At 71.7% G+C, this 57671-nt stretch carries 52 protein-coding genes (2 of these 52 running past the window's edge); 17 read left to right on the forward strand and 35 right to left on the reverse strand.

Going from position 1 to position 57671, the window contains the following annotated elements; genetic code table 11:
* From O7629_RS19365 to O7629_RS19425, 13 genes are all read right to left on the reverse strand, one after another.
* On the reverse strand, positions 1-356 hold the start of the coding sequence (locus tag O7629_RS19365; RefSeq protein WP_278170833.1) for an FAD-dependent oxidoreductase. The gene continues 1612 nt to the left of window position 1, outside the view; only the first 356 of its 1968 coding nucleotides appear in the window; its start codon is at positions 354-356; the stop codon falls past the left edge of the window.
* Positions 356-1924, reverse strand: coding sequence for a gamma-glutamyltransferase (locus O7629_RS19370; protein WP_278170834.1), 1569 nt, complete (start codon positions 1922-1924; stop codon positions 356-358). Before O7629_RS19370 ends, O7629_RS19365 begins: the two co-directional genes overlap by 1 nt.
* Before the next feature lie 19 nt (positions 1925-1943).
* Entirely contained in the window at positions 1944-2576 is a 633-nt protein-coding gene (locus tag O7629_RS19375) for a cyclase family protein (RefSeq protein WP_278170835.1), read from the reverse strand.
* Positions 2577-2608: 32 nt separating this feature from the next.
* Complete coding sequence (locus tag O7629_RS19380; RefSeq protein WP_278170836.1) at positions 2609-3421, reverse strand: creatininase family protein; 813 nt, start codon at positions 3419-3421, stop codon at positions 2609-2611.
* Between the two features lie 62 nt (positions 3422-3483).
* On the reverse strand, positions 3484-3939 hold the full coding sequence (locus O7629_RS19385; RefSeq protein ID WP_278170837.1) for a hypothetical protein: 456 nt from the start codon (positions 3937-3939) through the stop codon (positions 3484-3486).
* Entirely contained in the window at positions 3936-4700 is a 765-nt protein-coding gene (locus O7629_RS19390; RefSeq protein WP_278170838.1) for an amidohydrolase family protein, read from the reverse strand. The genes O7629_RS19385 and O7629_RS19390 overlap by 4 nt, the downstream gene beginning before the upstream one ends.
* Positions 4697-5704 (reverse strand): oligopeptide/dipeptide ABC transporter ATP-binding protein, encoded by a 1008-nt coding sequence (locus O7629_RS19395; RefSeq protein ID WP_278170839.1) that lies wholly within the window; start codon positions 5702-5704, stop codon positions 4697-4699. Before O7629_RS19395 ends, O7629_RS19390 begins: the two co-directional genes overlap by 4 nt.
* Complete coding sequence (locus O7629_RS19400) at positions 5701-6765, reverse strand: ABC transporter ATP-binding protein (protein ID WP_278170840.1); 1065 nt, start codon at positions 6763-6765, stop codon at positions 5701-5703. The genes O7629_RS19395 and O7629_RS19400 overlap by 4 nt, the downstream gene beginning before the upstream one ends.
* Positions 6762-7454, reverse strand: coding sequence for an alpha/beta hydrolase (locus O7629_RS19405; RefSeq protein ID WP_278170841.1), 693 nt, complete (start codon positions 7452-7454; stop codon positions 6762-6764). Before O7629_RS19405 ends, O7629_RS19400 begins: the two co-directional genes overlap by 4 nt.
* A gap of 7 nt (positions 7455-7461) precedes the next feature.
* Positions 7462-8514 (reverse strand): ABC transporter permease, encoded by a 1053-nt coding sequence (locus tag O7629_RS19410; protein ID WP_278170842.1) that lies wholly within the window; start codon positions 8512-8514, stop codon positions 7462-7464.
* Positions 8511-9380, reverse strand: a complete 870-nt coding sequence (locus O7629_RS19415) for an ABC transporter permease (RefSeq protein WP_278170844.1) — start codon at positions 9378-9380, stop codon at positions 8511-8513. The genes O7629_RS19410 and O7629_RS19415 overlap by 4 nt, the downstream gene beginning before the upstream one ends.
* A gap of 33 nt (positions 9381-9413) precedes the next feature.
* A complete protein-coding gene (locus O7629_RS19420; RefSeq protein WP_278170847.1) occupies positions 9414-11060 on the reverse strand; it encodes an ABC transporter substrate-binding protein in 1647 nt (548 codons plus the stop codon).
* A gap of 181 nt (positions 11061-11241) precedes the next feature.
* Positions 11242-13263, reverse strand: coding sequence for a primary-amine oxidase (locus O7629_RS19425; RefSeq protein WP_278170849.1), 2022 nt, complete (start codon positions 13261-13263; stop codon positions 11242-11244).
* Positions 13264-13571: 308 nt separating this feature from the next.
* Here O7629_RS19425 and O7629_RS19430 point away from each other — a divergent pair, with 308 nt between their 5' ends.
* On the forward strand, positions 13572-14327 hold the full coding sequence (locus O7629_RS19430) for a GntR family transcriptional regulator (RefSeq protein WP_278170851.1): 756 nt from the start codon (positions 13572-13574) through the stop codon (positions 14325-14327).
* Here O7629_RS19430 and O7629_RS19435 read toward each other — a convergent pair.
* The 6 genes from O7629_RS19435 to O7629_RS19460 form a co-directional block, all read right to left on the reverse strand.
* A complete protein-coding gene (locus tag O7629_RS19435; protein WP_278170852.1) occupies positions 14263-16755 on the reverse strand; it encodes an aminotransferase class V-fold PLP-dependent enzyme in 2493 nt (830 codons plus the stop codon). The two genes, O7629_RS19430 and O7629_RS19435, sit on opposite strands and share 65 nt — an antisense overlap.
* A gap of 72 nt (positions 16756-16827) precedes the next feature.
* A complete protein-coding gene (locus O7629_RS19440) occupies positions 16828-18282 on the reverse strand; it encodes an aldehyde dehydrogenase family protein (protein WP_278170853.1) in 1455 nt (484 codons plus the stop codon).
* A gap of 12 nt (positions 18283-18294) precedes the next feature.
* Positions 18295-19827: a glutamine synthetase family protein gene (locus O7629_RS19445; protein WP_278170855.1), complete on the reverse strand. Its 1533-nt coding sequence runs from the start codon at positions 19825-19827 to the stop codon at positions 18295-18297.
* The gene (locus tag O7629_RS19450) at positions 19820-21181 is read right to left on the reverse strand and encodes an aromatic ring-hydroxylating dioxygenase subunit alpha (RefSeq protein WP_278170857.1); all 1362 of its coding nucleotides are present in this window, start codon (positions 21179-21181) and stop codon (positions 19820-19822) included. The genes O7629_RS19445 and O7629_RS19450 overlap by 8 nt, the downstream gene beginning before the upstream one ends.
* A 245-nt stretch (positions 21182-21426) precedes the next feature.
* Positions 21427-23361 carry a tetratricopeptide repeat protein gene (locus O7629_RS19455; RefSeq protein ID WP_278170859.1) on the reverse strand — a complete coding sequence of 645 codons (1935 nt, stop codon included), beginning with the start codon at positions 23359-23361 and terminating at the stop codon, positions 21427-21429.
* A 425-nt stretch (positions 23362-23786) separates the two neighbouring features.
* Positions 23787-24437, reverse strand: a complete 651-nt coding sequence (locus O7629_RS19460; RefSeq protein WP_278170860.1) for a TetR/AcrR family transcriptional regulator — start codon at positions 24435-24437, stop codon at positions 23787-23789.
* A 175-nt stretch (positions 24438-24612) separates the two neighbouring features.
* Between O7629_RS19460 and O7629_RS19465 the strand changes: the two genes are divergently transcribed.
* A complete protein-coding gene (locus O7629_RS19465) occupies positions 24613-25644 on the forward strand; it encodes a medium chain dehydrogenase/reductase family protein (protein WP_278170861.1) in 1032 nt (343 codons plus the stop codon).
* 39 nt (positions 25645-25683) lie between these two features.
* On the opposite strand, the gene O7629_RS19470 is transcribed toward O7629_RS19465, so the two are convergent.
* Positions 25684-26460, reverse strand: a complete 777-nt coding sequence (locus O7629_RS19470; RefSeq protein ID WP_278170863.1) for a hypothetical protein — start codon at positions 26458-26460, stop codon at positions 25684-25686.
* Positions 26461-26536: 76 nt separating this feature from the next.
* Positions 26537-27454, reverse strand: a complete 918-nt coding sequence (locus tag O7629_RS19475; protein WP_278170864.1) for a DMT family transporter — start codon at positions 27452-27454, stop codon at positions 26537-26539.
* On the opposite strand from O7629_RS19475, the gene O7629_RS19480 reads away from it, so the two are divergent.
* Complete coding sequence (locus O7629_RS19480) at positions 27453-28853, forward strand: PLP-dependent aminotransferase family protein (RefSeq protein WP_278170866.1); 1401 nt, start codon at positions 27453-27455, stop codon at positions 28851-28853. The genes O7629_RS19475 and O7629_RS19480 overlap by 2 nt on opposite strands.
* A 258-nt stretch (positions 28854-29111) precedes the next feature.
* Here the strand turns inward: O7629_RS19480 and O7629_RS19485 are convergent, their stop codons facing one another.
* Positions 29112-29303, reverse strand: coding sequence for a DUF397 domain-containing protein (locus O7629_RS19485; protein WP_278170867.1), 192 nt, complete (start codon positions 29301-29303; stop codon positions 29112-29114).
* Entirely contained in the window at positions 29294-30094 is an 801-nt protein-coding gene (locus O7629_RS19490; RefSeq protein WP_278170869.1) for a helix-turn-helix transcriptional regulator, read from the reverse strand. The genes O7629_RS19485 and O7629_RS19490 overlap by 10 nt, the downstream gene beginning before the upstream one ends.
* 188 nt (positions 30095-30282) lie before the next feature.
* Between O7629_RS19490 and O7629_RS19495 the strand changes: the two genes are divergently transcribed.
* Together O7629_RS19495 and O7629_RS19500 are read left to right on the forward strand one after the other, a co-directional pair.
* Positions 30283-30807, forward strand: coding sequence for a hypothetical protein (locus O7629_RS19495; RefSeq protein WP_278170872.1), 525 nt, complete (start codon positions 30283-30285; stop codon positions 30805-30807).
* Positions 30800-31132, forward strand: a complete 333-nt coding sequence (locus O7629_RS19500; RefSeq protein ID WP_278170873.1) for a hypothetical protein — start codon at positions 30800-30802, stop codon at positions 31130-31132. The genes O7629_RS19495 and O7629_RS19500 overlap by 8 nt, the downstream gene beginning before the upstream one ends.
* 72 nt (positions 31133-31204) lie before the next feature.
* Here the strand turns inward: O7629_RS19500 and O7629_RS19505 are convergent, their stop codons facing one another.
* Positions 31205-31849 (reverse strand): maleylpyruvate isomerase family mycothiol-dependent enzyme, encoded by a 645-nt coding sequence (locus O7629_RS19505; protein WP_278170874.1) that lies wholly within the window; start codon positions 31847-31849, stop codon positions 31205-31207.
* Positions 31850-31973: 124 nt separating this feature from the next.
* Here O7629_RS19505 and O7629_RS19510 point away from each other — a divergent pair, with 124 nt between their 5' ends.
* Positions 31974-33098 (forward strand): RNA polymerase subunit sigma-70, encoded by a 1125-nt coding sequence (locus O7629_RS19510; RefSeq protein WP_278170876.1) that lies wholly within the window; start codon positions 31974-31976, stop codon positions 33096-33098.
* Between the two features lie 8 nt (positions 33099-33106).
* On the opposite strand, the gene O7629_RS19515 is transcribed toward O7629_RS19510, so the two are convergent.
* A complete protein-coding gene (locus O7629_RS19515; protein ID WP_278170878.1) occupies positions 33107-33688 on the reverse strand; it encodes an XRE family transcriptional regulator in 582 nt (193 codons plus the stop codon).
* An 81-nt stretch (positions 33689-33769) separates the two neighbouring features.
* On the opposite strand from O7629_RS19515, the gene O7629_RS19520 reads away from it, so the two are divergent.
* The 9 genes from O7629_RS19520 to atzF all read left to right on the forward strand — a co-directional run bounded on the left by O7629_RS19520 (position 33770) and on the right by atzF (position 43415).
* Positions 33770-34834, forward strand: a complete 1065-nt coding sequence (locus tag O7629_RS19520; protein WP_278170879.1) for an alpha/beta hydrolase — start codon at positions 33770-33772, stop codon at positions 34832-34834.
* Entirely contained in the window at positions 34831-35484 is a 654-nt protein-coding gene (locus tag O7629_RS19525) for a class I SAM-dependent methyltransferase (RefSeq protein ID WP_278170881.1), read from the forward strand. The genes O7629_RS19520 and O7629_RS19525 overlap by 4 nt, the downstream gene beginning before the upstream one ends.
* On the forward strand, positions 35484-36002 hold the full coding sequence (locus O7629_RS19530) for a DinB family protein (RefSeq protein ID WP_278170882.1): 519 nt from the start codon (positions 35484-35486) through the stop codon (positions 36000-36002). The genes O7629_RS19525 and O7629_RS19530 overlap by 1 nt, the downstream gene beginning before the upstream one ends.
* 97 nt (positions 36003-36099) lie before the next feature.
* Positions 36100-36822 carry a GntR family transcriptional regulator gene (locus O7629_RS19535; protein ID WP_278170883.1) on the forward strand — a complete coding sequence of 241 codons (723 nt, stop codon included), beginning with the start codon at positions 36100-36102 and terminating at the stop codon, positions 36820-36822.
* Positions 36819-38402 (forward strand): ABC transporter ATP-binding protein, encoded by a 1584-nt coding sequence (locus tag O7629_RS19540; protein ID WP_278170884.1) that lies wholly within the window; start codon positions 36819-36821, stop codon positions 38400-38402. Before O7629_RS19535 ends, O7629_RS19540 begins: the two co-directional genes overlap by 4 nt.
* A 59-nt stretch (positions 38403-38461) precedes the next feature.
* A complete protein-coding gene (locus O7629_RS19545; RefSeq protein ID WP_278170886.1) occupies positions 38462-39457 on the forward strand; it encodes a hypothetical protein in 996 nt (331 codons plus the stop codon).
* Complete coding sequence (locus O7629_RS19550) at positions 39454-40365, forward strand: ABC transporter permease (protein ID WP_278170887.1); 912 nt, start codon at positions 39454-39456, stop codon at positions 40363-40365. Before O7629_RS19545 ends, O7629_RS19550 begins: the two co-directional genes overlap by 4 nt.
* A 19-nt stretch (positions 40366-40384) precedes the next feature.
* On the forward strand, positions 40385-41557 hold the full coding sequence (locus O7629_RS19555; RefSeq protein WP_278170888.1) for a BMP family ABC transporter substrate-binding protein: 1173 nt from the start codon (positions 40385-40387) through the stop codon (positions 41555-41557).
* A gap of 94 nt (positions 41558-41651) precedes the next feature.
* Positions 41652-43415 (forward strand): allophanate hydrolase, encoded by a 1764-nt coding sequence (atzF, locus tag O7629_RS19560; RefSeq protein WP_278170890.1) that lies wholly within the window; start codon positions 41652-41654, stop codon positions 43413-43415.
* On the opposite strand, the gene O7629_RS19565 is transcribed toward atzF, so the two are convergent.
* The 5 genes from O7629_RS19565 to O7629_RS19585 form a co-directional block, all read right to left on the reverse strand.
* Entirely contained in the window at positions 43387-44145 is a 759-nt protein-coding gene (locus tag O7629_RS19565) for an arginase family protein (protein ID WP_278170892.1), read from the reverse strand. The genes atzF and O7629_RS19565 overlap by 29 nt on opposite strands.
* Before the next feature lie 49 nt (positions 44146-44194).
* The gene (locus O7629_RS19570; RefSeq protein WP_278170894.1) at positions 44195-46207 is read right to left on the reverse strand and encodes a hypothetical protein; all 2013 of its coding nucleotides are present in this window, start codon (positions 46205-46207) and stop codon (positions 44195-44197) included.
* Between the two features lie 162 nt (positions 46208-46369).
* Positions 46370-47266 carry a carbohydrate ABC transporter permease gene (locus tag O7629_RS19575; RefSeq protein WP_278170896.1) on the reverse strand — a complete coding sequence of 299 codons (897 nt, stop codon included), beginning with the start codon at positions 47264-47266 and terminating at the stop codon, positions 46370-46372.
* Positions 47263-48192: a sugar ABC transporter permease gene (locus O7629_RS19580; protein ID WP_278170898.1), complete on the reverse strand. Its 930-nt coding sequence runs from the start codon at positions 48190-48192 to the stop codon at positions 47263-47265. The genes O7629_RS19575 and O7629_RS19580 overlap by 4 nt, the downstream gene beginning before the upstream one ends.
* A gap of 9 nt (positions 48193-48201) precedes the next feature.
* A complete protein-coding gene (locus O7629_RS19585) occupies positions 48202-49485 on the reverse strand; it encodes an extracellular solute-binding protein (protein WP_278170900.1) in 1284 nt (427 codons plus the stop codon).
* Positions 49486-49744: 259 nt separating this feature from the next.
* On the opposite strand from O7629_RS19585, the gene O7629_RS19590 reads away from it, so the two are divergent.
* Positions 49745-51370 (forward strand): glycoside hydrolase family 43 protein, encoded by a 1626-nt coding sequence (locus O7629_RS19590; protein ID WP_278170901.1) that lies wholly within the window; start codon positions 49745-49747, stop codon positions 51368-51370.
* Between the two features lie 13 nt (positions 51371-51383).
* On the opposite strand, the gene O7629_RS19595 is transcribed toward O7629_RS19590, so the two are convergent.
* From O7629_RS19595 to O7629_RS19615, 5 genes are all read right to left on the reverse strand, one after another.
* Positions 51384-52142 carry a beta-ketoacyl-ACP reductase gene (locus tag O7629_RS19595; protein ID WP_278170903.1) on the reverse strand — a complete coding sequence of 253 codons (759 nt, stop codon included), beginning with the start codon at positions 52140-52142 and terminating at the stop codon, positions 51384-51386.
* 101 nt (positions 52143-52243) lie between these two features.
* Positions 52244-53518 carry an MFS transporter gene (locus O7629_RS19600; RefSeq protein WP_278170905.1) on the reverse strand — a complete coding sequence of 425 codons (1275 nt, stop codon included), beginning with the start codon at positions 53516-53518 and terminating at the stop codon, positions 52244-52246.
* 46 nt (positions 53519-53564) lie between these two features.
* Positions 53565-53840, reverse strand: coding sequence for a ubiquitin-like small modifier protein 1 (locus tag O7629_RS19605; protein ID WP_278170906.1), 276 nt, complete (start codon positions 53838-53840; stop codon positions 53565-53567).
* Between the two features lies 1 nt (position 53841).
* Positions 53842-54942, reverse strand: coding sequence for an exo-alpha-sialidase (locus tag O7629_RS19610; protein WP_278170908.1), 1101 nt, complete (start codon positions 54940-54942; stop codon positions 53842-53844).
* A 114-nt stretch (positions 54943-55056) separates the two neighbouring features.
* Positions 55057-55587 carry a hypothetical protein gene (locus tag O7629_RS19615; RefSeq protein ID WP_278170910.1) on the reverse strand — a complete coding sequence of 177 codons (531 nt, stop codon included), beginning with the start codon at positions 55585-55587 and terminating at the stop codon, positions 55057-55059.
* Between the two features lie 346 nt (positions 55588-55933).
* Between O7629_RS19615 and metH the strand changes: the two genes are divergently transcribed.
* Positions 55934-57671, forward strand: partial view of a methionine synthase gene (gene metH / locus O7629_RS19620; protein WP_278174592.1) — the 5' portion only. 1910 nt of this gene lie beyond the right edge of the window; only the first 1738 of its 3648 coding nucleotides appear in the window; the start codon lies at positions 55934-55936; its stop codon lies off the right edge, out of view.

Genomic DNA, 57671 nt, shown 5'->3' on the forward strand with positions numbered 1-57671 from the left:
TCCCCCGGCAGGGTGCGCTGCCGTCCGGCGTGGGCGATCTGCAGCCCGGCGACGCGACCGTCGGCCCGGATCCGCTCGGCGACCGGGGCCAACGCGGCGGCGTGGTCATCGCTGGCGATGCCGAGATGGCCGCGGAAGCCAAGGGCGGCCCCGTCGTCGATCGCGGTGAACTCGACGATGGTCAACGCGCTCCCCCGGCCGACCCGCGCATAGTGGTCCCGGTGCCACGGCTGGGCGTAGCCGCCGGCGTCGGCCGCACCGGTCGAGGTAGGCGCCTTGACGATCCGGGACCGCAGCGTGACCGGCCCGAGCCGGTACGGATCGGCGAGCAGCGTGGCCGCTTCGGCGGGGTCCATCAGTGGCCCCGCAGCACCCGGGCGGCGCCGTCGGCGCGGGGGTCGCTGGCCGCGTCGAGGCCGGCGGGGGTGCGCCGGGCCAGTTGGACGTGCCCGGCGTCGTCGTGGCGCTGTGGCAACTGCACCACCCGCAGGTTGAGATCGGTGGCGGCGGCCCGCAGCGCGTCGGTGGCCGGGGTGTCGGGTTCGAGCAGCAGGCTGGGCCGGTCCTGGCCGACGTCGCGGGCACCGATCACCCAGCGGGGGCGGGCCAGCAGGCCGGCCGGGTCGGCGGTGGTCAGCGCGTCGGCGGCGACCTGGGCCAGGATCCACGGCTGGGCCCGGCCGCCCTGGCAGCCGAGCGCGACGACCCGGTCCGGGCCGGTGGCGATCGCCGGGCAGAGGGTGTGCGGTGGCCGGGCACCGGGGCGCAGCCGGCCGGGGTGGGCCGGATCGAGGCTGAACACCGACCCCCGGTTGTGCAGCACCAGGCCGGTGCCCGGTTCGCAGATACCGGCGCCGAACGTCTGGAAGACGCTCTGGATCAGGGTGACGGTGGTGCCGTCGTTGCCGACGGCGGTGACCGCCACGGTGTCGCCGGCCGGTTTCGGGCCGGGCGGTGGCAGCGGCCCGGCCGGCGGGTCGGTGCGCAGCAGCAGCCCGTCGAGGTCGACCGGGCCGATCCGGGGATCACCGAGCAGGGTGTCGCGGCGCTGTTCGGCGGTCCGGGCGGTGGCCAGCGCGGCGGCCGCGTCAGCGGGCCAAACGTTGGTGGCACCGCTGGCGGCCGGGTCGCCGTCGGCGGCGCGGCCGGCGCTGGCGAGCATGGCCAGCAGGGTGACGCCCTGGCTGGGCGGCGGCGCGACCGACCAGGTCACCTCGGAGCCGGCGGCGGCGTACCGCAGTGGATCGGTGACCTCGGCAGCATGCCCGGCCAGGTCGGCGGTGGTCAGCGGGCTGCCGAGTGCGGCCAGCCCGGCGGCCAGCGCCTCGGCGAGTTCGCCCTGGTAGTAGTCGCGCCAGTCGGCGCCGATGGTGCCGAGGGTGCGGGCCAGCGCCGGCTGGCGCAGCACCGCTCCGGCCGGCAGCGGCGTACCGTCGCCGTCGAGCAGCAGCGCGGCCAGGCCGGGATCGGCGCGGACCACGTCGAGCCTGCGCAGGATCGCCGCGGCCAGGCCGGGGCTGACCGGGACGCCGCCGGCGGCCAACTCGACGGCGGGTGCCAGCACCCGGGCCAGCGGCAGCCGGCCGCCGAGATCGGCGAGCGCGGCCCAGCCGGCGACGACACCGGGCACGGTGACGGTCAGCGGACCGCCGGGTGGCATCCGGTCCCCGGCTGCGCGCAGCGCCGCGACGTCGACGCCGGCGGCGGCCGCGCCGACCGACAGCACCGCCCGGATCCGGTCGTCGGGGGTGCGGACCAGGGCGATCAGGTCACCGCCGGCCGAGCACTGGTGCGGGTAGGCGACGGTGAGCGCGGCGGCGGCGGCGAGGGCTGCGTCGACGACGCCACCGCCGGCCGCCACCACGTCGGCGGCGGCGTCCAACGCGGACGGATGTGGTGCGGCGAGCGCGATCTCGATCGACATGTAGGTCAGTCTCGCCGGGTCAGTCGCGCTGGATCAGGATGGTACGGGCGAACGCCCCGTCGGCGCCGACCAGTTTCGTCGGCAGGCAGACCAGTTCGTACTCCCCTGGCGGCACGGCATCCAGGTCGGCGTTCTCCAGGATGATCACGCCGGAGCCGAGCAGCGCGTGGTGGGCGTCCCAGGTGTCGGTGCGCCGGTGGCTCTCGATGGTCAGGTAGTCGATGCCGATCAGCGCGACCTGCTGGTCGATCAGCCAGCGGGCGGCCTCCGGGGAGAGCCCGACCCAGGATTCGGCGCGTTCGGTCTCGCGCAGCGGGCCGGCCGAGTTGCTGGTCTTGAGCAGCACCCGGGTGGCACCGGCGATTCCGGCGGCGACCAGGTCGGCGACGGTCACGTCCCCGTCGACGGCGGTCAGGTCGGCGACCACGGCCGGGCCGACCAGGGTCTCCAGCGCCACCTCGTCGATCGGGGTGGCACCGTCGACGAAGTGCGCCGGTGCGTCGACGTGGGTGCCGGTGTGCGCGCCGAGCCGCCACCGGGTGACGTTGGAGGCATCGCCGTTGGCCAGCGACTCGACGATCTCCACCTCGGGTTTGCGGCCCCAGTGCAGCATCTTCGGGTGGATCGGCAGGGTGATGTCGTAGATCTTCACGCGGGTCCTCCGGGCGGGGCGTGGCGGGACGGTCAGGGCCGGTGGGTGGGGTCGGGCCAGGGTTCGCGTACGGCGGCGGCGACGGCCCGGGCGGTGGTGGCGACGCAGCGGTCGAACTCGGCCCGGCCGTGCTCGGCGGTGGCGTCGGCGACGTCGCGGCCCCACACGCCGGTGTCGCTGACCTGGTCCATCCGGTAGTCCCAGAACGAGTCGACGTCGCGGTGCGAGGTGGCCTTGTCCATCCGGACCAGGTCCGGATACAGGTGCAGCATCACCGAGGTCTCGAAGTAGTTGGCGTGCATCAGCCCGCGCCCGTGGTAGACGTGCCCGTCGACCTCCGGTCCGGGGTACATGGTCACGTAGGCCAACGCCCGTACCCGTGAGTCGCGGTGGCGTACCCGTAGCTTCTCGGCGGAGACGTCGAGCGAGCCGTTGTTCCAGATATGCCCATTGAGGAGGATAAATTGCCGTACGCCGCTGGCATGCAGTGAGTCGATGACGTCCTCGACGACGGCGATCAGGGTCTCCGGGCGCAGCGCGATGGTGCCGGCGAAGTCGCCGTGTGAGGCGGAGACGCCGTACCCGATGGGGGGCACCACCGGCACGCCGGTGAGCGCGGAGACGTCGCGGGCGACCGCGTCGCAGATCAGCGTGTCGACAGCGAGCGGCAGGTGCGGGCCGTGCTGTTCGGTGGCGCCGACCGGGATGATCACCGAGTCGACGACGGTCGCCGTCTGGCCGGCCTCCGGCCAGGTCAGGTCGGCCCAGGCGACCGGCGTGCCGGGGCCGCCGAGCTCGGCGGCGAGAGCCGGCCGGTCAAGGTCGGTGCGGGACGGTTCAGACACGGTGTTCCTCTCTCGGTACATGGACGGAGTCGGGCGCGGCGCGGCACGTGGACAGGGCCGGGTCACCAGGCCCGGCGGGTCTTCTCCGGCAGCAGGTCGATGGCCTCCATCGCGGTGACGGCGCCGTCGACGGTGGTGATCCAGACCCGGGCCTGCGGGCTGTAGTCGCTGATCAGCTCGCGGCACACCCCACACGGGGCGATGACCCGGAACCGGCCGGCCGGCTTGATCTGCACCGAGACCACGCTGTCGACGGTGAGCGGCGTCCCGGCCGGCAACGCGGCGCGGGCCGCGCCGAGGGCGACACCTTCGGCACAGATCGAGCTGCGCCGGCAGGACCCTTCCAGGTGCACGCCGGTGTGCACGGCGCCGTCCGGGGTGCGCAGCGCGGTGGCGACCTCGTGCCGGCCGGCGACCCAGACCTTCGACAGCAGCCGCTGGGCGACGTCGAGCAGCTCGACCTCGCCCGGGGTCATCCCGGCCGGTGCCGGCACCGGAGCGACATCCTCGGTGATCATGCGGTGATCCCGAGCAGCCTGGCCATGTTGCCGCCCTCGACGAGTGCCCGGTCCGCGGCGTCCGGGATCGCCTTGGCGATCTTCATCCGTTCCAGGTCGAAGTCGGAGCCGGGCCACTCGCTGCCCAGCAGGATCTGCTCCGGGCCGAGCCGGGCGTACGCCCGCTTGACGTCGCTGATCAGGGTGGCTGAGGTCTCCAGGTAGATGTGCGGGTTCCGTTCGGCGACGATGATCGCCTCGGGAACGTTCCAGACCGCTCCCATGTGGGCGATGATCGTCGGCACCTGCGGATGGCCCTTGGCGATCTCCTCGATCGCCAGCGGCGCACAGAACGCATCGTCAAGGGCGTTGATCAGCACCATCAGGCCGTGTTCGGCGCAGGCGGCGAAGACCGGGTCGAGCAGTCCGTGGTCGGCGACGTGGTAGCCGTGCAGGCTGGGGTGCAGTTTGAGCCCTTTGAGGCCGGCGTCGGCGATCCGGGCGATCTCGTCGAGCGCGTCGTCGTCGGCCGGGCGGACCTGCCCGAAGCCGAACAGCCGGTCCGGGTGAGCCTTGGCCAGGCCGATGATGAAGTCGTTCTCGATCCGCTGGGCCAGGGAGCAGACCATCGCCATGTCGACCCCGGCGGCGTCCATCCGGTCCAGGATCCGCCGCGGGTCGAACGGCGTGTACGGCGGCGGTGCCTGGCCGGGACGGGCGCCGGTGAGGTAGTCGGATCGGCCCCGCACGTCCTGGGTGGTGTTGTACGCGTCGATGATCACTGTGCTGTGCCTCCGGTGGTGACGGTCGACGGTGCCGGGATGTCCTGCGGCACCAGGGGCAGATGGCAGCGGACCGTGCGGCCCGGTTGGATCGGTCGCAGCGCCGGCGCTTCGGCGCGGCAGCGGTCGACGGCGTACCGGCAGCGGGTATGGAACAGACATCCGGCCGGTGGGTGGGCGGGGTCGGGCAGTTCGCCGGCGAGCACGATCCGTTCCCGGTCGGACTCCCGGTCCAGGGTGGGCACGGCGGAGAGCAGCGCCTCGCTGTACGGGTGTGCCGGCCCGCCGAAGAAGGTGTCCCGGTCGGCGACCTCGATGATCTGGCCGAGGTACATGACGGCGATCCGGTCGGCGATGTGCCGCACCACGCCCAGGTCGTGCGAGATGAACAGCATGGTCAGCCCGCGCTCCCGGGTCAGGTCGGCGAGCAGGTTCACCACCTGGGCCTGGATGGAGACGTCGAGCGCGGAGACCGGCTCGTCGGCGACGATGAACCGGGGAGACGGGGCGAGCGCCCGGGCGATGCCGATACGCTGCCGCTGGCCGCCGGAGAACTCGTGCGGCCGGCGTCGGCCGGCGTCGCGGCCGAGCCCGACGAGGTCGAGCAGTTCGTCGACGGCCCGGCTGGCGTCGGCCCGGCTGGCCCCCCGGCCGCGCAGCAGCGGCTCGGCGACGCTGTCGGCGATCCGCCGCCGCGGGTTGAGCGAGCTGAACGGGTCCTGGAAGACCATCTGCAGGTCGGCTCGGATCTGCCGGAACACGGTCCCGCGCAGGCCGGTGATCTCCCGGCCGAGTAGCCGGATGCTGCCGGCGGTGGGTTCGGTGATCCGCAGGATGGCCCGGCCGAGGGTGGACTTGCCGCAACCGGACTCGCCGACCAGGCCGAGGGTCTCGCCCTCGCGGATCTCCAGGTCGACGTCGCGCACGGCGCGGACCGGATCACCACCGCGCCCCGGGTACTCCACCCGCAGGCCGGTCAGCTGGATCAGTGGCACGCTGGTCACGGTCGACCTCCGACCGCTGCCGGGGTGCGGGCGGTGTGCCGGGCCGACGCGTCGAGCAGGCACGCGTCGACGTGGCCCGGTTCGCCGTACCGGTTGACAAGCTCAGGCGGCGACGTGTCGCAGTCGGCGTGGGCGAACGCGCAGCGTGGGGCGAAGCCGCAGCCGGGCGGTCGGTCGACGCCGGTGAGCGGGCTGCCGGGGATGGCCGGCAGCCGGTCGGCGACCGGCCCGTCGACCCGGGGCACCGAGTCGAGCAGCCCCATCGTGTACGGGTGCTGCGGTGAGTACAGCACCTGGTCGCGGGTGCCCTGCTCGACGATGCGGCCGCCGTACATGACGGCGACCCGGTCGGCGACCTCGGCGACCACTCCGAGGTCGTGAGTGATCAGGACGATCGAGGTGCCGTGCTCGGCCTGCAGCCGTTTGAGGGTGGCCAGCACCTGGGCCTGGATGGTGACGTCGAGGGCGGTGGTCGGCTCGTCGGCGATCAGCACGGTCGGGTCGTTCGCCAGCCCGATCGCGATCATGACGCGTTGCCGCATGCCACCGGAGAGCTGGTGCGGGTAGGCGCGCGCGTTGCGGGCCGGGTTGGCGATGCCGACGTCGGCGAGCAGCTCCTCGGCCCGCTGCCAGGCCCGCGCCCGGCTGATCCGTTGATGGGTACGGATCATCTCGGCGACCTGGGCCCCGGCTCGCTGCAACGGGTTGAGCGCGGCGAGGGCGTCCTGGAAGACCACCGAGATGTCCCGGCCCCGGACCCGGCGTAGGTCGGCCTCGCTGGCGGTGGTCAGGTCCCGCCCGTCGAACTCCACCCGGCCGGTGATGTGCGTGCCGGGTGCCCGGTTGAGCCCGACCAGGCTCATCGCCAGGGCGGACTTGCCGGAGCCGGACTCGCCGACCAGGGCGAGAATCTCACCGGCGTGCAGGTCGAGGTCGACGCCGGCGACGGCCGGCAGCCGACCGGCCGGTACGTCGAACTCGACCCGCAGCCCGCGCACGGACAGCACCGGCGCCGCCGGGCCGGCCGGGGCCGGGTTCGCCGAGGCCGGGGCGGAGGTCACCGGGGCGCTCCGGCGATGCCTGCGGCAGCCCGCTCCACCAGGTCGGCCACTTCACGGGGCCACACCCGGGGGGTGAAGTGACTGCCGGTGATCTCGGCTACGGTGGCGCCGGCACGGGCCGCCATGTCCCGTTGGGTGTCCGGGCGCAGCGTCTTGTCCTGTGCCGCGACCAGGTACCAGGACGGCTTGTCGCGCCAGGCGGGCACCCCGGTGGGCTGCGCGAAGATGGCGTCGGCGCTGGGGCGCGAGTCGGCGTCGAAGTTGTCCCGTTCGGCTTCCGGCACGTCCCAGCCGATCTCCGCCCAGTACTCGGGGCTGTGCTCCGAGGCCCATTCGCCGTTCGGACCACGTCGCATGTGCCGGCTGACCTCGGCGGGCGGGTAGCGGCCGATGATGTCCTGGATCGACTCGCCATTGTCGGGGGCGAACGCACAGACGTAGACGAGCCCGGCGACCCGCTCGTCCCGGCCGACGTTGGTGATCACCGCCCCGCCGTAGGAGTGACCGACCAGCAGCACCGGTGCGGTGCAGTCGGCAAGCACGGCGGTGGTGTTGGCGACGTCCTCGACGAGCGAGTTCATCGGATTGGTGACCAGGTGTACCCGGTGTCCGGTGGCGCGCAGCAACGGTGCCACGTGGGCCCAGGTGCTCGGGGTGCCGCCAGCACCGTGCACCAGCACGATATCCATGATGGATTCATCCTCTCCGTAGGCGCGGGTCCAGGACCAGGTAGAACAGATCGACTGCGGCGTTGACCAGCACGAAGAGCAGCGCGATCGCCAGCGCGGCGCCCTGCACCACCGGGTAGTCGCGTTGCAGCACCGAGCTGACCAGCAGGTTGCCGACGCCCGGGTACGAGAAGACGGTCTCGGTGATCACCGAGCCGCCGAGCAGCGAACCGAACTGCAGACCGAGCACGGTCACGATGGGCAGGCCGGCGTTGCGCAGCACGTGCCGGCGCAGGATGGTCCGCTCCCGCAGCCCTTTCATCCGGGCGGTCCGCACGAAGTCGTCGCTGAGCACCTCCAGCACCGAGGCCCGCACGATCCGGGTGATGAAGCCGGCCATCGCCAGCGCGAGGGTGGTGGCCGGCAGGATCAGGTACTGCAGCCATGGCCCGACCAGTTCGGGCCGGTCCTGCAGGATCGCGTCGAGGAGGACGAAGTTGGTGGTGGGCTGGTAGTCGAGCTGGCTGGGCAGCCGACCGATCACCGGCATCCAGCGCAGCCACACGCCGAAGATCACGATGCTCAGTACGCCGAGGGCGAACCAGGGCAGCGAGAAACTGACCGTGGCGATGGACCGGGTGGCGGTGTCCACCCAGGTGTCTTTGCGCAGCGCGGCGATCACCCCGGTGACGACCCCGATGAGGATGGCGATCAGCATCGCCGCGACGGTCAACTCGATCGTCGCCGGCAGCGCGCCGCCGAGCAGGTCCAGCACGCTGTTGCCGCCGTAGAAGGAACGCCCGAGATCGAGGCCGAGCAGGTCACCGAGGTATCGCAGGTACTGCTCCCAGATCGGCTTGTCCAGGCCGAGGGCCTCGTTGATCCGGGCTTCGTTGGCCGAGATCTGCTCGGCGCTGAGGCCCTGGGTGCCGCTGGCCGCGAGGGTGGACGACGGTGAGCCGGGCAGCTGGCGGATGGCCAGGAACACCAGGGAGGCCAGGACGAACAGCACCACCGGCACGCTGGCCAGCCGGCGGACCGTGAGCATCGGCAGCGACCTGCCGCGCAGCAGCCGGATCATCGGCGGCTCCTCGGGTCCAGCGCGTCGCGCAGGTCGTCGCCGACGAAGTTGCTGGCGACCACGAAGATCAGCGTCAACGCTGCGGGCAGCACCGCCATCCGGGGTGCCGAGTAGATGAACTCCTGGCCGGCCTGCACCATGTAGCCCCAGTCCGGGGTGGGCGGCTGGATGCCCAGGCCCAGGTAGGACAGGCCGGCGGCGAATCCGGCGGCCACCGACAGGGTCATCACGACCTGGGCGAGCAGCGGGCCGGCGATGTTCGGCAGGATCTCCTGGATCATGATCCGGGGCGACCGGGTGCCGCCGAGCCGGGCGGCGAGCACGTAGTCGCGGGCGGCCTCCCGAGCGGTCAACGCCCGGGCCAGCCGGGCCAGGCCGGGTGACAACGCGACACCGACCCCGACCACCAGACTGCGTACGCCGGGTCCGCTGGCCGCCACCACCAGGATGATCAATAGCATCGATGGGAAGGCCAGCCCGACGTCGGTGACCCGCATCAGGATCTGCTCACCCCAGCCGCCGAGATAGCCGGCGAGCATGCCGACGGTGGTGCCGATGAGCGCGGCGACGGTGGTGGCGAGGAACGCGACCAGCAGCAGTGGTTGGGCGCCGTACACCAGCCGGGCCAGGAAGTCACGGCCGAGATCGTCGGTGCCGAGCGGGTGCCCGGCGGTGCCGAACCCGGCGAGGGTGACGTTGGACTGCCGCTCCGGGTCGGCGCCGATCATCAGCGGCCCGATGGTCGCCATCAGCACGAAACCGACGACCACCAGCCAGGAGACGGTGGCCAGCCAGGACCGGGCGATGGAGCGCCGCGCGTAGGCGGCTCTCCATCGCCCGACCGGCCGCGCCCCGGCGACCGTCACCGGTCCCCCGGACGGGCCACCGTGCGGATCGGATCAGACACTGGCGTTCTCCATGAAACAGCGGTGGTTGCCGAGCGCGGCGACGTTGGCTCCTTCGACGTTCGCCCCGGTCACCACCGGGTTCGCCGAATAGCAGAGCATCGACAGCACCATGTACTGCTCGGCGAACCGGCGCTGGATGTCGCTGTAGGCGGCGGTGCGCTCGGGACCGTTGGGCAGGTTCTTCGCGGCGGCCAGGTCGTCAGCGAACGCCTCCGAGCCGGGCAGCGTGTTGAAGCCGGAGGTGAAGTCGCCGTACACCCCGGACGGCAGGCCCATCGCCCCGATCATGTTGTCCGGGTCCGGGATGTAGGAGTTGCGCTCCCAGATCATCAGCTCGTGGAACTCGTCGTCCGGGTCGAGCAGCCGGCTGAAGTAGGTCGCCGGGTCGACCGAGTCGCTCACGACGGTCAGCCCGATGTCGGTGAGGTTCTGCGCGACGATCTGCGCCGCTCGCGGGTGCCAGGAGTCGCTGGCCGCCATCAACGCCACCTGCCGGCCGGTGGCGCCGGCCGACTCGATCAGCCGCCGGGCCTCGTCCGGATCGAACCGGCTCAGGTCGGCCAGGCTCGGGTCGTGGCCGTCCTGCGACGGTGGGATCGTGTAGCCGTCGGGTGGCGCGCCGATTCCGAAGAACGCCTGGGCGATGATCGCCTCGCGGTCGATCGCCAGGTTGATCGCCTGGCGCACCTCCAGCTCCGGGATCCGCCGGGCGTCGATCATCATCATCGCGTCGAAGCTGTACGGCGTCTCGTGGAAGGTCACCGCGTCGTCGGCCTTGAGCTGCTCGACCGCCGAGTACGGGGTGAACTGGGTGGCGGACAGGTCGCCGCTGAGCAGCGAGCTGACGATGGTCGAGGGGTCCTGGACCTGTTGCATCACCAGCCGGTCGACCTTGGGCCGGCCGGTGCGGTAGTCCTCGAACGCGGTCAGCACCACCTGCTGCCCGGCGGTGGCCGAGGAGAACTGGAACGGGCCGGTGCCGACCAGGTTCTTGCCGATGTCGGCGCCGTACTCGGCGAGCGCTGCGGAGGATATGATCCGGCCGCCGATGTCGGAGAGCCGGTTGAGCACGGTGGCGTCCGGGCTGTTGAGCACCATCACCACGGTGTACTCGTCGGGGGCGTCCAGCGAGGCGACGTTGGCACCGAGGCTGCGCAGCGGCCGGGACGACCCCTCGGGCAGGGTCGGGTCGTCCTCGTTGAACTGCCGACCGAGGCTGGCCAGCACGTCCGCCGAGGTGAAGGTGGTGCCGTCGTGGAAGGTGACGCCCTGGCGGAGGGTGAAGGTGTAGGTCAGCCCGTCGTCGGAGATTTCCCAGCTCTCGGCGAGGTCGGCCTGCGGCTCGTTGGTCTCGAAGGAGATGAAGGTCAGCCCACGGCAGATGCAGTCGACCGCCATCCAGTCGCCCAGTGAGGTGTAGAAGGCCGGGTCGTGGACGGCGCTGGTGGCGTCGATGCCGAGCGTGAGGGTGCCGCCGCTGCTGGTGCCGTCGTCGCCGTCGTCGCTGCCGTCGGAGGCGACGCCGCAGGCGGCGAGCAGGCTGCTGGCGCCGAAGCCGAGGCCGAGCAGTCCGGTGCCACGCAGCATCGCGCGGCGGGTTATCAGGTTCTGCGGGAGGTTGCGGGGATCGTCCGACATAGTGCGCTCCTCGGCAGGGTATGGGACGAAGATGGATGAAATTTCATTTGGATTGGATCCAAAACCATCATCTGCGGTACCCAATTCGGGTCCGTATCGCGATTGTGAACGTCTGGTGTCGGGATATCGAGAATGGACAGGGTCCCCCATGGCCGGCGCGGTGGCCGACGTACCGGCCGGGTCAGTCGGCCGGCACCACGTCTGTTCCGTCTGTTCCGGTGGAGCAGCAGGCACTGCCCGCGCCGCGGGCAGTGGCCGGATCCGGAACGTCCATCGCCGGATTGCGGTCGAAGAAACCGTCCGGTTCAAGGATCATGTGGATCGCGTCCACCGGCATCACCGGCCACTGCTCGGGACGCGGGAAATGGTGGGTGCCGAGCACCGGCCACAGCACCAGCTCCGCACCGTCGATCGACCGGTCCTGGCGCTGCCAGACCTGCACACCGTCGTCGCCCGGCTCGGCATGGTTGGGATAGCGGCCACCGAGGAACTGCTCCTGCGGGTCGTACGGGGTGGCCCACAGGTGCTGGTGGATGAACGGTGCGCGGCGGGCCATCACCGAGTCCGGCCGGGCGAACGACCGGGTGGTGTTCGGCAGCAGCAGCCGGTAGGCCGTCGGTTCACCGTACCGGTTGGTCCGGGTGGTGCTCTCCACCCGCCAGCGGCGGGCCGACGACGGATCGGTGCGGCGCGCCGCCTGCGACTCACGCAGCAGCGGGGTACGCACGTTGCGTACCGCGTTGCCGTACGGGTCGCGCGCCGGGTCGGTCTCGCCCTCGGCGTGCTCCTCGACCAGCCGGTTGCGCGGTCCGTCCACCGCCATGTCCAGGCGTAGCCCGAAGTAGTGCTGGTGGGTCGGCGTCTGCACGTTCGGCGCGACGACCCGGCCGTAGCGCACTTCGTCGCCGTCAGCGATGCCGGAGGCGGAGAGCATCCCGGTCAACTTGACCTCCAGCTCGATCCGGCCGTCCTGGTAGAGCGACCAGTAGAAGCCGTAGTCGTAGTTGGCCACGGTCTGGAAGTTGGAGATGACCAACCGACGGGAGCGGCGCACCTGGCTGACCCCGCGCCGCAGGTCGTTGTGCTTCCAGAGGATGCTGTGGTCCTCCTCGTGCATGCAGATCGCGTTCGGGATGGTCACCGGGCCGCCGTCGCCGCCGAGGTAGGCGGTGTCGAAGTAGTAGATGACGCCGAGGCAGTCGCAGCCGAGGGCAAGCGAGTTGGTCAACGGCCCGGCCCCGTACTCGCCCCAGTCGAAGAAGTTCTTGCGGTACTGGGTGGAGTTGGGGTCGAGGTACGGAACGTACATCTCGTTGCAGGCGGCCCGCTTGACCACTGGCCGGCCCTGGAACTCCAGGTCGTACAGGACCAGGCCCTCGCGGTGGGTGAAGCCGACCCGCAGCTGCCAGCCCTGCCAGCTGACCTGCCAGCCGTCGACGTCGAAACTCGGACCGTCGGGCTGCACGACGTCCAACGGCCGCAGCCCGGGCCGGGTCGGCCAGGCCTCGGCCTCCAGCGGGCCGGCCTCGTCCGAGATCGGCACCACGCCGTGGTCCTCGACCTCCAGGACCTCCATGGTCGCCATGTCGATGATCGGCACCACGCCCTGCACCGGGCGCACGTAACCGTTGTCGCCCTCGTCGACGCGGTGCCAGACGGTGCCCCAGGTGAGCCGCCGGTCGGCGTACCGCTTCGGCTCGAAGCCGCCCATCGACTCGGCGTCGACCATCACCAGGGAGACGTCGTGGATGCCCCGCTTGGCGAGCACCTCGCGGAACACCGGGCTCTGCCGGCAGGCCTGGGCGGCCGCGCGGGCCTCCTCGGAGGTGATGCCGGGCCGACGCGGGTCGAGCGGACGCCAGTCCAGGCAGCGGTCGGCGGCGCCGTCGCCTTCAGCGTGGTTCGACGCCGCACCGCCGTCCCGGCTCCCGGCGGCCAGCGCGACGTCGATCTCCCAGGCGGTGCCGGCGGCGTGGTCCATGGCCACCAGTCCGAGTCGGACCTCCCCGGCCGCGGCCGCGCCGGCCAGGACGGCCCGGGCGTGCGCCTCGTCCAGCGTGGCCCCCCAGAACCGGGTCCGCTCGCCGAGCCGACCGTCGGCGCGGGCGACGGCGACGGCCCGGGCGATCTCCGCCGGGCTGGGTGGGTCGAGCGGGTGGTTGCGGTGGTTGCGCCCGTCCGGGCTGGGGTGGCACGCGCTCACGATTGCTCCTGTCGCCGTCGCGGGAGTCGTTCCGATGCGGTCCGGCTCGTCTGGGGTCGGTCTGCGTCGCGTCGTGGTGGCTGCGGCGGGCCGGTGCTTCCTAAGAACTCCCTGGCCAAGGTAGTCTCGGATACTACCGCAGGATCTTTGGATCCAAAACCGGGATCCAAAGCGAAATGTACGGGACCCGCAGGGTCGCCGGCCGGCTTGCTATCGTGACACTCACATCGCACCACTGTGGAGACGATGGCAGCCGGGCCGGCACCCGGCCGGCTGCGCCGCACACCGATCAGACAGGGGCACCGGGCATGCCAGTCAGCTCGACGGAGAACACCAGCAGTGCCCTCGTCGACGCCACCGCGGCCAAGATCCGCGCCAAGATCATGTCCGGCGAGATCCCGATCGGTGCCCAACTGCGCCAGGCCGAGCTGGCCAAGCTGCTCGGAGTCAGCCGCACCCCGGTCCGGGAGGCGCTGCGGCAACTGCAGACCGGCGGGCTGATCGAGGTGGTGCCGCACCGTGGCGCGGTGGTCCGGGTCCCGGCGCCGTGGGAGGTCCGGGAAGCCTACGAGGTCCGTGCGGAGCTGGAGGCGCTGGCCTGCGAGCGGGCGGTCAGCCGGATCACCGACGACGTCCTGCACGAGTTGCGGGAGGCCAACTCGCTGCTGCGGCGTACCGAGCAGGCCGCCCGGGGCAGCATCCCGCAGCGACGGGTCGAGGACGACCCGGGGGTCGCCCGCGCCCGGGTGGCCCTGGCCGGCTCCACCAACGCCGCCAACGACCGGTTCCACACCCTCATCCACCAGGTGGCCGGCAACGACTGGCTGGCCAGGGTGATCAAGGAAATCAACGAGGCGTTCCCGCGTAACGTCTCGGCGCTGGTGCTGCAGGACAACCCGCGGCACCGCGACGACAACTTCCACGAACACGAACGGATCATCGCCGCGCTCACCGCGGAGGATGGCGAGCGCGCTCGGCGCGAGATGCAGGCCCATGTGATCAGCGCCGGTGAGCAGTTGGCTCGCTGGTACGAGCGGCGATCGGCGACGGTGTTCCGGGGTTGACCCGGTCGGCGGCCCAGTCCCCGGGTGGCACCCCGTCGACCCCCATCGCCGCCGGAGCGAGAAACTCCAGGTCCGGCCGGGGCACCCCGGTCGCCAGGTCGGCCAGCGCGGCGCCGATCGCCGGCCCGAACTTGAACCCGTGCCCGGAGCAGGCCGCCGCGACCAGCGCCTGCGGGTGCGCCGGCAGCGCACCGACCGCGAACCGGTTGCCCGGTGCCATGGTGTAACGGCAGGCCAGCTCGGCGGTGACCGGGCCGTCGGCGGCCGGCAGGAACCGACGGGCGACGGAGAGCAGCTCGGCCCGCTCGGCGGCGGTCACCGGCCCGGGTGCCCGGCTCAGGTCGTCGACCGGCCCGTGGTCGAACCCCACCTTGACGGCGTCCGGACCGTGGGCCGGGATGCCGTAGAGCAGACCGACGCCGGGGACCTCGACCGAGAACGGGCCGAGCGCCGGTGGGGCCAGCAACGCCGGGGTCGACGAGCCGATGTGGATGTTGACGATCCGCACGGTGGTCAACCGGCCGACGAACTCCGGCACCAGGTCGGCGGTCCACGGTCCGGCGCAGATGACCAGCCGGTCGGCGAGAACGTCACCGGAGTCGGTGTGCACCCGGACCCCGGCACCGTCCGGATGCCAACCGGTTACCCGGCAGCCGTCGCGGCGGTGCACCCCGGCGGCCCGGCCGAGCCCGGCCAGCGCGTCCATCGCGGCGGCGGCGTCGATCACGCCGGCCGCCGGATCGTGTACGGCCACCATGTCGGCGCCGAGCACCAGCCCCGGCGCGATGCCAGCGGCCTGGTTGGCGTCGACCAGGACGCAGTCCGGCCCGCGCAGGGTGCTGCTGGTCCGGACCGGTCGCGCGTACAGGCCGCCGACGGTGCTGACCAACCGGCGGCCAGCGGCCTGCTCCAGCTGGCGCCAACCGGTGTACGCGCGGTCCACCAGGTCGTCCCAGACCGGCGACGGGTAGGCGCGGCGAATCATCCGGGTCCGTCCGTGTGACGATCCTTCGGTGTGCCCGGCCGGCAGCCGGTCGAGCTGGATCACCCGGACGCCGCGCGCGGCGAGTGCCCAGGCAGCGCTGCGACCGTGGACGCCGGCACCGACGACGATCACCTCGGCTCGGCGTTCGGCACCGGTCAGCAACGTGGGAGCCGGGGTCGGCACGGCCGGTGGGGTCGGCACGCCGGTGGCCGTCGGACGGGCCAGTCGGGCGAGCAGCGCGTCCACCTCGGTGTCGTCGTTGTAGACGTGTACGGAGGCGCGGACCACCGCCGGGAGACCGCGTCGGCCCAGGTCCCACTGGCCGTGGCTGGCCGGCACGGCGACCAGGTGCAGACCGGCGGCGCGCAACGTGCGTACCGTGGTGGTCGGTTCCTCGCCGTCGCGGACGAAGGTGACGATGCCGCCGCCGGCCGCCGGCGGGTCGACCACGGTCACTCCGGGCAGCTCGGCCAGCCCGGCCCGCAACCGGGCGGCCAGGCCGCTGACGTACGCCGAGATGGCGTCGACGCCGAGGGCGAGCGCCTCGGTAAGCGCGGCGCCCAGGCCGAGCCGCAGCGCGTGCGACGCCTCCCAGGTCTCGTACCGTCGGGCGCCGGGCAGCAGGTCGTACTCCTCGTCGCCGGTCCACCGGGCACCACGCACGTCCGGGGTCAATGGGCGGGCGCGTTCACGCAGCGCCGGGTCGAGGTAGAGCAGCCCGGTGCCACGCGGTCCACGCAGGAACTTGCGGCCGGTGGCGACCAGGATGTCGGCGCGCATCGCGCCGACGTCGACGGGCAGTTGGCCGACCGACTGGGTGGCGTCGACCAGCAACGGCACGCCGGCCGCGGCGACCCGGGCGCCGATCTGCGCGACCGGTTCGATCAGCGCCGACGAGGTCGGTACGTGGGCGACGGTGACCAGCGCGGCCGGCTGCCGCAGTGCCTGCTCCAACTGGTCCAGGTCGACGCCGCCCGAGCCGTCGGTGGGCAGCACCTCGACGCTGATGCCCCGGGTGCGGCGCAGCTCGAGCAGGTGCAGTGCGGAGCTGACGTAGCTGGAGGCGGAGGCGAGGATCCGGTCGCCGGGGCCGAGACGCAGCGCGTCGATCGCCCGGTGCCACGCGACGGTGGCGCTCTCCACCAGGGCCACGTCCTCCCCGGTCGCGCCGATCAGCCGGCCGGCCAGGTGGTACACGTCGGCGGTCCGCTCGGCTGCGGCCTCGGCCGCCTCGTAGCCGCCGAGCCGCGATTCGAGCCGCAGGTGGTCGATGACCGTGTCGAGGACGGCGAGGCTGGGCAGTGCGGCGCCGGCGGCGTTGAGGTGGTGGGCCAGGGTCGCGCCGGGAGTGGCGGCCCGCAGCGCCGCCGGGTCCAGGGGCACGGGCGCCGGGTCGGCGGGCTCCGCGCCCACCGGCTCGTTCTGGGATGCAGAGTCTGTCAAGGTGGATCCCATCGGTGATCGGGGCGGTGCCCGGTCCGGCGAGGTGCCACCGACCGGACCGGGCACCGCCGGTCAAAGCGCGACGACGACGCCCTTGCGCTCGCAGTACGAATGCAGGGCGTCGTCGCCCAGGTCCCGGCCCAGACCGGAGTCCCCGACCCCGCCGAAGGACAGCGCCGGGTCGAAAATGTTGTACGTGTTCACCCAGACCGTGCCGACCCGCAGCGCGGCGGCCATCCGGTGGGCCCGGGACAGGTCCCGGGTCCATACCCCGGCGGCCAGCCCGTACGACGTGTCGTTGCCGATCGCGACCGCCTCGTCCTCGTCGTCGAAAGCGATCACCCCGGTCACCGGCCCGAAGATCTCCTCCCGGGCGATGACCATGTCGTTGCGCACCCCGGTGAACAGGGTCGGCTCGACGAAGTAGCCCGGCCGGGCCGGCACCCCGCCGCCGACCGCGACCGTGGCCCCCTCCCGGATGCCGGTCTCGATGTACGACAGCACCTGCTGGCGCTGCTCCTCGGAGACCAGCGGGCCGACGGTCACCCCGCCGTCCAGTCCGTTGCCGACCGGCACCCGGCGGGTCGCCGCGGCCAGCCGCTCGGTCATCTCGTCCAGGATCGACCGCTGCACCAGCAGCCGGCTGCCGGCGGTGCACATCTGCCCGGAGTGGCCGAACGACGCCCGCATCGCGGTCAGCACCGCGGCGTCCAGGTCGGCGTCGGCGAAGACGATGTTCGGGCTCTTGCCGCCCAGCTCCAGGGTGAGCCGTTTCGTCGTCGGCGCCGCCCCGGCCATCACCAGCCGACCCACCTCGGTCGAACCGGTGAACGACACCTTCGCCACGCCCGGGTGGGCGACCAGCGCCGCGCCGACCTCGCCGTCGCCGGTGAGCACGTTGAACACCCCCGGCGGTACGCCGGCCTCGGCGGCCAGGGCGGCCACCCGCAACATGGTCAGCGGGGTCTGTTCGGCCGGCTTGACCACCACCGGGCAGCCGGCGGCCAACGCCGGGGCGATCTTGAAGCAGCCGGTCATGATCGGGAAGTTCCACGGCAGGATCAGCGCTGCCACGCCGACCGGTTCCAGGACCGTGTAGACGTGGTGGCTGCCGCCGTCGATCGGCACCACGGTGCCGGTCAGCCGGCTGGTCGCCCCGGCGAAGTGCCGGAACGCCCGGGCCGCCGCGCCGGTGTCGGCCCGGGAGCGTTCGATCGGCTTACCGTTGTCCCGGGTCTCCAGCACCGCCAACTCTTCGAGGTGCGCCTCGATCAGGTCGGCGAGCCGGTGCAGCACCCGGGTGCGCTCCAGCGGGGCCAGCCCGCTCCACCGGCGGTCGGCGTACGCCCGGGTGGCGGCGGCCACCGCCGCGTCCACATCGTCGGCGGTGGCCTGGGCGACCCGGCTGATCACCGCACCGGTGGACGGGTCACGCACCTCGATCAGCGCGCGCCCGCCCGGGGCGATCCACTCGCCGTCGACGTGGAACGGCTCCAGGTCGGCCAGTGGGGCGACAGACGACGTCATCGGGCGACTCCCTCAGATCAGGTCGAAGTACTCGCGCTGCTCCCAGTCGGAGACGTGCGCGAGGTAGCGGGCGAACTCGCGGCGCTTGAGCGTCGCGTACCAGGAGATCACCGGGGCGCCGAGCGCGGCGGCGAACGCCGGATCGGCCTCCAGCGCGGTCAGTGCCTCGGCCAGCGAGGCCGGCAGCCGGGGCGCGTCGGCGGCGTACGGGTCCTGCACCGCCGGTGGCGGGGCGAGCCGCCGGTCGATCCCGTCCAGGCCGCTGACCAGCTGCGACGCGATGTAGAGATACGGGTTGGCGGCGGGCTCGCCGCACCGGTTCTCCAGCCGTACGCCGGTGTCGGAGCCGGCGCCGACGGCCCGGACCATGGCCCCTTTGTTGTCGACCCCCCAGGCCACCCGGTCCGGGGCGAGCGAGAACGGCAGGTAGCGCTTGTAGCCGTTGACCGTCGGGGTGGCGAAGGCGGCGGCCGCGCCGGCATGCTCCAGCAGACCGGCGAGGTAGTGCCCGGCGACCGGGGAGAGCGCCTCTCCCGGCATGGTCGGGTCGAACGCCGCCGCGCCGGTGGCCAGCTCGCGCAGCGACTGGTGCAGGTGCCAGCCGGTGGACGCGGTCTGGGCACCGGCCGGGCGGGACATGAACGTGGCGTGGTAGCCGTGCCGGCGGCAGAGCTGGCGGATCGCCGAGCGGGCCAGCAGCACCTGGTCGGCGGCGACCGCAGCGTCCCCGGCGGTCATGGTGATCTCGAACTGGCTCGGGCCGAACTCCAGCTCCAGGGAACGCAGCGGCAGGTCGAGCCGGGTCAGCCCGTGGTGCAGCAGTTGTACGACCTCGTCGGCGCGGTCCAGCCCGTCCTCGTGCAGCAGCTGCGCGCCCCGGCTCAGCGGCCGGGTGCCGCTGGCCTGGCCAGGCGCGCCGGGCCGGCCCACCTGGTCGTCGTCGAGCCCGCCGTCGGTGGGACCGTCGGTGGCGAAGACGTGGAACTCCAGCTCGGCGCCGACGGTCATCGCGTACCCGGCGGCGGCCAGCCGGTCGAGCTGCGCGCGCAGCAGGCCACGGGTGCAGAACGGCACCGCGGCACCGTCGGGAAACCGCAGGTCGCACAGCACCCAGCCGGTCCGTGGCGCCCACGGCAGCACCCGGAACGTGGTCGGGTCGGGCACCAGCACGATGTCCCCGGCGCCGGCGAACCCGGCCACCCCGACGCCGGTGTCGGCGGCGAAGACCGGGAAGACCGACGCGCCGGACGGGTCTTTGAGCAGCAGCGACGACGGCGCGGTCACCCCGGACCGCAGTGCCGTGGCGGCCGCTTCGCGGGTCAACGTCTTGCCGCGCAGCACGCCGTGCTGGTCGGCGAAGGAGAACCGGATCAGCTCGATGCCGAGCTCGTCGACGACCCGGCGCAGCTGGCCGGCGGCGGCGTATTGGGCGTCGGTCCACAGTTGGTGGCGGTCGATGAAGCCGCCCCGGTCGGCGGCGAGCATCGGCACGGCGCGGCGGCCGTCTCCACCGTCGGCGACGGGCCGTTCGTCGAGGCTACGCATCGCCGGCCGCCGACCGTGCCGGACCGTCGACCGCCGACCGCGCCGGGGCGCCGGCCCACGGTGAGCCGGCCCGCCGCTGCGCCTCGCGCTCGCGCCAGGTCTGTTCCCAGCCGTCGGTCGGGGCGACGGTGTCGACGGCGAGTGGGCCGGTCAGCTCGGCGGCGGCGGCCTCGTCGGCGGGGCGGGCCGGGACCGGGTTGCCGGCCTCGAAGGCGTCGATGGCGCGCAGCAGCAGCCGGCGGTTGGCGGTGACCGCCCGGTCGGAGACGCCGAGCCGCTCCACGGTGCGGTCCTGGATCGGGCCCATGCTCTCCACCGCCCACTGGTCGTGGACGTTGATGTCCAGGCCCATCCCGGTGTAGGTCAGGTCCCGCTGCTCGGCCGGGTCGAAGCCCCAGTTGTTGGCCCGGTTGCGCAGCGGCCGGTAGTCCGGCAGGGAGACCTCGTCGAGCCGCTGGGCGAGCAGGGTCTGCTTGTCGGTCGGCTCGGCGAAGTCGTAGAAGATCATGTACCAGTAGTGGTGGTAGTCGTCGATCGGCACGTGCCACTGGCAGAAGACCTTGTCGTTGCCGAACGGGACCACGAACGCGTTGGGGAAGACCAGGTTCGTGATGCGTACGTGCCGGATCTCGTCGGTGAGCTGGCGCAGCGCGTACACCCGCAGGCCGTACTCGGCCTGCTCGACCTCGATATCCGGCCGGTAGGCGTCGCCGACCAGCTTGGACAGCTTCTGCCCGGTGCCGGCGACCTCCTCGCTGAACTGCTGGCCGTAGACGTCGCGCGGATCCTCGTCGATGAACCGGTGCAGGAACGAGACGTGGCTGGGGTCGATGCCGCCCTCGACGCCCTGCAGCCAGTTGCACTCCCACAGCCCTTTGAAGGCGAAGGTGTACTCGTCGGGGGCCTGGAAGCAGTCGTAGTGCGGCATCGGCGGCGGGTCGCCCTCGCCGAGGTAGGCGAAGATGATCCCGTTGCGCTCGACGCACGGGTAGCTGGGGATGCGCACCTTGCTGGCGAAGGTGCTGTGCGGTGGCTCGGCCGGCTGCTCCAGGCAGCGCCCGTCCGGCCCGTACAGCCAACCGTGGTAGAGGCAGCGCAGCCCGCCGTCCTCGTGCCGGCCGTACGCCAGGTCGACGCCCCGGTGCGCACAGAACCGCCCGACCAGCGCCCAGCCGCCGTCGGCCTGCTTGAACAGCACCAGGTCCTCGCCGAGCAGGCGGACCGGTTTGACCGGCCGCTGCGGGTCCAGCTCCGACACCAGTGCCGCCGGCTGCCAGTACGCGCGCATCAGCCGGCCGAGCGGCGTACCCGGCCCGGAGCGGGTGATCCGCTCGTTCTCCTCGCGCCGCAGCATGGCACCCCTCCCAGCTAGGCATCCGATCCATCAAGCATTGGATCCAATCCTGGCACAGATGTCGGCAGAGCGATAGATGCAGCATCCCGGTTTCCACCGATGATCAGCGCATCCGCCCCGTCGTACCGCGAGGTCACTCACGCCGGCGGCGACCGCCGCTCCGGCGTGCGGGACGCCCGACGCCTCGGCCAGCATCGAGCGCAGTACCTACGCACCACAGCGCACCATGTGCTACCGCAGGATCCTCACCGAAAGAGGCTCGGCGACAGTTGTCGGAGAGTGTCCTGGGTAGCGGGATGACTGACACCGAGCGCTCGCGACTGGTCGCCAAGGAGCCGTTCCAACTCCTTCTTGGCTGCCCGGTGCTCACCTTGTCCTCGCAGCGCGAGGGCAAGCCAGTAGCGTGGCCGGACGTCCAGGGTCTCTGGGTGCTCCAGGCCAAGCATCCGGGTACGGGCGGCGATGAGCTCGCGGAGCAGGAACTCCGCATCGGCGTATCGCCCATGCAGCACGAACGCTTCAGCCAGTGAATGGCGCGCGTCCCATGTCTCGACGTGACCTTCACCCAGTACTCGCGCACGCACCTCGATGACGTGGTGGTACGCGGCCTCGGCCTCCGCCAACCGAGCCTGGCTGGCGATCGCCCACGCGAGACAGCAGAGCGTATGCAGCGTATCGGGATGCTCGTCACCGAGAACCCGGATGCGAACCTCGCGGACGGCACGCAACTCGGCTTCTGCGGCCGGCCAGTCACCCAGCTTGCCGCGTGCCCAGGCGAGCTTGTGCCGGGTATCGAGGGTATCCGGGTGGTCGACCCCCAGTGTTCGATTTCGAGCGATCAACACCGGTCTCAACTCCTGGGCCGCTTCGTCCCACCGCCCGTTCCTGCCGATGGCCCAGGCACGTTCATGGCGCAATCGCAGACAGGCCTCATCGTCCGCACTCAGCCGGGCCGCAAAGGAGAGTGCCTCGTCCGCGAGTTTTTCACCCTTTGCTTCGTGACCGCTCCAGACAAGGAAGGCAGCGACATGTGCGGCAGCCTCTAGTAGCCGCTTCAGGTGCTCATCGTCAAGATGCCGCGCGGTGGTCGCAAGCAACTCCCGCACGTGCGGAGCCAATTGCTCGAACCACGACCATTCCCGGTTGTCATCAAACCGCAGAGAATTGATCCCGGCATGGATCAAGTTCACCGCGATTCGCCGAATCTCGTCGGTCCCGGGTTCCGGCGGTTCCTGGCCGACCTCATCGAGAAGCGTGCGGTTCGTCTCTGCGACGACCGGGTGCACCAACACCGCCTGACTCGACTCCGGATCACCGCCGACACGTGTTGCACATTCGTCGACAAGGCAGAGCTCAGCGAGCCCTCGGAGGGTCTGGCTCACCTCGACGGCACTCACTCCGGCGACGCGCATCGGCCTGCCGACCCGCAGAGACTCGATCGGCCGCAGCCGGAGCAGGTCAACTGGTATCGGAACTCCAGCAGCATACCGGGACAGAAGCCGCAACATGTCCCGAGCCTGTGGCACGCCCTCATCGGTCAGCAGATCCAGTGACAACTCCCAGGTCCGCGCTACAACCACCCGTTCGTGATCACCGTAAAGTTTGTCCCGGTCGAGTACACCCACGGCACCTGTCCCGTCAAGTTCTCGGGCAAAGGCCTTGAACGATCGCCATCGGGCGAACCTGGAACTGACGTTCGCGCCAGCCAGGCGCAAAGCCAGCGGCAGGTGCCCGAGCCTGCCGGCCAGCAGGCGAGCATCTTCCCTCGAACCTGCATCAGGTGCCGCGTCGATCAGCACGTCAACCGCGTCGGATACAGCCAAGAGATTGATCTGCCGCACATCTACGATTCGGCCCCATCGGCGCCGACTGCGACATCTACTGGTTACCAGCACCAACCCTCTCTTGCTGGACCGCAACCACCCCGGCTCATCGGCGACGCAGCCTAACAGCAGACACGGGTCGTCGGCATTGTCGAACACGAGCAGCCAACCCGGATCAGCCTGTTCCAGAAGATTCCATAGCCGATCTTTCGCAGCCCCTGCGCCGGCTCGAATCGCCGCCACGTCAACGTCGTTCGCCCCGAGAACCCGGGCCAGGCTGACTAATCCATCGCTGAGGCTCCGTGCATCATGTGCGCGCACCCACCATGCTGACTTATTGCGTCGGTTTTCGGTCATCCAACGAAACGTTTCCAGCGCAACTGTCGATTTACCCACACCCCCTGGTCCGGCCAGGACCTGCACCCGGCCCGGTGGCCGCCGTATCCAACTGCGCAACGACCGCAGTACTTCGCTACGGCCGCGCACCCTGACAGGCAAACTGCCGATCGGTGCCGCCAGCGAGGCACCCGGCGACGCAGCCCAGTCCGGTCCGGGCTCGACAAGATCTCTAGCGGACGATCGCGCCCGCTTCCGAACCAGCGAGGTCACCAGAATCCCGACCGGGACGACGCCGATGACTGCGGAGATCCAGGATATGCGTTCGAGGAACGGATCTAGGTCCACCAGTTTCCCATCGAGAGGCGTCGACTAGCATTGCGTGACCACTGTGCCAGCCCGTCGCAACGCCGCTGATTACGTCGCTTCTTCCGAATCGCGCTCCGTCACAGCACCAGGATGTCGTCCAACTCGGCGGCGAAAAGTTGCGCCGGGTCGATGCCCATCCCCGAGAAGTGGCCGGCGAGTTCCAGCGACAGTACGCCGTGCAGCCGGGTCCAGAACGCCAACGCGCGCCGCATCGCGGCTGGTGGAGCCGGATGCTCGCCGGCCCACTGCCGATGGTCGGCGAGGTGGGCCTCCAGCGGAGTCGCCATACCGTCCGACGGGACTGCGGCGCTGGCATCGAGCAGGACCGCCATGATCTCGGCGGCGATCCCGGTGATTTCGTCGGGTGCGTGGTACCCCGGCACCGGGGTGCCGTACATCAGCAGGTAGCGGTGCGGGTCGGCGAGCGCCCAGCCGCGCAGGGTGTGCGCCAGCGCGGCCAGGTCGGCGCCGGCGTCGGCCGCCGCGCGGACCGTGTCGGCGAGGCTGCGGTACGCGTCGCGGATCAGCTCGGTGATCAGGTCGTCCCGGTTGGCGAAGTACCGGTAGAGCGCCGGGCCGCTCATGCCCATCTGCCTGGCGATGGCGTTGAGCGACAGCGCGGACGCTCCGGCGGTGGCGATCTGCTGCCAGGCGTGCTCCTTGATTTCGGTACGCACCTGAGCGCGGTAGCGCTCGCGCGGGGTCGTCGGGCCAGTTGTCCGGGTCATCACCGCAACCTTCCCGGCCAGACGCGAGGGCGTCAAGTCTCAGCTACAGGCTCTAACTCTAGTGATTGACACACGCGATGGCGACTGTTAGAACTTATAACAGACGCGAGAACAGCTCGCGGCCACTCTTCCAATCACGACAAGTCGCAACAAGTCGCCACACCAGGAGGTCGTCATGGGTGCTGCCGGATTCGTCGAGGTCGTCCTGCCGGGCGCGGTCGAGCCGGACGGGCTGGAGATCCGTCAGGGCGCGATCCCCACCCCCGGCGCCGGTCAGGTCGTCGTTCAGATGGAGGCGACCGGGGTCTCCTTCGCCGAGCAGCAGATGCGCCGTGGCCGGTACTTCGACCAGCCGCCGTTCCCGTTCGTCCCCGGCTACGACCTGGTCGGCACGGTCCACACGGTCGGGCCCGGCGTCGAACCATCGTTGACCGGGACCCGGGTCGCCGCGCTGGTCAAGACCGGCGGCTGGGCCAGCCACGTCGTCGTCGACCGGGCCGACCTGGTGCCGGTGCCCGACGGGATCAGCGCCACCGAAGCGGAGACCGTCGTCCTCAACGGGATCACCGCCTGGCAGATGCTGCACCGCAAGGCACGGATCCGGGCCGGACAGACCGTCCTGGTGCACGGCGCCAACGGTGGCGTCGGCTCGATCCTGGTGCAGCTCGCCGCCGCCGCCGGCGCCGCGGTGATCGGCACCGCGTCCGCCCGCCACCACGACGCCCTACGCCAACGTGGCGTCACCCCGATCGACTACCGCACCCCGGACCTGGTCGCCCGGGTCCGCGAGCTCGCCCCCAACGGCGTGGACGCCGTCTTCGACCACGTCGGCGGGCCGGGCATCGTTGGATCATGGAGTCTCGTCGCGCCCGGCGGCACCCTCGTGGCGTACGGCAGCGCGTCGACCCGCGACGACACCGGCAACAAGCAGTGGCCGGTGCTGAAGCTGCTCGGCCGGGTGTGGCTGTGGAACGCGCTGCCGAACCGCCGCCGCGCCTACTTCTACAACATCTGGGCCGGTCGGGCACTGGCCAAGGAGCGGTTCCGGGCCCGGCTGCGGGCCGACCTGACCCAGGTCCTCGCCGCACTGCGGCACGGCGACCTCACCGCCCAGATCGCCGCCGAACTGCCACTCACCCGCGTCGCCGAGGCGCTGCGGCTGGCCGAGTCCGGCACCATCGCCGGCAAGGTCGTCCTGACCCCCTGACCCCTGACCACCCATCGGTGTGGGTGGGCTGGCCCGCTGCTAGCCGCCGGGTTGAGGCACCCACCAGTCGCCGAGCACACCGTGCAGCACCATGGTCAGCAGACTGATCCCGAGGGCCGAAAGCAACCCGAACGCGAAGCCGAGCAGGCCGGTGTACCGACGCTGGTCGACTCCGACCACGCCAGGCAACGCCGCCGCCCTGCCCGACCACGGACGCTCCAGACCCAGCCACCACAGCAGACCGAGCCCGAACGGGGCCAGGAAGACCAGCCAGAACCAGTACCACCGGGTGCCCAGCGCCGGAGCCGGCCCACCGACCAGCACCACCAGGAAGGTCACCAGCAGCATGAAACCGATCTGGGTACCGACCCTGACCGAGGTCTGCGCGCCGCCGGCCCGCTGTTCCAGGCCGGCGGCGCGCAGGTCCCGGGCCAGGGCGGCCGCGCCCGGTCCTGCGTAGCTGCCGCCGCCGTCGGCAGCGGCAGCGGTCACCGCACCGAAGGTTGCGGTGTTGGTCCAGCGCACCCGGCCGTCGGCGGTACGCCAGCCGAACAGCGGGCCGAGTTGACCGGACGAGCGCAGCTCGGCGACGTCGAACCATCCGCGTCGGCTGCGGTCCCAACTGTCACCCCACTGGTACGCCACCACCCGACCCGCCGCCACGTCCGCCCTTGCCTGGTCGTAGTCGTGCTGCCGGGGCGCCGTCCACCAGGCGGTCGCCGCCGCGAACAGCCACAGCAGTACGAGCACCAGCCGCAGCACCGTCCACCATGCAACGGCACGCACCATCGCCAGCCCGCGTGAACCGTCGCCCATGGACGCATTGTCGCAACACCTGACCAGCCGCGGCCGACCTCGTCGAGGACCATCACGCAGGCGTTGGATGCCAGCCTCAGCCGACGCGGCCCCGCTGGTACTGGGTCAGTACCACGCAGGCCAGCACGCCCAGCGCCGTCACGACCGAGGCGGAGCCGACCGTCTCGCCGAGCAGCGCGGCGGACCAGAGCAGGGTGAGCACCGGCTGCGCCAGTTGCACCTGACCGACCCGGGCGACCCCGCCCCGGGCCAGCCCGGCGTACCAGGCGAAGAAGCCCAGGAACATCGAGACCACGGTGAGATAGCCGAACGCCGACCAGGTGAGCGCCTCGGCGCGCGGCGGCCGAACGACGGAGACCGCCAGCGTCACGACCACCGTGGCGGGCAGCGACAGCAGCAGTGCCCAACAGATCGTCCGGGCACCACCGAGCTCACGGGCCAGCGCGCCGCCCTCGGCGTACCCGAGACCACACAGGACGACCGCGACGAGCAGGAACAGGTCGGCGGCGGTCAGCGCGCCGCGTACCGCGCCGCCGGCGGCGAGGAAACCGAGCACCGCGAGCAGCCCGCCGCCGGCGGCGGCCCAGAACAGCGGAGGCGGACGCTCCCCCGCCCGTACCACCGCGAACACGGCGGTGACCGCCGGCAGTACGGCGATGACGACCGCGCCGTGCGCCGATGGCTGGGTAGTCAGCGCCAGCGAGGTGAACAGCGGGAACCCGACGACGACGCCGAGGGCGACGACCGACAGCCGCCGCCACTGGCTGCGGGTGGGTCGCGGTGCGCGGGTGAATCCGAGGTACGCCCAGGCGAGCAGCGCCGCGCCGACGGCTCGGCCGAAGGCGACGAACCACGGGTCGAGTTGGTGGACGGCGACCCTGGTGGCCGGCAGCGACATGCTGAACGCGAGCACGCCCAGCGCGCCGAGGGCGAGCCCGGTGAGCCGGTCCGCTGTTACCGGCCGGACAACAGTAACGCTACTCTTGGCCTTCATGAATGACGGTAACGCAGCCGATCGCGTTATCCAAGATCTGCTCCGGTTGGTCGCCGGGGCGGCCCCCGGGACGCGGCTGCCTTCGGTACGCGAGCTGACCGCCCGGCACGGAGCCTCACCGGTGACCGTCGCAGAGGCGGTCCGGCGGCTGGTGGCGCGTGGGCTGGTCGAGGCGCGCCCCGGCAGAGGCACCTTCGTCGCCGCCCGCCCCGACGACCGGCACTCACCGGCGGCGGCGCCCGACCTGGCCTGGCAGACGGTGGCGCTCGGCGCCCGCCGACCGGGTGAGGACGAGATGCATGCGCTGCTGGCGTTGCCGAGGCCGGGTGCGATCGCGCTGACTGGCGGCTACCTGGACACGCAGTTGCAGCCGGTGGCTGCGCTCGGCGCGGCACTCGCTCGGGCCGCCCGCCAGCCCGCCGCCTGGCAGCGCGGCCCGGTCGAGGGGCGGGAGGACCTGCGTGCCTGGTTCGCCGGGGCGGCCGGCGCCCGGCTGCACGCCGACGACATGATCATCTGTTCGGGTGGGCAGGCCGCGCTCTCCACCGCGTTGCGGGCGCTCGCCGCGCCCGGTGACACGCTGCTCGTCGAATCCCCCACGTACCTGGGAGCGTTGGCCGCCGCCCGCGCGAACGGGCTGCGGGTGGTGCCGGTGCCGGCCGACCCCGATGGCGTACGCCCGGATCAGCTCGCCGCCGCGTTCGCCCGGACCGGCGCGCGGCTGTTCTGCTGCCAGCCGCTGCACGCCAACCCGACCGGAGCGACGCTGGCCGCGCACCGCCGGCCGGCGGTCATGGCGGCGGTACGCGACGCCGGAGCGTTCCTGATCGAGGACGACTACGCCCGCGACCTCACCATCGACGGCGAAGCCCCGCCGCCGCTGGCCGCCGACGACGCCGACGGGCACGTGGTCTACCTGCGGTCGCTGACCAAGTCGGCCGCGCCCGGCCTGCGGGTGGCCGCGCTCGGCGCGCGCGGCCCGGCCGGTGCCCGACTGCGGGCCGCCCGACTGCTCGACGACCTCTTCGTCGCCGGCCCGCTGCAGCAGGCCACTGTGGAGCTGGTGACCGCACCGGCCTGGCCACGGCACCTGCGCGCGCTGCGTACCGCTCTTCGGGCCCGGCGGGACGCGCTGCTGGCCGCGCTGCGCCGGCACCTGCCCGAGCTCGTTCCGACCACAGTGCCCGGTGGCGGGCTGCACCTGTGGGTGACACTGCCCGACGGCACCGACGATGTCGCACTGGCCGCCGCAGCCGCAGCCGAGGGCGTGGTCGTCTTCCCGGGCCGCCCCTGGTACGCGGCCGAACCACCGGCACCGCACCTGCGCCTGACCTACGCCGCCGCCCCGCCCGACCAGATGGACGAGGCCGTCCGCCGCCTCGCCATTGCAATCAGATGATCAGCCGACGGCCGCCCAGCGCAGACGTCCAGCACGCAGTCATCGGTTACGTTGAGTAATATTTCACGCACCCAGCATCACCTTGCCGGGTCAGGGCTGCCGGTTGAGTCTGATGCCAGAGGTGCATCAAGATGCACCTCTGGCATCAAACCGTCGACGGCACCATGTACCCCGGGAGCCCGCACGGCACCGAGGCGCGTCGCTCAGCGACGAGCCCCGCACCGCGTCCGGTACGGGGCCGTCGCCGTGCTGGTCAGGTCAGCGGGCCTTCGCCAGCTCGACGAACGCCGACCAGGCCGCCGAACCGAACGTCAACGTCCCACCGTCGCGGTCCTTCGTGTCCCGGACCAGGACCCGCCCGGGAAGGTTGTCCGCCACCTCGACGCAGGTAGACCCACCGTTGCCGGATCGACTGGACTTCCGCCAGCTCGGCTCCCGGGTCATGTCCATGTCTCTGCCACTTCCTTGATCATCCTCGCCGCCGCTGAGTGCGGCAGCGCCTCGCTCCGCATAGCGTCCCATCGGGCGTGGAGGGCCGCAATGTCGTTAGGTCGGTCGGTGATCCCTGCCTCCAGGGCCGCATCGATGTGGGCGGCTTCAGTGCCCTCTGCACTCCTGGCCAGGATGAACGCGCCCGCCAGCCCGGCATGCGGTCCGGCTTCAAAGGGGATCACCTGTAAGTGCACGTGGGGCATTTCTGACACCTCCAGCAAACGTTCGTACTGCTCGCGCATCACCGTGGCGTTTCCCACGGTCCGCCGGAGTGCCTGCTCATCGACTACGAAGAACACCATGGGAGGCGTCGGTTCACGGCACAACACCGCTTGCCTATCCATCCGCGACGATAGCCGCTGCTCAATTTCCACTGCCGTCAGCAGTCCGCCCCATGAGAGAACCGCGCGCGCGTACGCCTCGGTCTGCAGCAACCCGGGGATGAGACTCGGCTCGAACCAGCGCAGCACCGCAGCTTCGCGCTCAATCTCGATCCACTCACGGAGCCATACGGGGGCGGATTCACTGACCACGAAGTTCTGATAGAGGTGCACAAAGGTGGTCCCGTAACGTCCATCGACTCTAGCGAGGTAGTCCGGCAGTGCCGCACGGTTGCCGCGCTCGATAGCACTGACATGCTGCGCCGAGTATCCGATGCTGGCACCCCACTGTTCCTGCGTCAGCCCTGCCGACTCACGGAAGCGCCGAAGACTCATGATCAGGTATTCGCTCGGGCTCATCGGTTTCATGTTCTCCAGGCTCTCCTCAGGACCATGGGACGGTTCTTCAGACAGGGCCTCTTTCTCTCCGCGACAAGCGCTGTACTGACTCGCCCTATCCGATCGGTCGCCTAATCTTCCGCGATCGCACCAGCACAGTCCAGGGTAGAGAGCAACAGGAGTACAGCCTCGGTCCAACTTCCATTCGAGGGGGATCAGTGATCAGGAACGATGGGATCGGCGGAACACCTCGCCTCGCCCGGTACACATCTATCGGCACACCGCGCGACGGGGCACGGTACGACGCCGACCCGACGCCGAACCGGCCGCCGCTGCCGATGCGGAACCCCGGCGAGACCGACCCGGATCAGGACCAGCGCTTCCAACTCACCGGAGCCCGCGCCACCGCCCCGGCCCCGGCCGGTGCCCGCAACGGTCCGGCTTACGACGGCCCAGCCCGCTCCCCGGAGCTGTCCCGGGCCGTCCACGACGCCAACTCGACCGCCCGCACCCACATCCCCAACCGCACCACCGGTGAATGCCACCGGTGCGGCGGCATCGTCGCACCCTGCCGACCGTTCCTCCGGGCCATCGCCATCCTCGACCGCTGGGACCCGTCCAGCGCCCGACGGATCCGCGCCGTCCTGCAACTGTCCGGCCTGTGGCCCACCGGCGACGGCCACGAGCCCGACGACGGCGACGGCGTAGCCACCCGACCGGACCAGTCACCCGACGGTGCCTGAACCGGAGTCGGAGCCGCTGGTCCGCGCCGGCGACCGGGTGACCCTCGCCCCGGCCGACCACCAGGGTGGACGCCGGCCGGTCACCATCGACGTGTCCGAGGTCAGCCCCGATATGCCCTGGTGCGGCTGGATCCTCATTGTCGGCGCCGAAGCCAGCGATCGCCCTGACCGGGACGGCATGCCGGTCAGCGCCCGCGCGTTCAAGGAGGCGCTACGCCGCCCCGGCGTCGTCGCCAGAGGCCAGCCGCCGGGCCCGTACCCCGGGTTGGTGGAGCTGGCCCGCCGCAACCGCGAGCAGTATCCGCACCGCTGGACGCGGACCTGAAGCTCCCCGGGGCGCGGACCTGAACCCGGATCGGTCCGCGTTCCGGGGCCCGACATCCCCGGGCCGACCAGGTCAGCGCCGGTTTGCCGACCGGTCGGTGAACCGGTCGGCGGCGTCGCCGACCAGCCGGCCCGGCGGGAGGCGACGGCCGGACAGGACCAGCAGCAGGTCCTGTGCCGTCCCACGCACCGGCGTTCCGGTGCCGTGCCGCCAGTCGAGATCGGTGGCCTGCAACTGGACGCCGGTCAGGTCGGTGCCGAAGTAGGCGATGTTGCGGGGCCGCAGCCCGGCCAGCACCAGGGACAGCCGGTCGAGCGGCACCCGGTGGCCGAGCCCGAGTCCGACGGTGATGTCCAGACCGTGGATGACCTCGTGGGCGAGCGCCCCGGCCGGGCCACCGCCGGGCGGTGTCCACGGGTGGGTGACGTTGTCCCGCAACGTGGCCAGCAACTGCTCGTGCGTCATGGCGGCGGCGTCGCGTCGGGCACTGCGGTCGGCCATCCGGTCGAACCGGCCACCGGCGCGCACCAGGTCCAGCATCATCCGGCCCGGTGAGGTACGGAAGGCCATGGTGATGTGGGCGACCGCCTCACGTACCCGCCAGCCGGCGCACAGCGTCGGCCCGTCCCACTGACCCGGGCCAAGTCCGGCGAGCAGCGTCACCAGGTCCCGGCGGTGCGCGATGACCGCTGCCCGTACCTCATCGGTGTATTCCATTATTCGTCCCTCCGTGGCCGGCGCGCCGGTCGCGCCTCCGCAGAGGTGTACGGCGTGGGCCGGCGAAACTCATCGGTCGTCGCCGGACCTGCCCGGCCGAGCGGCGGCCCGTATCGTCGGGCGGGTGGCACCGACCTCGACAAGCGACGCGGAACGGCTGGAGCCGTTCCGCGTCGAGTTGACCGGCTACTGCTACCGGATGCTCGGCTCCGGTTTCGAGGCCGAGGACGCGGTCCAGGAGACGATGCTCCGCGCCTGGCGTTCGTTCGACCGGTACGACGGACGACGCGCCTCGCTGCGTACCTGGATCTACTCGATCGCGACCAACGTCTGCGTCGACATGCTGCGCAGCGCGCAGCGGCGGGCGTTGACCATGGACCTCGACCCGGCGGCGCGGGCCGGTGGCGGCCTCGGCCCACCGGTGCCGGAGCGGGCCTGGGTGCTGCCGGTCCCGGACGACCTGGTCGTGCCGGTCGACGCGTCCCCGGAGAGCGTGGTGCTGCAGCGTGAGTCGCTGCGGCTGGCGTTCGTCGCCGCGCTGCAGCACCTGCCGCCCCGGCAGCGGGCGGTGCTGATCTTGCGCGACGTGCTCTGCTGGCAGGCAGACGAGGTCGCGCATCTGCTGGACAGCAGCGTCGCGTCGGTGACCAGCGCGCTGCAACGGGCGCGGGCCACGCTGCGTACCGCCGCGCCCGATCCGGGGGAACCGCTACGGCCGGCCGACAGCCGGCAACGCGACCTGCTCACCCGCTACTGCACGGCGTTCGAGCAGCATGACGTCTCGGCCCTCGTCGCGCTGCTGCGCGAGGACGCCACGATGACCATGCCGCCGTTCCGGTGGTCGCTGCGGGGTCGCGAGCACATCCGGACCGCGTTGCTCGACCCACGATCGGGCTGTGCCGGCGCGCGGCTGCTGCCGACCGCCGCGAACGGCTCGCCGGCGTTCTGGCAGACCCGGCCTGGCCCGGCCGGGCACGTACCGTTCGCCCTGGTCCTGCTCGACGTGACGGACGGTCAGGTCGCCGGCATCACCACGTACCTCAACGTCGATCGGCTGTTGACGCTGTTCACGCCAAACGATGACGATTGGTGCGAGACGGAGTACCTGTCCCGGGGTGCCAACGGTCGTGAGCTACGCCGCCGGATCGCAGAGATGGAAGCGGGCGCGGGCGTCCCACGCGAGTTGATCGAGCCCGACGATGAGACCAGTGCCGCTGCGCTGGGCGGCAACCCGATGCGCCTTCGATGACCCTGATGTCAGTTGGTCGGCACCGACGACAGGTGGGCGCGTTCGCCCTGGGCGCCGAAGAGGGTGAGTGTCTCCGCTGGTTGGGCGTCGGCACTACCGATCCAGTGCGGCGTACGGGTATCGAACTCGGCGGCCTCACCCGGGTCGAGCTGGAACTCCTGGTCGCCGAGGACGAACCGGACCCGCCCGTTCAGCACGTAGAACCATTCGTACCCGTCATGGGTCTGCAGTTTCATCGTGGGTGACCGGCCGGCCGGCGGGTAGATCACCTTGTAGGCCTGGACGCCGCCGGCCCGCCGGGTCAGCGGCACGATGGTCAGCCCGGAGCGCCGGATCGGCCGCAGATGGATCCGTGGGTCGCCGGTGGGTGGGGCCGCGACCAGGTCGTCGAGCGGTACACCGTGTGCCCGCGCCAACGGCAGCAGCTGCTCCAGCGTCGGGCGGAGCTTGCCGTTCTCCAGGCGGGACAGCGTGCTCGTGGTCAGACTGGTCTCGGCGGCCAGGCCGGCCAGGGTGACGCCACGTGCCCGGCGCAGGGCGCGCAGCCGTGGGCCGACTCCGGCGAGGACGTCCGCTGCGGTGACGCTCATGGCACCCATGATGCGGATCGGCAACTTTTCTTGCAACCTCGTCGCCGCGATCCGGATGCTGGCGGCGGAGGTAACCACACGATGATCACCACGACAGCACCATCGACGACCGCCGTACGGTGGTCACACCGCCTGACCGCACTCGCGGCCGCGCTCATTCTGACGGCCGGCTGCACGACGGCAGACGGATCGACACCGGACACCGCTGCGGGTACGTCGGCCACTGGATCGTCGACGGCGGCCGACGCGGCCACCCGCGACGACGCCGAGTTCAACCGGCTGTTCCGGCACGAGAGCGCCGACGTCGACGGCGTACGGATGCACCATGTCACCGGCGGGACCGGCGAGCCGCTGGTGCTGCTGCACGGCTGGCCGCAGTCCTGGTACCAGTGGCGCCCGATCATGCCGGCGCTCGCCGAGCGGTTCACGGTGTACGCGCTCGACCTGCCAGGGCTGGGCGACAGCGAGGGCGCGCCGCCGAGCTACGACAAGGCCACCCTGGCCCGGTACGTCCACACGCTGCTCGCCGACGAGCTGGGGCTGCGCCGGGTCAACCTGGTCGGGCACGATCTGGGGGCCGGGGTCGGTTTTCAGTACGCCGCGCAGTTCCCCGACGAGGTGGTCAGGTACGCACACCTGGACTACCCGCTGCCCGGCCCGGCCCTCGACGCCGCCACCTACCGGACGTTGAGCTGGCATCTCGCCTTCCACGACCAGGACACGTTCCCGGAGACGATCGTCGCCGACGACGTCCGCGACTACCTCGACCTGTTCTTCGGCTATGTCGCCTACGGCGGGACGAGCTTCGGCGGGCCCGGCGCGGAGTCTCCGTACACCGACGAGCAGATCGACGAGTTCGCCCGCACCTACGGTCGCCCGCAGGTGCTGACCGGCGGATTCGAGCTGTACCGGACCCTGGAACAGGACGAACGGGACAACACGGCGGCAGCGCCGATCAGTATGCCGACGATGCTGATGACCGCTGAAGGCCTGCTGGAGTTCACCCGGTCGACCGTCGAGCCCCGGATGACCCGGATCACCCGCGCGGTCGAGGTGCCCGCCGCCGGTCACTGGCTGCCGCAGGAGAACCCGGACTTCGTCACCACCGAACTGCTGACCTTTCTCACGCAAGGAGAAGACCGATGAATGGATGGCAGGGCCCGCAGTTGGACGCCGGCCCCGAGTCGTTCTGGGAGGAGCTGCACCGCAACCTGGCCGCCTCGGCCAAGCCGCCGAACCAGCGACTCGTCGAGATCGCGGAGGCGCTGAGCCCTGGCGTGGCCCTGGATCTGGGGTGCGGCCCCGGCGGCGACGCCATCTGGCTCGCCCAGCGTGGTTGGCGGGTCACCGCCGTGGACATCTCCGCTACGGCCATTGCCCGCGTCGAGGCGGCAGCCGACCAGCTCGGTCTCGGCGACCGGGTCACCGGTGAACGGCACGATCTGGCGCACAGCTTCCCGGCCGGGACGTTCGACCTGGTCAACGCGCAGTACTTCCACACGCCGTTCGCGCTGGACCGGGGCCGGGTGCTGCGTACCGCCGCGTTGGCCCTGCGGCCCGGCGGCCGGCTGTTGATCGTCGACCACGGCTCGGCCGCGCCCTGGTCGTGGAACCAGGACCCGGACGCCCACTTCCCCACCCCGGACGAGGTGGCCACCGGCCTCGATCTCGATCCTGGGCAGTGGCGGGTGCTGCGGGCGGACATGCCGCAGCGGCGGGCCACCGGGCCGGCCGGTCAGACCGCGATGGTCACCGACAACGTGCTGCTCGTGCAGCGCACCGAAGGGGACGGCTGATGCCAGCAACGGATCGGTCGACGTCACCAAGGGCACGGCGCCGGCGCAAGGACACCGGGCCGGCGTGGACCGCACCGGGCGAGCAGGCCACCCTGGTGGGTTTCCTGGACTACCTGCGCGACTCGATCGCGGGAAAGGTCGCGGGCACGCCGGAGCCGCAGGTCCGCGCCGCCGGGGTGCCGTCCGGCACCAGCCTGCTGGGCCTGATCAAGCACCTTGGGCACGTGGAGCGGTTCTACTTCCTCGGCGAGCCGATTGTCGACCTGCGCGCCACCCTGCGGCCGGACCGCGAGGAGACGGTCGACGGTTTGCTCGCCGACTACCGGCAAACCATCGCGCGAGCCAACCAGGTCGTCGAGGGCTGGACGGATCTCGCCGGTCCGGCGCCCCGGCCGCCGGGGCGTGGCCTGCCGCCGACCCGGCGGTGGGTGCTGGTGCACATGATCGAGGAGACCGCGCGGCACGCCGGCCACGCCGACATCCTGCGGGAGCAGATTGACGGCTCCACCGGCCGCTGACCCACATGCACGGGATCGATCGGGTTTGCCCGCTGTCGCGTCGGGCTGCTTACCGCCGCGAAACACCGCGGAAGCACGACGCCCCTACGGTCCGTCCATGGATCCGGCGTTGGATACAAGACTGGACACACCTCCGCGAGCACAGGCCGGTGAGCATGCCTACACCGAGCTGAAGCGGCGGCTGCTGGTCGGTGACTTCCCACTGCGGATCCGGCTCGGCGAGGAGCGGCTGGCCACCCTGCTGTCGGTGTCGCGTACCCCGGTCCGGCAGGCCCTGGCCCGGTTGCACGCCGAGCGGCTCGTCGAACGCCTGCCGGACGGCGGTTACGTGCCGGCGGCGTCCAACCTGGTCGAGGTCCGGCAGCTGTACGAGGTACGCCGCGCGTTGGAGCTGGCGGCGCTGCACCGGCCGGCCGAGACCGGTGAACCGCACGATCTGTCGGTCGTCGAGCCGCTGCGCGACGACTGGCTGGTGCTGCGCCGCGACACCCCGGAGCCGGATCCCGGCTTCGTGCTGCTCGACGAGAGCTTCCACGTCCGGCTGGCCGAGGCCTCCGGCAACAACGCCCTCGCCGGGATGCTCGGCGTGGTCAACGAACGCATCCGGGTGGTCCGGATGCACGACTTCCTCTCCGCCGAGCGGATCGACCGGACGATCACGCAGCACCTCGGCATCCTGGAGGCCGTCCTCGGTGGCGACCTCGACACCGCCCACCGGAGGTTCACGATGCACTTGGGGGAATCCGTCGCCGTCGTCGAGCAACGGGCCGCGCAGGCCCTGACCAGGATGATGGCCGTCGAGACAAGAGACCTGTCATGACCGCCGTGGCGGCGCCGGTGGACAACGCCACCGCGCTGCTGTCGGTCCGCAACCTGACCTGCCGGTTCGGCGCGGTCGTCGCCAACGACGGCGTCGACTTCGACGTCGCGCCCGGCGAGGTGCACGCCGTACTCGGCGAGAACGGCGCCGGCAAGAGCACCCTGATGAAGCTGATCTACGGCGTGTACCGGCCGGACGCCGGTGAGCTGCGGGTGGACGGCGTACCGGCGGCGATCGACTCACCGGCGGCGGCCCGCGCGGCCGGGATCGGCATGGTCTTCCAGGATCTGCGGCTGATCCCGGCGTTCACCGTCACCGAGAACATCGCCCTTGCCCTGCCCGGTCGCGGGCTGCGGTTCCAGCGGCGGGCGCTGTCCGCGCGGATCGCCGAGCAGTCCCGGCGGTACGGCCTGCCGGTGCATCCGGACGCGCTGGTGGCGCACCTGTCCATCGGGGAACGCCAGCGGGTGGAGATCCTCAAGGTGCTGATGGCCGGGGCGCGGCTGCTGATCCTCGACGAGCCGACCAGCGTGCTGGCCCCGCAGGAGGTCGACGCGTTGTTCGCGGCGGTGCGGGCGCTGCGGGCCGGCGGCCTGTCGATCGTCATCATCACCCACAAACTGGCCGAGGCGCGGGCGATCGCCGACCGGGTGACCGTGCTGCGCGGCGGCCGGGTGGTGCTGCGCAACGCCGACCCGACCGCGCACACCGACGCGGAGCTGGTCGAGGCGATGGTCGGCCGCTCGGTGCCGGGCCTGGCCAGCCACCGCCAGCCGCCGGGCGCTGACGTCGAGCCGATCGTGCGGCTGCGCGGTGTCGACGTCACCGGGGACCGGGGCGCGCCTGCGCTGCGCGCCATCGACCTGGACCTGCGCCCGGGTGAGCTGGTCGGGGTGGCCGGGGTAGCCGGCAGCGGGCAACGTGAGCTGTGCGAGGTGATCCTCGGTGAACGTCGGGTGACCGCCGGGACGGTGCAGATCGGTGCCGTCGCGGTGCACGGCCGGTCCCGGCAGGCCCTGGCCGCCGGGGCGGTCGGGGTGCCGGAGGATCCGCTCACCGACGCGGTGGTGCCCGGGTTGACCGTCACCGAGCATCTGGCGTTGGCCGATCTCGGCGCGGTCCGCCGGGGTCTGGGCATCGACTGGCGGGCGGTGGCGGCCGACGCGGCGCGGCGGGAGGAGCGGGCCGGGCTGCGGATGGCGGCCGGTGACCGGGTGGTGGCCGAGCTGTCCGGCGGCAACGTGCAGCGGGTGCTACTGACCCGGGCGTTGGGCGCGCCGGCGACGGTGGTGGTCGCCGCGTACCCGAGTCGGGGCCTGGACATCGCGACCACCCGGCGGACCCAGGAGCTGCTGCTGGAGCAACGCGACGCGGGGGCGGCGGTGCTGGTGGTCTCGGAGGACCTGGACGAGCTGCTGGCGATCAGCGACCGGATCGCGGTGCTGCACAACGGGGAGCTGGCCGGGATCGTGACGCCGGCGACGACGGACCGGTACGCGATCGGTCAGCTGATGCTGGGCGGCGACCAGGCCGCCGGAGGCAGCGGGACTGCCGCTGCGGGTGGGAGTGATCTGAGGTGACCGAGACGTTGGTGCGCCCTGCCCCCGAACAAGCCAAGATTGTCGACAATCGAGCAAAGATGTGGCCGAGAGTCGTCGTCGCCGTACTCGCCGCTCCGGTGATCTTCGGTGCCTTCGCCGCCGCCAAGGGCGTCGACCCGCTGACCATGTACGCCGACATGCTGACGTCGCTGGCCGACCCGGCCCAGGCGCAGACCGTCCTGGTGCGTGCCTCGGTGCTGGTGCTGGCCGCGCTCGCGGTCGCCGTACCGGCCCGGGCCGGTCTGCTCAACGTCGGCGGCGAGGGCCAGATCGTGATCGGCGCGGTCTGCGCCGCCGGAGTCGGCCTGGTCACCGACCAACGCCTGCCCGGCCCGGTCGTGCTCACCCTGATGGTCGTCGCGGCGATGGTCGGCGGCGCGGCCTGGGCCGGCATCGCCGCCGGCCTGCGGCTGACCGTCAAGGTCAACGAGGCGATCACCACGCTGCTGATGAACTTCATCGCCATCGACATCATGCTGCTGCTGATCTACGACCCGTGGAAGGACGCCTCCGGCTTCGGCCAACCCGCCAGCCGGCCGCTGGAAGACACCGCCCGGCTGCCACTGTTCGTGCCCGGCGGCACCCTCAACACCGGCATCGTCGTCGCCGGGATCGCGCTGGTCGGCATCTGGTGGCTGATGTCGCGCACCGGCTGGGGATTCCGGCTGCGGGTCGTCGGCGGCAACCCGGAAGCGGCCCGCCGCGCCGGCCTGCGGGTCGGCACCCTGCTGGTCACCTCGATGCTCGTCGGCGGCGCGCTCGCCGGCCTGGCCGGGCTGGTCCACTTCGCCGGTACGGAGTTCAAGCTGCGCCCCGGCATGACCGCCAACTTCGGCTACGTCGGCTTCCTGGCCAGCTGGCTGGCGCTGCACCGGCCACTGCGGGTCGCGTTGGCCGCGCTGCTGCTGGCCGCGATCGCGATGACCGGCGACAGCCTGCAGATCGACGCCAACCTGCCGGCCGCCTCGGTCAACGTGCTGATGGCCATCGTGCTGCTGGTCGTGCTCGGCTTCACCCGAAGGAGCAAGAAGTGATCGTCGACGTCCTCACCGGCGGGGTGCGCGGCGGCACCGCCATCCTCTACGCCGCCCTCGGCGAGACCATCGCCGAACGCGCCGGGGTGATCAACCTCGGCACCGAAGGCAGCATGCTCACCGGCGCGCTCGCCGCCTACGCCGTCACCGCCGAGACCGGCAGCCCGTGGGCCGGGGTGCTGGCCGGTGCCGCCGCCGGCGGCCTGCTCGCCCTGGTCCACGCGGTGATGGTGCTCGGCCGGGCCGCCAACCAGCTGGCCACCGGCCTCGTCGTGCTCTTCCTCGGCCTCGGGCTGACCTCGATGTTCGGGGCCGCGTACGTCGGCCGGGCGATCAGCCCGTTCCAGCCGTACCCGATCCCGCTGCTGGCCGACATCCCCTGGCTGGGGCCGATCTTCTTCCAGCACGACCCGCTCGTCTACGGCTCCTACCTGCTCGCCCCGGCGCTGTGGTGGCTGCTGTACCGCAGCCGGGTCGGCCTGACCATCCGCGGTGCCGGCGAACGCGGCGAGGTGCTCACCGCGTACGGGCACTCGCCGCAACTGGTGCGCTACCTGGCCGTGGTGACCGGTGGCCTGCTCGCCGGGGTCGGCGGCGCCCACCTGTCCACCGCGTACGCCACCGCCTGGTTCGAGAACATGACCGCCGGTCGGGGCTTCATCGCCGTCGCCCTGGTCATCTTCGCCGCCTGGCATCCGCTGCGGGCCGTCGGCGGGGCGTACCTGTTCGGTGCCGCACTCGCCCTCTCCCCCGCCCTGCAGGCCCGGGGCCTGGGCTTCAACCAGTTCGCCCTGGACGCGCTGCCGTACCTGGTGACCATCGCCGCGCTGGTGCTGCTCGGCCGCCGACGCAGCAACGCCGCCCCCGAAGGACTGTCCCGGGTCTTCGAGTTGACCCCCGCCAAATAGATCACCGGAGGAACCCCAGATGAGCATCCGAAGACTGACCCGTCGCGGCGCGCTGGCCGCCACGGCCACCGCCGCGCTGGCCGCCGTACTGCTGCTGGCCGGCTGCGCCACCAACACCACCGCCGCGTCGACCGACGAGTCCGCCGGGGCACCGGGCACTGGCGGCACCGCGATCGGGTTCATCTTCGTCGGGCCCAAGGATGACTACGGCTACAACCAGGCCGCGTACGCCGGCAGCCAGGCCGTCGCCGCCGCGTACCCGGACCTGGAGGTGCTGACCGCCGAGAACGTCCCGGAGGACGACAACGCCACCCGGGTGATGGAAAGCATGATCCGCAAGGGCGCGAAGATCATCTTCGCCACCTCGTACGGGCACAAGGACCCGGCGCTCAAGGTCGCCGCCGCCAACCCCGACGTGGTGGTGCTGCAACAGGGCAACCTCGTCGACGGCGACGTGCCGCCGAACTTCGGCACCTACTTCGGCACCGTCTACGAGCCGGTCTACCTGGCCGGCATCGTCGCCGGAAAGACCACGAAGACCAACAAACTCGGGTACGTGTACGCGTTCCCGATCTCGCAGACCCTGGACAACATCAACGCCTTCCAGCTCGGTGCCGTCTCGGTCAATCCGGACGCGAAGACGTACGTGGTGAACACCTCCAGCTGGTGCGACCCGGCCAAGCAGGCCGAGGCCACCAGCAGCCTGCTCTCCCAGGGCGTCGATGTGATCAGCCAGCACCAGGACTGCACCGCCACCATCATCCGCACCACCGAATCGGCCGGGGCCTACACCGTCGGCTACCACGCCGACGCCAGCGAACTCGCCCCGACCGGCTGGCTCACCGGCTCCGAATGGGACTGGGGGCCGCTGTACACCAAGATGGTCGAGACCATCCTGGACGGTGAGTTCACCGGCAGCGAGTACAACGCCAACTTCCGGGTCGGGCTCAAGACCGGCGACAACCCGTTCGTACAGTCGGCATACGGGCCGGCGGTCGACGAGGAGACCAAGGACCTCGTCGAGCAGGCCAAGGCCAAGATCAGCGCCGAGGACGGCTCGCCGTTCGCCGGGCCGGTCGTCGACCAGGCCGGTGAGGTGCGGGTGCCCGCCGGCACCATCCCCGACTACCAGACGATCGAGTCGATCGACTACTTCGTCGACGGCGTCGTCGGCCAGATTCCGTCGTCCTGACCGACCCGCCAGGGGTACGGCCGGTCTGGCGCGCCCCACCGCGCGCCCCGGTCCCGCACCGGCCGTACCCCTGGCGCCACCGGAGGTATCCCCCGTGACATCGACCGCACCGGACGGCGTGGCCGCCGCTACCCGCACCGCACAGCTGGCGGCCGACCCTGCCCAGCCGATCTGGATCACCCTGCTCGACCCGGCCGAGGTCGACGACGCCGCCGGCCGGGTCGACCCGGACGCCCCGCTGGCCGGCACCGCCGTCGCCGTGAAGGACAACCTGGACCTCGCCGGGCACCCCACCACCGCCGGCTGTCCGGCCCTGGCCGAGCGGCCGGCCGCGTCGTCGGCCGCCGCGGTACGCCGGCTGACCGACGCCGGTGCCGTGGTCATCGGCAAGACCAACCTGGACCAGTTCGCCACCGGGCTGGTCGGCACCCGCAGCCCGTACGGCGCCTGCCACAGCGTCGCCAGCGCCGCGCACGTCAGCGGCGGCAGCAGCTCCGGCAGCGCCCTCGCCGTCGCCACCGGACTGGTGCCGCTGGCGTTGGGCACCGACACCGCCGGTTCCGGCCGGGTACCGGCCGCCTTCAACGGCATCGTCGGGGTCAAACCGACCCGGGGGCTGGTCTCCACGGTCGGCGTGCTGCCCGCCTGCGCCGGACTGGACTGTGTCACCACCTTCACCCGTACCGTCGCCGAAGCCCGACCGGCGCTCGCCGCCCTCACCTGGGCCGACCCCGACGACCCGTGGTCCCGGCCGGTGCCGACCCAGCCGCCGCACGGGGTCGCCGACCGGATGCGGGTGGTCGCGGTCCCGGACCGGCCGCTGGACCTCGACCCGGTGCACGAGACCGCCTGGCGGGCGGCGCTGCGGCGGCTGCGTACCGTCGCCGCGCACGTGGTCGAGGTCGACGTCACCGCGTTCCTGGCCGCCGCCCGGCTGCTCTACGACGGGCCGTGGCTGGCCGCCCGCTGGGCCGCGTTCGGGCACCTGCTGGAGCCGGACGGCCCGCACCTCGACCCGACGGTACGGGCCATCGTGCGGCGGGGCCGCGACATCGCCGGGCCGGACGTCTTCGCCGGGCTGGACCGGCTCGCGGCGCTGCGCCGCCGCACCGAGCAGGTATGGTCCGACGTGGACGCACTACTGCTGCCGGTCACCCCCGGCCACCCGACCCTGGCCGAGGTCGCCGCCGACCCGGTCGGCGTCAACGCCCGGCTGGGCCAGTTCACCAACTTCGTCAACCTGCTCGACCTGTGTGCGGTCGCCGTACCGGCCGGGGCCCGCACCGACGGGCTGCCGTTCGGTGTCCAGTTCGTCGCCCCGGCCTTCGCCGACGCGCCGCTGCTCGACCTGGCCGCGCTCTGGTGCGGCGAGTCGGTGACCACCCCGGCCGACGAGCCGACCGGGACGACCACCGTGGCGGTGGCCGGCGCACACCTGACCGGGCTGCCGCTGAACCCGCAGCTCGTCGAGCTGGGCGGGCGGCTGGCCTACCGGGCCCGGACCGCCCCCGGTTACCGGCTCTACCGGCTCGTCGGGCCGGGGCTGCCCCGCCCCGGGCTGGTCCGCACCGGTGACGGACCGGCCGGCGGGATCGCCGTCGAGGTGTGGCGGCTGCCGCACCAGGCGGTCGGCGCGCTGCTCGGCACCGTACCGCCGCCGCTCGGGCTCGGCTCGGTCGAACTCGACGACGGCAGCCGGGTCACCGGTTTCCTCGCCGAGGAGCACGGCGTACGGGACGCGGTCGACGTCACCGCCGCCGGTGGCTGGCGGGCCGCCGTCGCCGACGCCGAAGTCAGGACAGCCGGCGACGTCAGGCCAGCCGGCGGTGTCACGACAGCCGGCGGAGGATCTCCTTGACCAGCGGGCCGAGCCGGCCGGCTGCGCCGTGGCCCGGGTCCCAGGTGCAGGCGACGCCGACGGCGGCCACCCGCCCGGTGTCCAGCACGGCGGTCACCGCGTCGGCGACCTCGGCCAGGTGCGGGCCGCCCGGTGCCGGGAAGCGCAGCCCGGGCAGCTCGACCGGGTCGACGACGTCGGCGTCCAGATGCAGGTAGATCGGCCGGTCCGGCAGCTGACCGACCGCGTCGGCGACGTCCCCGACCGGCCGGTGCCGGATCGCCGACCGCCGCAGCTGGTCGGCTTCCGGCGGGTCGAGGTCCCGGCCGTCTGCGAGCACGATGTCGGCCTCGGCGACCGGCCGCAGGTCCAGCGCCGTCGCGATCAGGTCGCGGCGGTGACCGGTCAGCAGCCGCAGCGGCATCCCGCCCAGGTAGCCGCTGCTGGTCGTCTCCGGGGACTGCAGGTCGCCGTGGGCGTCGAGCCAGACCACCGTCGGGTCGACGCCGGCACGTTGCAGACCGGCCACCACTCCGAGGGCGGTGGTGCAGTCGCCGGAGAGGACCAGCGGGCGGTGCCCGGCGGACACCGTACCGGCGACGGTCACCGCGACCGCCCCGTACAGCCAGGCCATCCGCGCCCACCGGGTGCCGTCGGGCAGCGACGGCATCACGGTCGTCTCCGCCGACCCCGGCACGTCCAGCTCAGGCAGGTACTCGTCGAGATGGTAGGGCACCAGGATGCTCGTCACCCGGCAGAGACTACCGTGGACACCACTTCTCCACAGGGGACCTGACCGGTCAGGATGCCGGCGCCAGCCCGGTCCCGAGCATCGCCTCGGCCCGTTTCACCAGGTAGTACCAGGCGGTCTCGCTGTGCTCGGTCACCTCACCGATCGGCATCTCGGGGTTGTCGAACGGCTGGGTCTGCAACTTGAGCAGATAGCCGGTACGCGGGTCGAAGCCCCACCAGATGCTGCCGGCCGCCTGGTAGTCCGGGGTCTGTTCCACCGCGTTCCAGACCAGGGTGACCGCCGGGTAGTCCTTGGCGGTCACCACCGGACCGTATTCGGTGTAGTCGGCGGCGGTGCGCTCGGCGCGGCACTGGACGGAACCCAACTGCCGCAGATACTCCTCGACGGCGGCCCGCTGCCCGGCCGGGACGTGCGACACCTGCACCTGGGCGCTGATCAGGTCGCTGGCCCCGCCGAGGTACAGGTAGCCGACACCGTGCGGCGTCGAGCTCCAGTCCAGTTGCCACTCCGGGTCCCCCGGGCAGCCGCGGAACGGGCCGAACGGGGCGAACTGGCTCTCCTGCGTCACCACGAAGTCGGTCGGTCCGGTGCCGGCCCGGTAGTTGCCGTCACCCGGTCTGGGCACCACCTCGTGCAGCCGGTCCAGCGGCGGATCGGTGACGGTCAGCCGTGCCGACCGCCGGCCGCTGTCGCCGGTGAAGCTCTGCCGGGCCAGCTCCACCGTGCCGGAGAGCAGTTCCCGGATCGCCCCGGCGTTGCGCCAGACGGCCAGCACCGCGTCGAACCGCCGCTTGACCAGGCCGCCCAGGCTGTTGCTGATCGCGTTGAAGATCCCCTCGACGTACGTCTCCGCCGGCTTCTCCATGAATTTCAGCACGAAGTCGACGATCTGCTCGGCGCAGCGCACCACGCCTTCGTAGTAGGCGTTCGCGGCGGACAGCACCCAGCCGGTGATGTCGTTGCCGGTCGGGTTGCCGATGATCCGGCCGAGTTTGATGCTCTCGGTGAGGATGCACTCGGCGGTCTGCAGGTACTTCTCGGACTGCCGCCACATCTGCAGCGCCCTGCTGTCCGGGCTCAGCGGCAGCAGCAGCTGCAGCAGCAGGCCGGAGGCGTCCAGCAGGACGTGGCCGTAGTCCAGCCGGGCGCTGAGGGTGATCGTGCCGGACTCGGGCAGCTTCGCCGGGTCGAGCCGGAAAGTGACCCGGGTGCCGGAGCTGAGCACCACGGCGGTGTCGCCCATCAGCGTCCGGACGTCCTCGATCAACGCGGTGTAGATGTTGTCCCGCCCGGTCGGGCCGGTGCCCGAGTCCGGGGCCGTCTCGACGGTGAGCGCCGGCGGGAACTCCAGCAGCAGCGGGTAGCCGACGGTGTTGCCGATGCTGAACTGGTAGGTGCCGTCGCGATCGGGGTGGAAGGTCGCGCAGGTCTCCAGGCCGGGGACGAAGTTGTCCAGCTCGACCCGGACCGGCAGGGCCTGGTAACGGCACTCCAACGGCGGCGGTACGGACAGGATGCCGGCGATTCCGGCGACGTACCGGTTGGCGTTGATCTCGCGTTGCAGCGCCAGGGCCGCCTGCGCGGCGGTCTCCTCCTCGTCCCAGGCGGCGAGCACCCAGTGGGAGAAGTGCCGGGTCTGGGTGGTGATGGTGCCGGCGTCGGCGTCGACGTCACCGCCGAGCGGTAGCCACTGCCCCCAGTCGTCGACGTAGACGGCGATGAACATGTCGTCGACCGGGGCGTCCGCCGGATAGTCGAAGGTGATGGTGGCCGGCCCGGTCAGCTCGCCGCCGTCGAGTTCGACGCTGGCCACCTCACCGAGCGGGGTGATCATGCTCGGCTCCGGGAAGCCCGGAGCGTCGTCGGCGACACCGACCCGCAGGCTGGCGCCACGGCCGTCGACCGACGAGCCGTCCACCCGGACGGTCACCCCGGCCGCCGGGTCGCTCGCGGTCAGTGGCTCGCCGGGGCGGTTCAGCACCACCAGGGTGACGGTGACGGCCACGGCGAGGACGGTGACCACGGCGGCCACGACTGTCACGAGACTGCGACGACTCATGATCACGCAGTCTCACCAACCGCCGGCGGCCGGAACAACCACCCCCGGGGCCGGCTTGTCCCGCCGACCGGCCAGGTCGGCGGGACTATCGTCACCGCGCGGCGATCATCCGGGTCGCCCGGTCAGCCCTTGGTCGCCCGGTCAACCCTTGGTGGCACCAGCTCAGCCCTTGGTGGCACCGGCGGTGAGGCCGCCGATCAGCTGACGTTCGGCGATCGAGTAGAAGGCCAGCGCCGGGACCATCGCCAGCACGACGTACGCCAGCACCTTGGCGCTGTCGTCGGCGTACTGGCCCTGGAATTCCTGCACGCCCACCGGGATGGTCCACCAGTTCGGGTCGTTGAACACCACCAGCGGAAGCATGAAGTTGTTCCAGCTGGCCACGATGGCGAGCACCGACACGGTGGCGATCGCCGGCCGGGCCATCGGCAGCAGGATCCGCCAGAAGAAGCCGAACGGCGTACAGCCGTCGAGGATCGCCGACTCCTCCAGCTCCCCCGGTATCGCCCGGAAGAACGACCGCAGGATGATGATCGTCACCGGCAGGCCGAACGCGGCCTGGGGCAGGATCACCCCGAGCGGGTTGTCCAGCAGACCCATGGTGCGCAGCAGGATGAACAGCGGCAGGATGGCGACCGCGAACGGGAACATCAGCCCGATCGTGAAGAACAGGAACAGCAGTTCCCGCCCCCGGAACGCGTACCGGGCGAAGACGAACGACGCCAGCGCCGCCACCCCGACCACGATCACCGCGGTGGCCAGCGCGATCAGCGTGCTGTTGAACAGCTGCCGCCAGAACGATCCGGAGCCGAGGATCTCGAGGTAGTTCTCCGGTATCCACGGCGACGGCAGACCGAACGGGCTGTTGGACAGCTGGCGGTTGTCCTTGAACCCGCCGAGCAGCGCGAAGACGATCGGGACCACGATGATCAGCCCGACGATGATCGAGACGGTGTGCAACGACAGGGACCGGGCCGGGCCGAGCAGCCGCGACACCCGGTCGCCGCCCCGGGCTGCCCGCTGCGGCCGGGGCCGTGCGGTACGGGTCGGGGCGCTCATCGCTGATCCCCCATGGTGGTCATCGCTCCTTCGAGGTCGCGGCGCAGGATGAAGCGTTGGTACAGCACCGCGAAGATCAGGCTGATCAGGAACATCGCGATGCTGATCGCACTGGCGTAGCCCACCTCGAAGCGCCGGAACCCGTACTGGAACATGGTCACCGCCATGGTCTCGGACGCGTTCAGCGGACCACCGCCGGTGAGCACCCAGACCAGGTCGAACAGCTGGATGCTGCCGATCACGGCCAGGAACATCGAGATCCGGATGGTCGGGGCCAGCAGCGGCAGCGTGACGTGCCGGAAGATCTGCCAGCCGCCGGCGCCGTCGGTCGCCGCCGCCTCGTGCAGTTCCCGCGGGATGTTCTGTCGGCCGGCGAGCAGCAGGATCATGTGGAAGCCGAAGTACTTCCAGGTCATCACCAGGAACACCGAGTACAGCACGGTCGACGGATCGGACAGCCAGGTCGAGCTCAGGCTCTCCAGCCCGACCAGGGCCAGCACGTGGTTGGCCAGGCCCCGGTTCTGGCTGAAGACCATGTCGAACAGGACCGCGGTGATGACCTCGGACAGCACGTACGGGGCGAAGAACAGCACCCGGTAGACCGCCCGGCCGCGCAGCTTCTGGTTCAGCAGCAGGGCCAGCCCCAACGCGAGCGGCAGCTGTACGGTGACCGACAGCACCACCAGCAGGGCCCCGCGTCGCAGGTCGCCGATGAAGACCGGGTCGTCGAGCAGCCGGACGAAATTGTCCAGGCCGATGAAGTCGGTCGGTAGGCCGCCGAACCCGTTCCAGCGGAACAGACTGGTGTACGCCGCGACCAGGATCGGGGCGACGACCAGCACGCCGAACAGCACCAGCGCCGGCAGCAGGAACAGGCCGATGGTGATCCGGTCGCTGATCCGGCGACGTCTCAGGTTACGGTCCATCGTCGCCGGTCAGCGCTGAGCGACGACGGTGACGGCCTCGGCGACCTGCTCCGGGGTCATCTGCCCGGCGATCAGTTCGGCGACCCGGTCGTTGACCTCCTGGCCGACCGCCGGGGCGTACGCCTGGTCCAGGTAGAGCTGGAAGTTGCTGGCGTTGGCCAGGGTCTCGGCGACGGCGGCGAGGTTGGGGTCCTCGATCGCGTCCTCGGCGCCGATGGTGACCGGCAGGAACGCGCCGGTGGCGGCGGCCCGGCGCTGCTTGTCCACCTGGCTGATGAACTCCAGGAACCGGATCGCGTCCGGCGAGGCGTCGCGGCCGATGGCGAACCCGCCGCCGCCGCCGAACGCGTCGGAGGCCGATCCCTGACCACCGTCGACCGCCGGGAACGGGAAGAAGCCGAGGTCGGTGCCGATCCCGCCCTCGACGCCGGAGGCCTCCTCCTGGACGGCCGGGGCCCACTGGCCCATCAGCTCCATCGCCGCGTCCCCGTTGCCCATCGCGGCGGCCTGGCCGTCGGGTTCACCGTACGACGCGCCGAGGAAGCCTTCCTGGAACGGTTCGAGGGCGACCAGCTCGGCCAGCCGTTCGCCGGCGCCGATGAACGCCGGGGTGGTGAAGTTGTTGTCCTCGGCCGCCCGGCTCAGCGCCTCGATGCCGCCGATGCGCATCGCGAGGTAGGCCCAGTAGTAGTGGCCGGGCCACTTCTCGCCGCCGGCCAGCGCGATCGGGGTGATCCCGGCGGCCTTGAGCCGGCCGACGACCTCGAGGTACTCGGCCCAGGTCTGTGGCGGTGCGGTGATGCCGGCGTCGGCAAAGAGCGCCTTGTTGTACCAGAAGCCGACCATGCCGATGTCGAACGGGACGCCGTAAAGTCGTCCGTCGATCTCGTACGGCAGCGTCGAGGCCGGCTGCAGGATGTCCCGCCAGGGAGCGACCGCATCGGTGATGTCCTGGCACAGCCCGGCCTCGACCTGCTGCCGGAGCACGCCGCCGCCCCAGGTGTGGTAGATGTCCGGCGGGTCGCCGGCCTGGGTGACCGTGGTCAGCCTGGCCTTGAACGCCTCGTTCTCCAGCGGGGTGATGGTGATGCCGACGCCTTCGTTCTGCGCCTGGAACTCCTCGGCGAACGCCGCCCAGACGGGCAGCATCGGGTCGGTGTTCTGGATGTGCCACCACTCGATGCCCGCACTGTCGCTTCCGGAGTCGCCGCACCCGCCGAGCGCGACCGCGCCGGCTCCGAGGCCGGCGAGGCTCAGCAGCGTACGGCGGGAAAGGTGGATCGGTGTCGCCATGTGCCGTCCCCTCAGGTAAGCGGCGAGCGTGGTCCCCACCCACCGCTGGATGCCGAGCAATCGACCGGTGTCACCGAAAATTTCACCTGCGGAACGCCATGAATTGGTGACGTTGCGCACGCTACGACGGCGTTACCGCCCGGTCAAGACCCGATTTCCACACGACGACCGTCGTCAACGGACCGCAGAAGCCTCTGCGGGTGGCATACTTTCCGGAAAACTGCCGAAGCTTTCGAGAGCCGAGCCCGGAGGACCACCGATGCCGACCGACACGACCGACGTGGCCACCTCGGCCCGGGTCATCACCAACCCCGTGCTGCGCGGGTTCTACCCCGACCCGTCGGTGCTGCGCGTCGGCGACGACTACTACCTGGCCACGTCGACCTTCGAGTGGTACCCGGGAGTGACCCTGCACCACTCTCGGGACCTGGTGCACTGGCGCCCGCTCGACGGGATCCTCACCGAACGACGGCTGCTGGACCTGACCGGTGCCGGGGACTCGTGCGGGGTGTGGGCACCCGACCTGACGTACGCACACGGACTGTTCCACCTGGTCTACAGCGACGTCGCCAGCTTCGCCAGCGGCTACTGGGACCCGCAGAACTACCTGATCACCGCCCCGTCGATCGACGGCCCGTGGTCCGACCCGGTGCCGCTGCACGCCCACGGCTTCGACGCGTCGCTGTTCCACGACGACGACGGCAGCACCTGGCTGCTGGCGATGACCGCCGACTGGCGGCCGGGGCGCGACCGGTTCGGCGGCATCGAGATCCAGCGCTACGACCGCGACGCCCGGCGGCTGGTCGGCGACCCGGTCACCATCTTCACCGGTACGCCGACCGGGCTCACCGAAGGACCGCACATCTACCGGCACGACGGGTGGTACTACCTGGTCACCGCGGAGGGCGGCACCAGCTGGGAGCACCAGGTGACCGTCGCCCGGTCCCGCGCCCTGCTCGGGCCGTACGAGGCCGACCCCGCCGGACCGATGCTCACCTCCGTCGGCCGCCCCGAACTGGCCCTGCAGAAGGCCGGGCACGGCAGCCTGGTGCAGACCCAGCGCGGCGAGTGGTACCTCGCCCACCTGGTCGGTCGGCCCTACACCCCACTCGGGCGGTGCGTCCTCGGCCGGGAAACCGCGATCCAGCGGGTCGACTGGTCCGCCGACGGCTGGCCGCGGGTCGCCGGCCAGATCCCGGCCGAGCAGGTGCCCGCCCCCGACCTGCCGGCGCACCCCTGGCCCGCCGAGCCGTCCACCGACCACTTCGACGCCGCGACCCTCGGCCCGCGCTGGTCGACCCTGCGCCGACCGGCCGGGCCGGACTGGACCGACCTGACCAGCCGCCCGTCACACCTGCGGATCGTCGGCGGCCAGTCCCCGGTCGGACGGCAACGCCCCAGCCTGGTCGCCCGCCGGGTGACCGCACCGAACTGCGTCTTCGAGACGCTCGTCGAGTTCCGCGCGGCCACCCCCCGCCAGCTCGCCGGGGTGACCGGCTACTACAACACCGAGAACTGGCACTACGCCTACCTGACCCGCACCGACGACGGTCGTCAGGAGCTGCAGCTGCTCAGCTGCGACAGCGGCCGCCGACAGTCCCACCCGCAGGTCAGCGTCGACGTCACCGACGTCGCGCGGCTCGGGCTGCGGGTGGTGTTCGACGGCCCGGTGCTGCGGTTCGGCTACCACCGGGGCGACCACTGGCGCGAGCTGCCGATCGAGCTGGACGCCACCATCCTGTCCGACGAGTACGCCGCCCGGATGACCGACGGCGAGCCGGAGGCCTGGGGCTTCACCGGCGCCTTCGTCGGGCTCTGGGTGCAGGACATCGGCAACGACGGCGGGTACGCCGACTTCGACCACGCCACCTACCGGGAGCTGTGAGCGACGGGCCGGATCACCGGGCACCACCGTTGACGTACAGCGTCTGCCCGCTGACGTAGGACGCGTCCTCGCTGGCCAGGAAGGCGATCACCGAGGCGATCTCGGCCGGCTGGCCGACCCGGCGCAGCGGCGTCTGCTCCGCGACCTGCCGGCGGTGCTCGTCCGGGTCGACCCCGATCCGGGCGGCCACCGCCGCGGTCATCGACGTCGCCACGAAGCCGGGTGCGACCGCGTTCACGTTGATCCCGTACGGCCCCAGCTCGATCGCCAGGGTGGCGGTGAGCCCCTGCACGCCGGCCTTGGCGGCGGCATAGTTGACCTGGCCACGGTTGCCCAGCGCGGACCGGCTGCTCAGGTTGACGATCTTGCCGTAGCGGGTCGGCACCATGTGTCGCTGCGCCGCCCGGCAGCAGTGGAACATGCTGGACAAATTGGTGCGCAGCACCGCGTCCCAGTCGTCGGTCGGCATCCGGAACAGCAGGTTGTCCCGGGTGATCCCGGCGTTGTTGACCAGGATGTCGAGCCGCCCGAGGTCGGTCACCACCCGATCGACCATCGCGTCGACGGCGACCGGGTCGGTCACGTCACAGCCGACCGCGACCGCGCTGCCGCCGGCCGCGACGATCTCGTCGACCACCGGACCGGCCCGCTCGGCGGTCAGGTCGACCACCGCCACCGTGGCGCCCTCGGCGGCCAACCGCCGGGCGGTGGCGGCCCCGATACCCTGCGCGGCTCCGGTGACCAGGGCGACCCGGTCGGTGAATCTGTCCATCGAAGCGGCTCCTTCGGCGCTGGGGTGGACCGACGGGGGGTGTTCGCCGGTGCGGACCCTCGGGTCGGCGCAGACCATTGTGCCCGGTGCCGGAGGTCCGCTCACGGAGTGGGATCCCGGGCGTCGTAGTGAGCGAACGTCGGCTGGTGGCGGGCCAGCGCCGCCAGCACCACCAGGCAGGCCAGGCCACCGGCGACCGCCGCGACCGCCTCACCGGTCAGCTGCGCGGTGGCGCCGAGCACCAACTGGCCCAGCTGCGGGCCACCGGCGACCACGACGATGAACACCCCCTGCAGCCGACCACGCAGCGCGTCCGGCGTCGCCGCCTGCAGGATCGTCATCCGGAACACCGAGCTGACCGCGTCCGCCGCGCCGGCCAGCAGCAGCACCGCCACCGCCGCCCACAGCAGCGGATGCGCACCACCGCCCGGCCCCGGCCCCGGCGCCGCCACGACGATCAGCCCGAACACGGTGATCGCCACCGCCCAGCCGGCCACCGACACCAGCACCGCCAGGCCCTGCCGGCGCACCGCACCCAGCGGCCCGGAGAGCAGACTCGCCGCCATGGTGCCGAGGGCGATGCCGGCGGTGAGCAGCCCCACCGTGGTGGCCCCGCCGCCGAGCGCGGTCGCGCCGATCGCCGGGAACAGCACCCGGGGCATGGCCAGCACCATCGCCGCCAGGTCGACCAGGAACGTCATCCGCACGTTCGGCCGGGTGCCGAGGAACCGCAGGCCCTCCCAGACCGAGGCGAGCCCGGCCCGGCGGACCTCGCCCTCCGGCGGGATCGACGGCAACGCCACCAGGGTGGCCAGGGCCACCGCCACCAACCCCACCTCGATCAAGTACGTGCCCGGGTAGCCCCACCAGCCGACCAGCACCCCGGCCAGCAGCGGACCCAACGTGTGGGACACCCCCATGGACAGGTTGGACAGGGCGTTCGCCGCCGGCAGCAGACCGATCGGCAGCAGCCTCGGCACGATCGCGGTACGGGCCGGATTGTTGATCGCGAACAGCCCGTTCTGCGCCGCGACCAGGCCGTACAGCAGTCCGACGCTGCCGACGTCGAACAGCGCCTGCCCGGTGAAACCCACCCCGACCAGCAGCAGGCCGGTGGAGGTGGCGACCACCACCTGCCGCCGGTCGTACGCGTCGACCACCGCACCGCCGTACAGGCCCAGCGCCACCAGCGGGACCAGCGCGAAGAACCCGACCAGGCCGACGTTGAATGTGGAACCGGTGAGGTCGTAGACCTGCAGACCGACCGCCACCGTGGTCAGGCTGGTGCCGATGCCGGACAGCGAGGCGCCGAGCCACATCCGGCGGTACGGCGCGCTGGCCCGCAACGGGCCGAGGTCGATCAGGAGACTGGGCACCAGTGGATCATGCCCCGCGCCGCCGCCCGGAATGACGTGTGCCGGGTCACCCGCCAGCGACCGAGGGAATCACCTGCACCTGGGCACCGGCCGGGACCGGGGTGTCCAGACCGCCGCTGTGCCGATGGTCGGCACCATCGACGTAGACGTTCACGTACCGCCGGATCTGGCCCTGCTCGTCGCGGATCCGGCGGGCGAGTCGCGGCCAGCGGCGGGTCACCTCGTCGAGAACCGCCCGCAGCGTGCCGTCGGCATCGACGGAGAGCCGGGCCTGCCCACCGCTGTCCGCCCGCAGCGCGCCCGGCACCAGCAGCGTCACCACGTCACACCACCGCGGCCCGGACACAGAGCACGTCCGGCAGGCCGGTGGCGACCGGCTGCCAGGAATCGCCCTCGTCACGGCTGGCGAACACGTCCCCGCTGCGGGTGCCGAAGTAGACCCCGGCGGTCGGCGCGTCGTCGGTGGTCAGCGCGTCACGCAGCACCGCCGGATAGTACGGGTGCTGCGGCAGCCCGGCGCTCAGCGGCTGCCAGGTGGCACCGGCGTCGGCCGACCGGAACACCCGGCACCGGTCGTCGACCGGGAACCGCCGCGAGTCGGCGACCAGCGGGAACGTGTAGATCACCCCGGACCGGTGCGGGTGGGCGGCGATCGGGAAGCCGAAGTCGCTGGGCAGGCCGTCGGCGATCGACGACCAGGTGGCGCCGGCGTCGTCGGAGCGGTAGACGCCGTGGTGGTTCTGCGCGTACAGCCGGTCCGGGTCGACGGCGTCCCGGGCCACCTTGTGCACGCACTGGCCGAACTCGGGCCACTCGTCGGGCAGGAAGTACGCGCGGATGCCGGTGTTGCCGGGTGCCCAGCTCGCCCCGGCGTCGGCGGAACGGTAGACGCCGCCGGTGGACATGGCGACCAGCATGGCCGCCGGGTCCCGCGGGTCGGGCAGGACGGTGTGGATCGCCTGGCCGCCGAAGCCCGCCTCCCACTGCGGCCGGTGCGGGTGCTCCCACAGCGGCCGGACCAGTTCGAAGCTGGCCCCGCCGTCGGTCGACCGGAACAGCGCCGAGGGCTGGCTGCCGGCGTACACCACGTCGGGCTCGGCGGCCGACGCCGGCGTGAGCTGCCAGACCCGCTCCAGGGTGGCCCCGGTGTCGGCCGGGAAGGCGACCGGCGGCTGCTCCGGCTCGGACCAGGTGTGCCCGAGGTCGTCGCTGGTCGCGACGCTGGGCCCGTAGTGCGAACTGGCCACCGAGGCGAGCAGCCGGGGCGCCGCCCGGCGTTTGTCGATCGCCACCGCGTACACCGCGGTCATCGCGAAGTGCGGGCCGCTGACCTGCCAGCCGCGCCGGTCGTCGGTGCTGGTCGCGAGGAACAGACCCTTCTCCGTGCCGATCGCGAGCAGCGCTCCGGTATGCGGTGTCCCCATCGATCCCTCCTGGTCACCTCTGGTCACCGGCCGGCGACGTCGCCGGCCCGAACCGGAGTATGCCGAGGCGGACCGACAATTCAGGTCAGGTCAGCTGGGGTGGCGAGCGCGGCGTCAGTCGGGATCGGCCGAGCGGGCGAAGCCGTACCGCTCGGCGTGGTCGGGATCGGCCGGGTCGATCTGGCGCAGCCCTTCGTCGGCCAACCGCTTGTTGATCTCGTCGAGGTGGTCGCGGACCAGCCGGGCCTCCTCGTCGGTGGTCTTGCCCCGGTGCGGTTTGCCGGCGTGCTCCAGGGTCGCGTAGTCCACCCGCTCGGCGGCCTTGCGGCTGGTCTTGGCCGGTTTGACCCGCTCGGCGGTACGCAGCAGCTGGGCCATCGGCACGTCGGTGGCGAGCGAGTCGAACTCGCTGGCGGTCAGTACCACCCGACGTGGTTCGCCGTCGCCCTGTCCGTCGTGGATCTCCACGACGGCGACGTCGAGCGCCGCGTCGTCGATGCTCTCCACCTCGTCCGGCCGGGCCTCCAGCCGTACCGGACCGGCGACCAGGTCGGGATGTTCGAGCACGACGATCCGCACCAGCTCGTCCGCCGAGTCCAGCACTGCACCGCTGAAATCGGAGACGTACACCGTCTTCCTGCCCATGTCGATAGATCTCCCGTCGGTCCGGATGGCTGCCGGCGTCCGCTGGCGGCGGAGCCGGTCACCGAAGCTACCCGACAGGTGTGCGAAGACCGCAACAGCCGGGCGGCGGGTGTGTCCGACCGGGCCGGCTAGAATCACCCGGGTGCCCGGACCGGGCCACGGGTAGGATCACCACGAGGTCGAGAGGCGCTGCGACGGGCCGCGAGATGCCCGCCACGCTCGGCCACGATCACGGCCCCTGATCGGGCGTGACCACCAGACAAGGGCGCCTCCGAGCTACCAGCGGAGGTGTCAGGTGAAGCATTTGTCACGCGCCAGCGACAGCGAGCGGGCGCTGCGGGAGTTGCTGAGTCAGCGGATCGCGGTGCTCGACGGTGCCTGGGGCACCATGTTGCAGGGTGCCGGTCTCACCCCGGCCGACTACCGTGGCGACCGGTTCGGCGACCACCCCCGCGACGTCACCGGCGACCCGGACCTGCTCAACCTGACCCGCCCGGACGTGATCCTCGACGTACACCGGCAGTATCTGGCCGCCGGCGCGGACATCACCACCACCAACACGTTCACCGCGACCAGCATCGCCCAGGCCGACTACGGTCTGGAGGCGTACGTGCCGGAGATGAACCTGCGCGGCGCGCAGCTGGCCCGGCAGGCAGCCGACGAGTTCGGCGGCCGGTTCGTGGCCGGCTCGGTCGGCCCGCTCAACGTCACGCTGTCGCTGTCGCCCCGGGTGGAGGATCCGGCCTACCGCGCCGTCACCTTCGACCGGGTGAAGGCGACGTACGCCGAGCAGCTGGCGGCGCTCGCCGAGGGCGGCGTCGACCTGCTGCTCATCGAGACGATCTTCGACACGTTGAACGCGAAGGCGGCGATCGCGGCGGCCCGCGAGGTGGTGCCGCAGCTGCCGCTGTGGATCTCGGTGACCATCGTCGACCTGTCCGGGCGGACCCTGTCCGGACAGACCGTCGAGGCGTTCTGGCGTTCCGTCGAGCACGCCCGGCCGCTGGTCGTCGGGGTGAACTGCTCGCTCGGCGCGGAGGAGATGCGCCCGCACGTGGCCGAGTTGGCCCGCATCTCGGACAGCTATGTCGCCTCCCACCCGAACGCCGGTCTGCCGAACGCGTTCGGCGGCTACGACCAGACCCCCGACGAGACCGGCGCGATGCTGGCCGACTTCGCCGACAGCGGCATGGTCAACCTGGTCGGCGGGTGCTGCGGCACCACGCCGGCGCACATCACCCGGATCGCCGAGGCGGTCGCCGGGAAGGCGCCGCGGCCGGTGCCGCAGCCGGCCCGGACCAGCCGGTTCAGCGGGCTGGAGCCGTTCGAGATCGGCCCGGACACCGGGTTCGTGATGATCGGTGAGCGGACCAACGTGACCGGGTCGGCGAAGTTCCGCCGGCTGATCGAGGCCGGCGACTTCCAGGCCGCCGTGGACGTGGCGCTGGACCAGGTCCGGGGCGGGGCGAACCTGCTCGACGTCAACATGGACGCCGACCTGCTCGACAGCGAGCAGGCGATGGTGACCTTCCTCAATCTGATCGCGACCGAGCCCGAGGTGGCCCGGATCCCGATCATGATCGACAGCTCGCGGTGGAGCGTGCTGGAGGCCGGCCTCAAGTGCGTACAGGGCAAGGCCGTGGTCAACTCGATCAGCCTGAAGGAGGGCGAGGAGGTCTTCCTCGACCAGGCCCGCAAGATCCGCGAGTACGGGGCCGGGGTGGTGGTGATGGCCTTCGACGAGCTGGGCCAGGCCGACACCACCGAACGCAAGGTCGACATCTGCGCCCGCGCGTACGACCTGCTCACCGGGAAAGCCGGGTTCGACCCCACCGACATCATCTTCGACCCGAACGTGCTGGCCGTCGCCACCGGGATCAGCGAACACAACGGGTACGCCAAGGCGTTCATCGACGCGCTGCCGCTGATCAAGCAGCGCTGCCCGGGTGCCCGCACCAGCGGCGGCATCTCCAACCTGTCGTTCTCGTTCCGGGGCAACGACGTGGTCCGCGAGGCGATGCACTCGGCGTTCCTGCTGCACGCCGTGCGGGCCGGGCTGGACATGGGCATCGTCAACGCCGGGC

This window comes from Solwaraspora sp. WMMD792 (assembly GCF_029626105.1).
Classification (GTDB): Bacteria; Actinomycetota; Actinomycetes; order Mycobacteriales; family Micromonosporaceae; genus Micromonospora_E.

Excerpts from the sequence above, each read along its gene's own strand:
- O7629_RS19515 (WP_278170878.1), bottom strand. The coding sequence starts at position 33,688 with ATGAGCGTCACCGCAGCGGACGTCCTCGCCGGAGTCGGCCCACGGCTG.
- O7629_RS19615 (WP_278170910.1), bottom strand. The coding sequence starts at position 55,587 with ATGGGCAGGAAGACGGTGTACGTCTCCGATTTCAGCGGTGCAGTGCTG.
- O7629_RS19490 (WP_278170869.1), bottom strand. The coding sequence starts at position 30,094 with ATGAAACCGATGAGCCCGAGCGAATACCTGATCATGAGTCTTCGGCGC.
- O7629_RS19530 (WP_278170882.1), top strand. The coding sequence starts at position 35,484 with ATGCCAGCAACGGATCGGTCGACGTCACCAAGGGCACGGCGCCGGCGC.
- O7629_RS19445 (WP_278170855.1), bottom strand. The coding sequence starts at position 19,827 with ATGCGTAGCCTCGACGAACGGCCCGTCGCCGACGGTGGAGACGGCCGC.
- O7629_RS19520 (WP_278170879.1), top strand. The coding sequence starts at position 33,770 with ATGATCACCACGACAGCACCATCGACGACCGCCGTACGGTGGTCACAC.
- O7629_RS19545 (WP_278170886.1), top strand. The coding sequence starts at position 38,462 with ATGTGGCCGAGAGTCGTCGTCGCCGTACTCGCCGCTCCGGTGATCTTC.
- O7629_RS19385 (WP_278170837.1), bottom strand. The coding sequence starts at position 3,939 with ATGATCACCGAGGATGTCGCTCCGGTGCCGGCACCGGCCGGGATGACC.
- O7629_RS19570 (WP_278170894.1), bottom strand. The coding sequence starts at position 46,207 with ATGAGTCGTCGCAGTCTCGTGACAGTCGTGGCCGCCGTGGTCACCGTC.
- O7629_RS19505 (WP_278170874.1), bottom strand. The coding sequence starts at position 31,849 with ATGGAATACACCGATGAGGTACGGGCAGCGGTCATCGCGCACCGCCGG.
- O7629_RS19410 (WP_278170842.1), bottom strand. The coding sequence starts at position 8,514 with ATGATCCGGCTGCTGCGCGGCAGGTCGCTGCCGATGCTCACGGTCCGC.
- O7629_RS19535 (WP_278170883.1), top strand. The coding sequence starts at position 36,100 with ATGGATCCGGCGTTGGATACAAGACTGGACACACCTCCGCGAGCACAG.
- O7629_RS19555 (WP_278170888.1), top strand. The coding sequence starts at position 40,385 with ATGAGCATCCGAAGACTGACCCGTCGCGGCGCGCTGGCCGCCACGGCC.
- O7629_RS19585 (WP_278170900.1), bottom strand. The coding sequence starts at position 49,485 with ATGGCGACACCGATCCACCTTTCCCGCCGTACGCTGCTGAGCCTCGCC.
- O7629_RS19590 (WP_278170901.1), top strand. The coding sequence starts at position 49,745 with ATGCCGACCGACACGACCGACGTGGCCACCTCGGCCCGGGTCATCACC.
- O7629_RS19420 (WP_278170847.1), bottom strand. The coding sequence starts at position 11,060 with ATGTCGGACGATCCCCGCAACCTCCCGCAGAACCTGATAACCCGCCGC.
- O7629_RS19455 (WP_278170859.1), bottom strand. The coding sequence starts at position 23,361 with ATGACCGAAAACCGACGCAATAAGTCAGCATGGTGGGTGCGCGCACAT.
- O7629_RS19525 (WP_278170881.1), top strand. The coding sequence starts at position 34,831 with ATGAATGGATGGCAGGGCCCGCAGTTGGACGCCGGCCCCGAGTCGTTC.
- O7629_RS19575 (WP_278170896.1), bottom strand. The coding sequence starts at position 47,266 with ATGAGCGCCCCGACCCGTACCGCACGGCCCCGGCCGCAGCGGGCAGCC.
- O7629_RS19470 (WP_278170863.1), bottom strand. The coding sequence starts at position 26,460 with ATGGGCGACGGTTCACGCGGGCTGGCGATGGTGCGTGCCGTTGCATGG.
- O7629_RS19450 (WP_278170857.1), bottom strand. The coding sequence starts at position 21,181 with ATGCTGCGGCGCGAGGAGAACGAGCGGATCACCCGCTCCGGGCCGGGT.
- O7629_RS19475 (WP_278170864.1), bottom strand. The coding sequence starts at position 27,454 with ATGAAGGCCAAGAGTAGCGTTACTGTTGTCCGGCCGGTAACAGCGGAC.
- O7629_RS19440 (WP_278170853.1), bottom strand. The coding sequence starts at position 18,282 with ATGACGTCGTCTGTCGCCCCACTGGCCGACCTGGAGCCGTTCCACGTC.
- O7629_RS19485 (WP_278170867.1), bottom strand. The coding sequence starts at position 29,303 with ATGGACATGACCCGGGAGCCGAGCTGGCGGAAGTCCAGTCGATCCGGC.
- O7629_RS19465 (WP_278170861.1), top strand. The coding sequence starts at position 24,613 with ATGGGTGCTGCCGGATTCGTCGAGGTCGTCCTGCCGGGCGCGGTCGAG.
- O7629_RS19460 (WP_278170860.1), bottom strand. The coding sequence starts at position 24,437 with ATGACCCGGACAACTGGCCCGACGACCCCGCGCGAGCGCTACCGCGCT.
- O7629_RS19595 (WP_278170903.1), bottom strand. The coding sequence starts at position 52,142 with ATGGACAGATTCACCGACCGGGTCGCCCTGGTCACCGGAGCCGCGCAG.
- O7629_RS19580 (WP_278170898.1), bottom strand. The coding sequence starts at position 48,192 with ATGGACCGTAACCTGAGACGTCGCCGGATCAGCGACCGGATCACCATC.
- O7629_RS19430 (WP_278170851.1), top strand. The coding sequence starts at position 13,572 with ATGCCAGTCAGCTCGACGGAGAACACCAGCAGTGCCCTCGTCGACGCC.
- O7629_RS19405 (WP_278170841.1), bottom strand. The coding sequence starts at position 7,454 with ATGGATATCGTGCTGGTGCACGGTGCTGGCGGCACCCCGAGCACCTGG.
- O7629_RS19610 (WP_278170908.1), bottom strand. The coding sequence starts at position 54,942 with ATGGGGACACCGCATACCGGAGCGCTGCTCGCGATCGGCACGGAGAAG.
- O7629_RS19370 (WP_278170834.1), bottom strand. The coding sequence starts at position 1,924 with ATGTCGATCGAGATCGCGCTCGCCGCACCACATCCGTCCGCGTTGGAC.
- O7629_RS19480 (WP_278170866.1), top strand. The coding sequence starts at position 27,453 with ATGAATGACGGTAACGCAGCCGATCGCGTTATCCAAGATCTGCTCCGG.
- O7629_RS19540 (WP_278170884.1), top strand. The coding sequence starts at position 36,819 with ATGACCGCCGTGGCGGCGCCGGTGGACAACGCCACCGCGCTGCTGTCG.